We start from the raw sequence: 57,671 nt of genomic DNA on the forward strand, positions 1-57,671 counted from the left end.
AGGGTAATGATTTTGTATCGCCAGGTGTTTTTGAGGGATTCATGATAGAAGTAGGCTTTGCCGATCCATCGGGTGTGGCAAGGGGAAAGTCCTCCTGCTTTGTCTTTTAAAACCCAACCTAATTTAATAACTTTCCTTAACAATTCTGCCATGCTGAGGCTGAATTGGTCTTGCATCTCTCTTAAAAATGGAGGCAAATTTTTCCAATTCTGCTTTTGATACTTGAATTGGGGTCTTTAAGACAAACCAATTTACAATTTCACTGCAGGGTGGTGTGGTAAGTGAGCCATGATACGTATAATAAGCAGCAGTATTTTTAGGAAGGATTTGATTTGCATTTATCTTTAAGTCGGTATGTGCATACTCTTTGCCCTGTTCTTTTGGAAAATTACTCCATAAGGTTTTTATGAAATCATTTTCTTTGCCCTCTTCCATGAATACAGCAATAACAGCTAATTCTCCATGCGCACCCTTATGCACTAAATGTGCTTCCATATCGTAAGATTTTCCATGTATTTTGTGTTCACTAGGGCAGTGAAAGTGAAACTGTATGAGCTCATACCTCTTGTTACCGATAGATATCGAGCTTCCACACCCGTAATTAATTTGCATAGTATGTCCATTGTTTATAATTTTCAAAGGGGTTGCATAGTAGTGAAAGTTTATACTATCTAACTTGGCTTTTTGTGTTGTGGAAATACCGATTGGTGATTGCATATCTCCCAATTTGCATTTGCAATTTTTATGTATGAGATCGCCCCAGTGTTCTGGTCCACACTCACCCTCGTAACTCCAATGTTCTGGTTTATTATGTTCATCAGATTCGGCGAATAAAGTCGTTGCGACTATCGATGAAAAGAACAGAAATGTCGATGTTAAAACAAGGTATTTCAGTGTCTTCATTTTATCTCCTTAATAATGGATCATGTAAATGTTATGAAACCTTATCAAAAAGCTAAGACAAGCAAATATCATATGCTTATTTATAGCATTTTCATAAGTCTTTTGTCAATTACGAAAATTGTCAGATTGACAGTTAGCTACTCTATAGTTATGATATGGGTATCATAAAACAGAGATATGATAAGCGATTGATAAAATATGAATTTGATTGTAACATTAAACTTGGAGAATCGTAAAGTGTTTCAGTTCCGCGTGCTTACTCAGCAGGACTGAAAAAGTAGTGAATCGGAGGGGAGGAGATTTTGTGATGAGGCGCATGGTTTCAAACGGTATTTTTATCATACTATTAACGGGTGTTTTCTTAGCTTTTGCTGTAAATAGTTATGGAGATGAAAAGAATAATGAAGAGCAATTTTTAAAGAATATCCAGCAGTTAACTAAGCAGGGGAAAAGTGCGGGTGAAGGATATTTTTCTCAGGACGGGAAGTTTCTCATATTTCAAAGTGAACGAGAGCCAGGGAATCCTTTCTATCAAATCTACATACTGAGTTTTGAAACGGGAGAAACCCATCGGGTTTCTTCCGGAGCGGGTAAAACCACATGCTCATTCTTCAGACCTAACTCAGAAGAGGTACTTTTTGCGTCAACTCATTTGGACTCTCAAGCAGAAGCAAAACAGCAGGCGGAAATTGAATTCCGTTCTTCAGGAAAAAAACGTCGCTTTACCTGGGATTACGATGAGCATTATGATATTTTCTCCGCGCAGCGAGACGGAAGCGCTTTAAAACGTTTAACCGATGCCCCTGGATATGATGCGGAGGGAGCTTATTCACCTGATGGCAGCAAAATTGTTTTTTGTTCTCTGCGGGATGCCTATCCGGTTGAAAAGCTTTCGTCCAAAGATCAGAAGCGTTTTGAGACTAACCCCGCTTATTTTGGTGAGATCTACCTTATGAATGCCGATGGCTCAGATCAAAAGCGATTAACCGATTGGCCCGGCTATGATGGTGGCCCTTTTTTTAGTCCGGATGGTAAACGGATTATCTGGAGGCATTTTAATGAAAATGGTATGTTAGCCGATGTTTATACTATGCGTTTGGATGGATCGGATATACAAAGATTAACCAACTTCGGATCGATGTCATGGGCTCCTTATTATCATCCTTCCGGTGAGTATATAGTCTTTCATTCGAATAAGTATGGATTTGCTAATTGTGAATTATTCATCGTAGATGTTCATGGTGAAAAAGAGCCTGTACGGGTCACCTTTACTCATAATGTATTTGATGGGTTGCCTGTTTTTTCTCCCGATGGAAAGCATCTTGTATGGACTTCTGCCCGATCGCCTGCGGGTGAAAGTCAACTATTTCTGGCCGATTGGAATCATGATGCTGCATTGGCAGCCTTACAGTCAGCATGCGCACAGATTCAGTCTCAACCTTCTCAAATGTTTAACATCCCCGAAAACTCAGGCCGGGGAGATTCTCGTAACTCTTTTCACATCAAGGAATTACCTACAGAAAAGAGTGCGCAGGGTTTTTCTTCCGAAATTACCACTGCAGATTTGCGTACCTATGTTCAATATCTTGCTTCTGATGCATTGGAAGGTCGATTAACCGGCACCAGGGGAACTCAAATGGCTGCCGATTATATTGCAGATCATTTTAGGAAAATTGGATTAAAAACCCTCGGCGATAACGGAAGTTATTTTCAGGAATTTCCCTTTGTCTCAGGGGTGGAAGTCATTCCCGATAAAAATCACCTCCAGATTATGAAAAAGGGGATGGAAACGATATCATTCGAGATAGACAAAGATTTTCGTCCTCTGGCATTCACGGCAAATGGAGAGGTGGAAGGGCAGGTGGTTTTTGCAGGGTATGGATTGTCTGTTCCCGGGAAAGAAGATGCTAGCTACGATTCATATAAAGGTGTGGATGTAAGAGAGAAAATTGTTCTCGTGCTTCATTATGTCCCGGAAGAAGTGGACGTTAAAAGACGGCAGGAACTTAATCCCTATGCTGGATTACGGTATAAGGCCATGCTAGCCCGTGAACGTGGCGCTAAAGCCCTCCTGGTAGTTACCGGCCCAAAATCCGCAGGTGCGGGTGAGTTAATACCCCTTACTTTCGATAAAGTCTCAGCTGATTCAGGGATTATTGTTGCTTCAGTAAGTGGTAAAATCGCAGAAGCACTTTTCGCAGGTTCTGGTAAAAGTCTTGAAGCCATTCAATCGGAATTAGATGTGGAAAATCCTCAGACCGGGGGATGTTTTGAATTACCCGGCATTCAGGTAAAGATATCCACCGAAATAAAACAGAAGAAAGAGACAGACCGTAATGTCCTTGGTTTTTTACCACCTGGCGAAGGAGTGGAAAGTTCGGAGTATATTTTGATTGGCGCCCATTACGATCATATTGGCTACGGAGGGATTGATTCGCTGGCGCGTAAAGGTGAAGAGGGGCAGATTCACAATGGAGCTGACGACAACGCCTCTGGTGTCTCTACCGTTTTGGAATTGGCTGGTGTCCTGACTGAAGAACAAAAGAAGAATCCTCAGGCAATTCACCGTGGGCTTATTTTTGCTCTCTGGTCAGGGGAAGAGTTAGGATTAATCGGATCCTCCTATTTTGCCAGACATCCGATCATCCCTTTGAACAATATTATTACCTATATTAATTTTGATATGGTTGGGCGGCTCAACGGGAATAATTTAATCGTTCAGGGGGTAGGTTCATCAAATACCTGGCCACAACTCATAAAGAAGTGTAATGGAGATGCCGGGTTTACTCTAAATCTTCAAAATGACCCGTATTTACCATCGGATGCAACTACCTTTTACCAGGAAAATATTCCTGTAATAAACTTCTTCACTGGCAGCCATGAGGATTACAATCGGCCTACCGATGATCCGGGTACCCTTAATTACGATGGTATGGCAAGAATCGCCGAATTCGCACGGTCTTTAATACTTGATGTGGTTAAAGACCCGGTACGGCCTGATTATACAAAGACTAAAATAGGGGAGGAGAGAGCACAACGGCCCCCTCGCAGGAATTATTTGGGAACAATTCCAGACTTTGCTACTGACGGCGTTGAAGGAGTAAGGATAAATACTATCAAAGCAGGAGGACCGGCAGACAATGCCGGGCTGAAAAATGGTGATATTATTATAGAACTGGCAGGTCAAAAAGTTACCAATATTTATGACTATAATTACGTGCTGGATAGTATAAAAATTGGCAAACCCGTAGAAATAGTGGTGCTCAGGGATAACGAGCGCAAAACGATGACTATCATCCCGATAGCACGAAAATAATATCTAAAGATAATTGATTTTGTGGAGGAACAAAGATGATACTTCCATTACAAATTACAGGTCACGACTTAGAGCTCACCGATGCAATAAAAGCCAATATTCAGGAACATGCTGAGAAGTTAGATAAATATTATAACCATCTCATAAGCTGTAGGATTAGGGTGGAGGCTATTCCTAAGAGATCACTCTATAATGTGCATATTGATATGACTGTTCCTGGTAAAGAGCTGGTGGTGAGGCGTGAGCCGAACCAGGATCTTTATTTGGCAATAAGAGATGCCTTCGATGCAGCTCGCCGCGAATTATCGGATTTTGCCAGGGTGCAGCGGGGCGATGTAAAAAATCGTGAAGGTATACCTCATGCGCGTATATCAAACCTGTTCCTGGATAATGGTTACGGTTTTCTTACTACATTGGATGATGGTTTGAACAGGGAAATCTATTTCCACGAGAACAGTGTGCTGAACCATAAATTTAAACATCTGAAGATCGGTATGATCGTGCGTTTTAATGAGGAAATGGGTGAAAAAGGACCACAAGCAAGTACGGTAACGGTAGTAGGAAGTTAGCTGATAACTACTCAAGATAAGGTGCAGACTTGATCTGGGAGTGGTCCGAAAAGGTTATCTTTTAAAGGCCGCTGGCGAAATACCAGAATAAAGCGAAAAAATGAGTTACCTATAAAAGCTCTTCTATCTTTTTTAATCCCTGTTCGATATCTTTCCCCAGATGTATGCGGATCAAACGACGTCCTTTGTTATTGAGAGACCGGAAATCGCCCAATGCCTGTCCGCGCTGTAAAACCGCAAAACTCCAGGATTCTCCCGGGATTTGAATATCCTTATCGGTATCAGCAGTAAAGAGAATAAATATACCTGTGTCCGGGCCTCCTTTATGGAGCTGACCTGTTGAATGAAGATATCGTGGACCATATCCTAATGTGGTAGCTACCTTGTAATGGTTGCGAAGTTTATGGCGTAGGGTTTGCAATATTCCGTTTTGCTTTGGAGTATATAAAAAATACGGCAATAAGGTAATATAATCCCCGGACCTTGCCAAAGAAAGAAATGTATTAAGGAATTGGCTCAGAGAATCCTGTTTGATATGGGATAGCCATTTTTGAGAATTATCACAGTAAACAGCCAAACCTTCAGCTTCAACGGCAGGCTTTCCTTCACTGAAGCTCCCTTTTTGCTTCCATTCGCTCAATAAATCATTCGTATTTTTTTTGCTCTCTGCAACGTTTGGCTCATCAAAAGGATTAATCCCTATAACTGCACCGGCCACAGCAGTTACTAATTCCCATCGATAAAACTCTGCGCCAAGATTCATCGTATTCCGCAGTTCAATGCGAACAACCGGATGACCAGACTTTTCTAAAGCAAGGAGTTTCTCTTTTATATTCTTATTTTCCTGATCAATGGTATAGAGGTATATAAATATACGGTCATTGTTGTAGACTTCCGGGGAACCAAGGGGTTCACTAATTACCGGCACCAATCCCTGTCCTTCTTTTCCGGTGCTCTCTGCCAGAAGCTGTTCCACCCAACTAGCGAAAGCATCTACAGACTCTGAGAACACAAAGGTTACCTTATTTCGGGAATATCGATGACACATACCGAGAAGAGCCCCCAAGGTTGCACCCGGATTGCTTTCTGTTGGAATAGCCGGACCACAACTTAATTGCATCTGATATGCATTGTCGAGTATAGACAGAATGTCTATTCCAATCAATGCCATCGGTACAAGGCCAAAATAGGACAGGGCAGAATATCTGCCACCAATGTCTTCCGGATTTTCAAAAGTATACCGGAATCCTTTCGTGTGCGCTTCTTTTATGAGGGAAGAACCTGGATCGGTAATGGCAACAAAATGATTACCGGGGTTTTCTTTACCAGCCTGCTTAACCTGTTCATAAAAATAGGTATAGAAACACGTTGTTTCCGTTGTAGTGCCTGATTTACTGGAGACGAGGAATAATGTGCTGGTTATATTGATTTGTGATTCTACGTCCTGCACAGCAGCGGGGTCTGTGTTGTCGAGAACAATAAGTTGAGGCCAGCCTGTTGCCGATCCGAATGTTTCCCGGCAAACTTCCGGGCAAAGACTACTGCCACCCATGCCAAGCAAGACCACATGGCTGAAATTGTCGTTCTTGACCTCGTCAGCAAATTTTTTAATACCTTCAGCTTTCCTGCAAAACTCCCTAATGCTATCGAGCCAGCCAAGCCGATTGCGGATAGACTTTATCTGTTCAGGATCTGATTTCCATAACAATGGATCCTTTGCAAATAAGCGCTTCGTAAACTGCTGATCATCCATTGAACTATAAATTGCAGGAATTGTTGACCCTAATTCTCCATAGTTAATCGCCTGACGGGCGATGCTATGAGTAAGAAATTTCTGGCGCATATGTGCAAGTGTTTTCATAAGAGCATTATATGGGTCGATGAACTTTTGGATGCCTTCGTTGACCAGTTGGCGGGTAACAAAATCCAGATCTATACCGACTTTTCTGAGATCACTCAATGTCTGCTGTGTTTTATCGTTATCAGCTTCAACGGAGTTTTTAACAATAATGCCATGATCAGCAAAGGCTTTAATCGTTACCGCAGGCATGGTGTTTACGGTATTCGGTCCGATAAGAGGTTCTACGTAGCAAAGATCATGATAGAATGGATTTTTAGTGCTTGTGCTGGCCCACAGTGGGCGCTGAACCCTTGCCCCTTTTTCCACAAGCTTCTCCCATCGGTCCCCGCTAAAAATTCTCTTGAAACTCTGGTAGGCTAGTTTCGCATTGGCAATGGCTGCTTTTCCCAGTAATTTTTCCGGTTTTGGTGTTTGCTCCTGACTTCGTTCTGGTTTAATCAAATGGCCAAGGAGCTGATCGGTAAGGGTGTCTATCCGACTGAGAAAAAAACTAGCAACCGAGGTAACATATTGTATCGGTTTGCCTTCTGCCATCCGGCGTTCAAGCGCCCGGATATATGCATTTGCCACTGCCTCGTAGCTTTCAAGAGAAAATAAAAGGGTAATATTGACATTAACTTCCTTATAGAGCATGCGCTCAATTGCCGGAACGCCGGCAGGGGTGCCAGGAATTTTAATAAAAACATTTGGACGTTTTACCGCAGTGTACAATCGCATCGCTTCTTCTATCGTGCCTTCGGTATCATGAGCCAAATAAGGAGATACTTCCAGGCTAACATAGCCGTCAATTCCATCTGAGGCATCAAACACCGGTCTCAGGATATCACATGCATCTTGCACATCCTTTACAACAAGTTCCTCATAGATTTCTCCTACAGGCCGTTTCTCATCAACAAGGTGTTTAATCTGCTCATCATAATCATTGCTGTTCGATATCGCTTTGTTAAAAATATCCGGATTTGAGGTAATTCCGCGTAGTCCTTGTTCGGTAACACGTTTTTTCAACTCACCGTTTTTGATCATGCCGCGAGAAAGGTTATCCATCCAATAGCTTTGGCCATATTCTATAAGCTTGAGTAATGGATTCATAAGTATTTCCTTTTTAGTAAATGTTGATTTTATGAAATATTTTTCACAAGATCCTTTGCTTTGGAAACTACATTTTCAACCGTGAAACCATACTGTTTAAAAATATCTTTATAGGGCGCGCTAGCGCCATATTTCGTTATGCCGATACTATCTCCTGTATCGCCAACCCAATCCCGCCAGCCCAGAGGAGAGGCAGCTTCAACTGAAAGACGGGCTTTTACGTTCGGAGGTAAAACTTCATCGCGATAGTTTTGTGGCTGTTCCCGAAAAAGTTCCCAACTCGGCATGCTTACTACACGCGCATCAACACCTCCCAAAGCAAGCTTTTCCTGTGCCTGAAGGATAAGCTGTACTTCTGATCCGGTACCAATCAGGATAATATCGGGATGGCTGCCCTTCTCTTTTGATAAGACATAGGCGCCTTTTAAAGTTCCTTTTGCGCTGGCAACTTTGCGGCGATCGAATATGGGCAAGTTTTGCCGGCTGAGTACTAACATCGTAGGACCTGTCTTGCGTACCATAGCCACACGCCAGGCATATGCAACTTCATTGGCATCAGCAGGACGTATGACACACATATTCGGCATAGCCCTTAGTGAGACAAGATGTTCAACCGGCTGATGGGTGGGACCATCCTCACCCAATCCGATAGAATCATGCGTCATAAGGTAAATTACCGGTAATTCCATGAGCGCTGCAAGCCGTATAGCAGGTCTGGCGTAATCTGTGAAGATAAAAAATGTTGAGGCAAATGGCAGGACGCCCCCATGCAGAGCAATACCGGAACTCGCACTGCACATTACGTGTTCCCTTACACCCCATGCAATATTGCGGTTGGCATAATCTCCTTTTTCCAGGTAGTTTGAATTTTTAATCAATGTTTTTGTAGAAGGCGATAAGTCCCCGCTACCACCAATGAGCCAGGGAATTTTACTTGCGAATGCATTCATTACCTTTCCCGATGCATCACGCGTTGACATAGGCCCGTCAGAGGGTTTAAAATCCGGAATATTTTGGTCCCAATACTGGGGAAGCCGCCCATGGAGAGCCGCCTCAAATCTTTCAGTAAGTTCCGGATAAATTTTCTTATAGGTACTGAATTTTTCCTGCCATGCTTCTTCTAATTCTCTGCCCCTGACAATGGCTGTATGCATATGTTCGAGTACCTGTTTTGGGACGAAGAACTTTTCATTCTCAGGCCAGCCATAAAATTTTTTCGTTAATGCAACTTCTTCTTCTCCCAGGGGGGACCCATGCGATTCCGGTGTATCCTGCATATTGGGTGCGCCATAAGCAATATGTGAACGAACAATAATCAGAGAGGGCCGTTCTGTTTCTTCTTGTGCAAGAGAGAAAGCTTTGGTCAAGGCATCGAGATCATTTGCCTTTTCCCCCAGATTTTGCACATGCCAATGGTAACCCTCAAATCGTTTAGCTACATCATCGGAATAGGTTAGTTCAGTAGCCCCTTCGATGCTAATGTGATTATCATCATAAACCCAAATTAATTTGGAAAGTCCTAAATGTCCTGCGATAGATGCTGCTTCATGAGAAGCACCTTCCATCAAATCACCATCACTGCAAAACGCATAGGTAAAGTGATCTACGATTTCATACCCTTTGCGATTAAATACCGATGCAAGGTGTGCCTCGGCAATAGCCATTCCTACAGAGTTCATGATACCCTGACCGAGCGGGCCTGTGGTAGTCTCGATGCCCGGCGTAAAACGATATTCCGGATGTCCGGGAGTCTTACTATCCCATTGGCGGAAATTTTTTATATCATCAAGTGACAGATCATAGCCTGTCAGATACAATACAGCGTACTGCAGCATCGATGCGTGACCATTGGATAACACAAAACGATCGCGGTTAAACCAGTCAGGGTTCCTGGGATTATGTCGAAGAAATCTTGTCCAAAGTATATAAGCTAAAGGCGCTAGCGCCATGGGTGTCCCGGGGTGGCCGGAATTTGCTTTTTGTACAGCATCCATAGCAAGGGTACGGATGGTATTAATGCAAAGGTCATCTAAAGGCATGTTATCTAACTCTTTCATCTCTGTTCCCCTTAGTTTGGTTTATTCCAGTATGAGGGTGTTTTTCTAGATACTACCATACATAATTTACTTTTCAATTTTCGTTTCGGTGAATAGTATTAAGGTGCTGTCAGAAGTCTTTATGATGAGTTTATTTTATTTTTATCAAGAGTCAAGGAATAAGTAAGTATAGTATCTATAAAATACAAAATTCAGATTTCAGCTACTGAGCCTGCGCGTAAATCTGTTTCTTTTTTTACGGTGTTCGGTTGTTTAAAGAGCCAGAAATTGGTTACTCCGGGAATAAGCGATTTTAGTAATACCCTTAATCGTCCGGCGGCATTAAAAGCCTGCAAATCATTGATTTCAAATTTTTCAACCGTGGCCTCTGTTAAAAACCAATCTTCATAGTCACAATTATATTTAAATCCCAGAACTTCCCTGTTTCGAACCCGGGGGAACCGGGTATAACTTTCCAATAACCACCAATAATGTTTTTTCAGATACTCCTGATTTTGGAGATCGGTATCCTGTAAAGCCGCAACCATAAAATCGATCATTACTTCCCAGACAGCGCCCCAACCGTGGTAAGCATTTTTTCCTAAAAGCTTCCATGGGGAAAGGCTCTTGGGATCCACGCCGATCTTTTTTTCCCAGGGTGTTAACAGTAATTCGTATCCATTCTTATCGGATAGCATCGGATTCGCCACCGAAAATCCTAAACTTTCTCCATTCTTATCGATGATAGCCAATCCACCCAGAGAAATTGGCAATTCTGTGGCGAGAATTAGCTCTTCTTCAATCCGCTCTCCCTTCATTGATTGTACAAAGGCTTTAAAACCAAGATCACTATGGAGGATGGGAATTGGCTTTTTACTTTTGTCGAGAGCCATGGTATACGTGCGAATTACTTTGGGGAACGGATTTCCGTTCGGAAGGAAGAACCTTTCCTCCAGATACTGGAATTGAAACCGCAAACTATCTTCCCATTTCTTATCGTCCAAAAATTCTTCAGCAGTAAACCAGACCTTACCCATACCATGTTCCCTCAGATAATACCCTATCTTCATTTTTTTTAAATCCTGAATGGAATTATCCTGGTTCTCCGGTTCGTTATAAAAGTTTTTTAACCTCATTCGCCATTCATCTAACGGGTAAGTAATGAGAAAAGCTTTTTTCGTTTTCGTAACCCAACTTTCTATCTTTTCTTTTATCTTTTCATTCTCGAAGTGGAGGAAAGATTCTATGTTTTCAAAATTTTCTTCTGGAAAGGAGCGTTTTGTTTTCGCAAGAAAGTCAAAAAGGATATTTTTTTTATGAATATTGTTTTTACATAACATCAAAAGGTGGAGCAGATAAGGAACCCATACGGCATTTACATCATAAGGATAGGTTCCCCGGGAAAAGCTATTAACGGCGTCTCTCCAATTGGCAGAACTAGGATCGTTTTTCCTTTTTAAAGAAATAAGACCATTTCGGTTAATTATATTGAGAACGTTTTTTAAATTCCGAAAGATAACCACCGCATTATTCAGGAGTCTATCTGGTTTTTGAGAAACAATAGCATAGCGGTTATTGCTATCCGTATAGTTCAAAAATACCTTCATTTCCTCATCATTCATTTCGTTCAGTAATTCAAGGGCAGAAATAGCCATAAGAAAGTCTGTATCCCTCATCCGGTAATCATAATGCTCTTCCTTTCCTCTGTGAGTGCGGGAATCTATTTCATGAGCAGCTTCACCTTGCTGATTAGCACGATTTAACAGTTGTTGTACCATCTTCTGTTGCGTAAGGATCAGAAGGAAAGGTTTGAGCAATACATGGGTGAATACGGTATCTCTTCCAAAATACGTCAGATAATTGAATGCGCCGGCAACAACCGTATTATCCATTATTAAAAAAGAAAGGGATCGGTAGGCTATTTCAAGCATATTAAGCAAAGACATAATTTTTTCTTCAATCAGGTCTCCTCTGCTTTTTGCATCCTGCAAAAGGTGGATAAACTCTAATGTCCTTTTTTGAAAAATATCACTGAGTTTAACAGGCTTTGGACGGAATCGTTCCCTGGTCGTTTCAACGGTAAATTCGATATCTATCCTGAAAGAAACGCCTGATTTCAGGAGTATGATTTTATATACGGGTATCAGTATTTCTACTACTTCTATATCCTTTTTATAAAAATCACAATACTTTTTATAGTGTGGAGGGAGAGATAGAATCTTATATTTTTCAGACGCTGGAATAACCCTGATCTCTTTAGCATTTTCAGAGAAATGGCGGAGCCTCAACTGTTTTTCCTCAAACCAATCGGGCCCTTTTTTTGTTATTTGTTTCAGTAAGTCCCAACCCTTATCGCCCTTGTTCAGATAGCTTTCTACCTCATTGAGCACAAAATAACTGAAAACTTCAGGATGCTCATCTTTCCGGATTTCTAAATCTTCGGGGGCGGTATGTTCGAGACCTTTCATAGTAACTTTAAGCCGATAGGTCTCATCAAGGATTGTTTTTTTTATTGTAAGAGATAGACAACCTTTATGATGTTCTATTTTCTCATAAGGTATCAGAGGAAAAATAGTAGATGAATCGTCCGCTAAATAACCGAACATATCTTTCAATGCCCTGATATCGGCATTTACTTCTATCATTCGCCGCAAATCTCTCAGACTACGCCCATCGCCCAGATAGACCAGGAATTCGATTGGATGATCTCCCTCAACATCCAAATGAAATGAATCGGTTATTCCATAAGCTATGCTCCCAAGGTTAGAGTCTTTTATTTTGAGGGGGGTAAGTTGTAAGTCTCCTTTTACTGAATCAGGAAAAAAGGGGGAGAATTTAAATTGGGCGACAATATTTTTAAACAAGGCCAATAACAGTTCCGATTGGCTATTTCGCGCCCGTATCCTCTTTCCAAATATTCCCGTTTCAGGGTCTAACTTTAATACCGTATGATGGGAGACCCATAATCCTTCATAAGAAGCAGCAAAAATTTCCGAGAATTTTTTTCCTGATAACTGAAACCCGATGTCTTTTAAAAAGCTTAAAATAGTCTTTGGAAAGGCGCCTTCAACATCGTCTACCATCGATTGCTGAAGAAGAGAACTAAGAAAACTATAGTGAGATTGATGATCAAGCATGAAAATTTCTCTCATTTTTTGAGTCTTTCGTTTGACATGATTCTTCTCCTTTCCTTTCAGGACAATCCCATACATTAAAAACTTTTGTAAGCGCTAAAAGGGCTAATGAATGTCTAAAATTGCCAGCTTGAATTTCATGGCGTATTTCATCAAGGGTTAATGTTGTAACGATAATGTCCTCCTCTTCCTCCAGACACATTTCTTCTGTTTGATGAGCATTTTTTGCATGCCAAAAATGACAAATGTTATTCAAAAACGCCGGGTTTGGTTCAACAGAGCCGAGATAATGCCATTCGGAACTGGTATACCCTGTCTCTTCTCTCAATTCTCGTATTGCTGCTGTTCTTGAATCTTCTCCCTGGTCAACCATGCCGCCTGGTGTTTCGGTAGTAATCTTTTCTACACCAAACCTGAACTGTTTTACAACTACAATCTCATCTTTTTGTGTAGTAGCAACAATATTAACCCAATCATTTGCTTCAAAAACTAATCGCTTCAATTCTTTTTGGCTTTTTGGATGTTTTAACCAATCAAAGCGCACTTGCAGAATTTTAAAATCCGGTCCTTTTTCTATACGCTGTTTTTGCCAAACCTCTGGTTTCTTATGTTTATCCATATCTGTATCCCAGGTAATACTTCTTTATCGCCTGTTTTTATGCATAGGAAATTCAAATAAACTCCGTAGTGGCACTAAAGTCGCCGAAGACCTATTTTAAATAATTATAAGAATTTAATGCAAGGGAAACTATCAATAAAAAGTGAAATAGTACTTATGCAACATGATACTTGCACTCCGATACAGGATATGATAAAATCCCTCACTTATTTATCTCCTTTCTGTTATCTGGCAAATTTCAAGTATTCATCTCATAGTAATTAGGTTATCTTACAAATTCTTTCTCGAGGGAAAAAATGAAAAAAGCACTTGTTAAGAGCTTTATCGCATTAAGCATTACCGTTGTGTTTGCTATGCCTGCATATGCGGGATGGAACCCGCTTGATGCTGAGACAACAGAAGATCGGGATATTACGAATACACAAGTTGCAGTATCTGTTACAAATTTTAAAAATCACTATCCAGGCTTGAAGGTCTATTTTGAGAAGGCTTATGGTTACGCCATATTTCCAACCGTTACAAAAGGAGGAGCCGGCATTGGAGCCGCTCATGGCAAAGGAGAAGTCTATGAACAGGGAACTATGATTGGTACTGCGAGCCTGGTACAAGTAACTCTTGGTGTTCAGCTTGGCGGCCAGCTCTACAGTGAAATCGTCTTTTTTAAAGATAAAGAAACACTTGAAGACTTCAAGACAGGTAATCTCAAACTAGGTGCGAGAGCCTCCGCCGTAGCCGCAGCCGATGGGATTTCTCTTGATGCCGACTATAATAATGGTGTTGCAATCTTTACTCTAACGAAAAATGGTTTAATGTATGAGGCGGCAATAGGGGGGCAGAAGTTTAAGTTCACACCAAAGTAAGATGTTTATTTCCTGTTTGGAATTTCAGCGGTAAAGGAGATGGCATGGACAAACTGGTTTGCCCATGCCTAACCCATATATGAGATTTAAGAGGTTGGGGTGGTATATCGTTCGAGAAATTCCAGATATTCGTATGCTTCCCCGAACGTTTGCCCACACATTTCTTTTGAGGGTATAAGATTTGAACAGACCTTAGGTTTTTCCGGTTTGCCGAAAAGGAGACAACGATTATCCGGACCAAGCTGTACACATCGGATACCGGCAGGTTTACCATTTGGCATTCCCGGTATTGGGGATGAAATTGACAGTGCAATACAACAAGCTCCACAGCCTATTCTACATTTCACGGAATATCTCTTATTAAAGAGTAGGGCAAGGCTTTCGCCTTGCTTCCCCACTATGCATGTAAATGAAAACTTTATCTACCTTCCCCATTTACCGTTTATCTCAATTATATCCAGTCTCAACATCCCTAAATTCCTGTATATTTTATCATTCGACAGGGATTCTTGTTTTATTTTGTCAGGATTTTCTTCCAGATGATATAATAAAATGTCCATTGCGTGTTTCTTTTCTCCTAACGTTTCCACCAGATACATATTTCCCCAGATGATTACCGACCGGAATTCATGTGCGCAATCGTTCATAATATAGCCTCTATCTTCTATGATGGTTGCACATACATGGGGGTTGTCTTTAATAAATTCACATTTCAAACCTTTCTGTCTGCTATGGAAATAGAGTGCATTTTTTATTTCATCATAGCCATAGCTCAGCGTAACAATATATGGCTCATTATTTTTGCACATTGCAATCGTAGTGTATTTTCCCTTTTTTATTATTGCAAGTAATTCCTTCGGTTCCTTTATTTCTCTTTCTTTTTTCTGCAGGTGATATCGCGGTATCATAAAAAATATTGTAACAATTATATAATTTTTTCATCGGTAAAGCTACGTAAACTTTAATATACTTTAAGAAGAGATAAAATACCTATAGGCCAAATTTATCAACCAGATGGACTATGACTGATGTATCCTCTTTACCAACTTGAAACTTAACATCATCCCATCTTGGATGGCGCCTTATTTTTTGAACGTCAAGCCTTGAAAACCCAATAGGTTCCTCCGGTATTCCGAGAATGCCACTTCTTTCTAATTTACCGCTATTATTAAGGTCATGATATGCAGAAAGAGAGTACACCCCTGGCTGTAGGTTTTTAATCCTATATTTCCTGAAATTCTCAGTAGATTCGATAAGTTGTGCATCTATAGTACTATATCCCTTATCTCTCTTCTCGTGGCATTCTTCACTAGTACACAGTGAAAATTGGACAGGAGCTTCATTATGATGGGTAAATCTATCCACGGTAATAATTACATCTCCGGCAAAAATTTGCCGAGAAAACAAGATGGATATGAAACTTAACCAAATTAAGATTATTTTTCTCATCTTCATTTCCTCCGTCAAGGGTATTTTGTTAAGGTAAAAGAAAGGGGTAATTTGATAACAGAGCGAACCTTTCGGTCTGTCTTTGCAGGTTTAAAGCCCGTATGCATCAAGCTAAGAATAGTGTTCCAGTTTATTCGGGATATTTCTGTCCGATTCTATCGTTTTCAGGACTAAGGTCTTATCTTATAGCACGATCTCAAATTATTTTCAAGAAATTAAAAGTTATGAATGGAAATTAGATTTATCATTGTTTTGTCAGTGAATTATTATATCATTACAGAAGCAAAATATGATCATCCTTATACCGCTCATACTTTGGAAAAGTGCTATTTATTATCCTATAGCGAGAGGAGTTTTATGGGTAGGGTGAAAAATCTTCCCAAATTCATTTATCTGAAAACACCTTCTGAGAATTTTCTACAGTTAATTACCGATTAGAATTATACAGCAAGGAGATTACCTGATAATGAAGTATATGATACCGGTTATTATGGTATTGTGTCATTTTATTGTTTTGACCGTCCTCACGGCCCGGGAAACCAAAGATGCTGTGAGTAAACATCTTTTAGTTGATACAAAATGTTCCCGATGCCATACATTAAAACGGGTATTCATCATGCCAAGACCTGCAGAAGCATGGAAGAATATTGTGGAAGAAATGAGGGATAAGAATCCTGAATGGATTACATCCGAAGAAGCTCAGCAGATTATCAGCGAAATTGTAAGTATATTGCCAGAACGAATCAGGGCTGCAACGAGTGAAAGAAAGGATTATGAAGATGCGAGGCTTTTATTTGTAGACCGGTGCACTTCGTGTCACTCCATAAACCGGATTCTTCTGAAAGATAAGACTACCGGGGAATGGAGAGAAACTGTTGATCGCATGCAGTCCGAGGCTTCTGAATATATAACCAAAGAGGATGCCAGCCGGATTACACAGTTTTTATCAGAAAGAGCCGATGTGCTGAAAGAAGACGCCGGAGGCAATATATTTGTTGCGAAGTGCCTTATCTGTCATCCTGGAGAACAGATACTTCTTGAGACGCATGATAGGGATGGATGGGAGAAGATTGTCAAAAAGATGCAGGTGATAACCCGGGATACACTTCCTTCGGCCAGATTTGGTTACGAGGAGGCCAAATTGGTGGTAGACCTTCTGGTAAAGACTCAGGGGCCGAAAACAAACAATAATTCCACTCAACCCTAGCAAATCGGGAAAAAATCTACAAAGAGAAAGAGATAATGTATAGGAACTTCAATTCTGCAGGGCAACCCTTTCGGGTTGCTATCCCCGTGCAGATTTTCAGGCAGGGAATTGAGAGTATCTTGTACATCTTCAGATATAGGACAAATAACCGTAGGGGCATGTTGCAACATGCCCCTAGTCAAATTTCCATTTATGAGTAGGGTGGATTAAGGCGTTGGTTTTTACGCCGAATCCACCCATACTATTTCTGAAGAAATATATCTCACCTATTTTTTGCCTTCTTCTGTTCTGCTCTACAAATTGGGCATTCAAGGAAATTTTCATCACATTCATCGCAATGAACTATGAGCATTTCTTTTGGCTCTTTCTTGCATTCCGGACATTTCATCTTCCATTGTATTGGGTGATATGCCCTTCCCTTTATAGGTCTTACCCGTGTCAATTCGCATTTAGGGCACTTACTTTCCATGGTCTCTGTTTCAGATTCTCCAGGAACAGTTTCCTTGTGTTTGTGCGGTTTTTCATTGGCATAAGAAAAACTACTTCCCCATACCATCACGCTAACAGACAGAACCGCAGACGCAACTATTCCTACAAATTTTTTATTCAACATGCTCTCTTCTCCTTTCATAAAAAATTAAATATAAAATACCTTTCAGCAAAAAGGTATCCTCAAGTCTCATACGAATATACTCTATGGCATATCGTAATTTGTCTCATCCCTCCTGTAAAGGCTTTTATTACAAAGAGTATCATATAAATACGTACTCGGATATGTTCTTAAAGTGTATGGTTAGTAATGATTAACTTGGGCCTTTGCAGTCATGAGACCCCAAAGCCAGTTGATTTTGTATCTCTCAACTCTTACATTACGGTAACCAGTGCCTCGAAGTAAACGCTCACATGCACTAAGCCCATACATTTTGAAATGTGCACGATTAAACATACGAAGAAATAAATCACAAATACGACAGACAATATAATCATCGCACCAATCAGTAATTACGATTCTACCCTGAGGTTTAAGTACACGGGCGATCTCCAATAAACATGCTTCAGGCTTACGTAAATAGTGAAAGGCGTTACAGGAGACTACTATATCGAAACTTTTTGAGCGGAAGGGCAAATGCTGTGCATTGCCAGTAACAAGATTGCATGTTTTGATTTGCTTATTGCAAGCAACCTTGATCATTTCTTTGCTGAGATCTATCCCGATTAAATTAACTGAAGGATATTTTATGGAAATTGACCGGAGTAATGCACCTGTACCACAGCCGATATCCAATACTGTATCAGTTGGTTTAATATCCAATCGCTTTAGTGTTTCTTGAAGGGTTGCGTTGATATAAAAGGCCCAATGCTTATCATATTGAGAAGCAAGATTGGCGTATTCATTAATGACAGCGTGCTCATTGTTTTGTGTATGGTTAATATTACCCATAATTGATCCGGAATACCGTTATGTATTATAAAAAGGAAACTTTTAACTCATGAGGATTTTTCTTATATAAAATATGAATTCAAGACATATTGCTGAACCATCCTGTGGGTATTAAAAAATGAGGCATTAATGGCAATGGAATGCTGCATGATGCCAATCCATTTATTTCGATTATGGTAGAATATAGGTACTATTATCGTTTCTAATTTTCTATATAGTTCCTCTGCATCTTTCTTACTATCGTATCCACTATCTATAGTCTCTGGTCCGATAGACCAACCGGTAACACCCTCAATATGACCCTCAATCCACCAACCATCCAAGACGCTAAAACTCGGGACACCATTGTGCGTTGCCTTCATACCAGAAGTACCCGATGCCTCATTGGGCCTTTGAGGGGTATTTAGCCAGAGGTCTACTCCCGAAGTGAGCATTTTCCCCAGTTCCATATCATAATTTTCTAAATATATTATTTTTACTTTGTCTCTTAATCGATTTATATCTGAAAAAATTCTTTTAATCATTTCTTTCCCGGGCCAGTCTTGCGGGTGAGCTTTACCAGCAAAAACAATTTGAATTTTACCCATAGTATCTGAAATATCAATAAGCCTGTTAATATCAGAAAATACCAAATCCGCTCTCTTATAGAGCGTTGCGCGCCTGGCAAATCCAATGGTAAAAGTATCGTAATGAAAACCTGCATTTTCTTCTTTATTTATATAATCAACGAGAATTCTCTTTGCTTTATCATGTGCTTGCCATATTTCTCTTTTAGGAATATTTAAGGCATATCTCAGACTAAAAGGATCATTTTTCCACCCTGGTATATATTTGTCATAAAGCTCCTTAAAACTATCACATGTCCAGGTAACTGAATGCACGCCATTGGTTATGGAATCTATAGGATAGCCAGGAAACATCGATTTTGAGACATCACCATGTTTTTTTGCTACGCCATTGATATATTTACTTAGATTCAAGGCAAGCAAGGTCGTATTTAGCTTTTCTTCTCCGGCAAGCATCTTCAAGATATCAAGAGGTACCAATTCTCCCAAAACGCGATTTACTAAATCGTAAGAAAATTGATCATGTCCTGCCGGTACTGGTGTATGCGTAGTAAATACACAAAGGTTTCTTACTGTTTCATAATCCCACAAAAACTCATTCTTTATTTTTTGTTCTTGTAATAATTCCAATGTTAATAGGCTGGCATGGCCTTCATTCAAGTGATACTTTCTTATTTCTGTATAACCTAAATTATGGAGCATACGTACTCCACCGACTCCGAGGATAATTTCCTGGGCAAACCTGTATCTTTGGTCTCCTCCGTACAGATAATCGTTAAGTCCTCTGTCGTATTCATTATTTTCTTTCAGGTCTGTATCCAAAAATACGATAGGTACAGAGTAGCCGGTTATGCCTAAAATATTAAATTGCCAGGCCTGAATAACTACCGTTCTCTTCTCTATTTGTACGCTGACTTTATTAGGTAAGGGTTTTAAGAAGTCTTCGGGGTTCCATTGAACAGGGATCTCTTGCTGGTTTCCCAAGATATCCAATTTCTGATAGAAATACCCCTTTTCGTATAAGAGAGTAACCGCTACCATAGGCACTTTCAAATCAGCGCAGGATCGTATAGTATCTCCTGCCAAAACTCCTAATCCTCCACTGTATGTCGGAATATGAGAGTTAATACCTATTTCCATGGAGAAATAAGCAATCTTTCTCTCTTTTTTTCCTTCTACGGCAGTGGTGATATACCTTTGGCCAGTGTAGTTTTCCGGGGATTTCTGGAATTCATTTCTGCAGAAATTTGAGCAAAAATAAAATATATGGCCTTTGTATTCGTATTTGAGCTCTTCTTTTCCAACCATTCCGCAAACAGGGTCTTTGGTCATCATTTGTTACCTTTTTGAGACAAAATGATACGAAGAAGCCTGGGATAAATCTTGAAAACACATTGGGGCTATCGCACAATGCCCCAATGTGTTTTCTTTACTTTGTCCATCATCAAAGCTGCTTCCCCAATCATCACACTAATAGATATAACCGCAAACGCAACTATTCCAATAAGTTTCCCATTCAACATATTACTATTCTCCTTTGTATCATAAAAAGTTTTAAACACAGGTTAACGTTACAGGTATGATTGCAATAAAAATTATTTTTCTCTTATGACAGAGTAAGCTATCTCTTCCTTAAAAAACATTTTATTATTTCCATAACAAAAAAAGTAAGAGAAGAAAATCCAAAGACGATAATCCAATCCTGCAATCCTAAAGGCGTTACTTTAAAGATGCCTTCAGAGTAAGGGATATAGACAATGGCTACCTGCATAGCTAAGGAAAGCCCCGTTGCCAATAAAAGTTTTTTATTAGTAAAAGGGCCAATCTGAAATAGTGAATGTTTTGCATTTCTGCAGTTAAAGGAATGAAATAATTGAGAGATTACCATCACACAGAAAGCAACTGTTCTTGACCGGTCGAGATCGCTTTTTAATGTGCCGCCTAAACAGCAGGGTATTAATTCATTCTTGAACCAATAATAGAGATAGCCAGGCTCTACACTACTGGTGTAGTATAGAATATATAAATAAGCAAAAATAGTGCTGAATGCTATAAGAAAACCTTGAAATAGTATCAATTTTCCCAAACTTCTATCTATAATTTGTTCTGTTGATCTTCTGGCGGGTCTGTTCATGATGTTAGGATCTACCGTATCAACACCTAACGCCAGTGCGGGTAATCCATCTGTCGCAATGTTGATCCATAGTATTTGTATTGGAAATAAAGGAATGGGAAGATTGAATATTGAGGCAAAGAGCATGGTTAAAATCTCACCTGCGTTACACGAAAGCAGGTAGTGAATAGATTTTCGGATATTATCATAAATACCCCGTCCTTCTTCAACGGCTGCAACAATGGATGCAAAGTTGTCATCCGTTATAACCATATCAGAGGCCTCTTTGGTAACATCGGTACCGGTAATGCCCATCGATATGCCGATGTTCGCTTCTTTAATGGCCGGGGCATCATTTACCCCATCGCCTGTCATTGCCACAACTTGATTGTGTTTCTTCCATGCCTTCACAATTCGAAGTTTATGTTCAGCAGAAACCCGCGCATATACCCCTATCTTTGGCGCCTCTTTTTCCAGATCGTCATCGGAAAGCTTATCCAACTCCATTCCATCGATGGCCATAAAATTTTTCTTAAGTAATCCCAACTCTTCACCAATTGCCTTAGCCGTGTTTTTATGATCTCCCGTAATCATAACCGTTCTTATACAAGCCTTATTGCAGACAGCAACGGCATCTTTTACTTCAGGTCTGGGTGGGTCAATCATTGCCAATAATCCTGTAAATACCATATCCTTTTCTACAGCATCAGAGATTGGATTTGCAATGTTGTGGCCGGGTGATTTGAACGCCACACCGAGAACGCGCAATGCTGCTTCTGCCATCTCACAGGTTGCATTTAAGACGGTCTTGATATCATCCTTCGTTAAATCCCTTATTCCTCCATCCGTATATATTTTTGTACAATCCTTTAAAATAACATCTGGTGCACCTTTCTCATAAACGAGTAGGGTAGAATCGGGTGTTTTTCTGATTGTGGACATCTTCTTTCGTTCGGAATCAAAAGGAATTTCTGAGACAAGTAGATAATCTTTTTCAAAATTTTCTTTACAGACGTTTACTTTAGCAGCGGCAGTCAATAGAGCTCCTTCTGTAGGGTCTCCAATGACCTTCCAGGTAGTATCTTCTCTTTTCAGGTATGCATTATTACACAGTACACCGATTTCTAAAGTCTTTCTGAGTGCTTGCCGGTCAATTTCTGAAAGGGGTATGCCATTATGAGTGAAGTCTCCTTCAGGGGTATAGCCGGTTCCTGAAACATCGATCATTTTGTTATTGGCAAATATTTTTTTAACGGTCATTTCATTTTGAGTTAAAGTACCTGTCTTATCTGAGCAGATTACCGTAGTACTTCCCAGCGTTTCTACGGCTGGCAACTTTCGAATCAGTACATGTCTCTTTACCATACGCTGCACACCTAATGCCAGGGCAATCGTTACTATGGCTGGTAATCCTTCTGGAATAGCAGCAACAGCAAGGCTCACCGATATAAGGAATGCCTCTAATATCGGATCTTTTCTCCATATCTCTAAAAGGAAAACGATTACCACGATTCCAAGACACAGATAAACCAGCTTTTTTCCAAAGGCTTCAAGTCTGCGCTGAAGGGGGGTTTCCTCTTTTCCTGCCGCCTGGATAAGACCCGCAATCTTACCCAGTTCTGTTTGCATGCCTGTTGATACGATGACACAGGTACCTTTGCCGCTCGTTACCGAGGTGCCCATGAAGACCATATTCTTCCTGTCTCCAATAGGTAAAGATGGATTGTGAAGCGGTTCTACCGATTTGTTAATGGATGTTGATTCCCCCGTAAGTGATGCCTCCTGAGTTCTCAAGCCAAAGGAAATACAGAGTCTGCCATCGGCAGGGACATAATCCCCGGCTTCGAGTAAAACGATATCTCCCGGTACAATATCCCGGGAAGGAATTGATGATACTTCGCCATTCCGCAGAACCTTTGAAAAAGGGGCTGACATTTTCTGTAAGGCTTCAAGAGACCTCTCGGCACGGTATTCCTGGATAAATCCAATAATAGCATTAATGATAACAATGGCAATAATAGCTAATGCATCGATCCATTCCTTCATAACCCCTGAGGTAATGGCAGCCGCAATCAATATCCATACAATAAAGTTATTAAACTGTCCGAAAAAGATTAATAGGGGGGATACACGTTCTTTTTCCTCTAATTGATTGTGTCCGTATTTCTTGAGCCTGTTCTCTGCCTCAGCGTGAGTAATTCCCGTATTGATATCGGCATTGAGGCTCGCTATTACTTCATTAGCCTCCATGGTATGCCAGGATGTTTTGAGCATTTTTTCAATCATAGGATTACCTTCTCTCAAACAAAATTAAAATTTTGATGCAGCGGTAGGATCTAACCCCCTGTTTGCAACCCATGTTCATTTGCAATAATCTTGTGCATTGTCAATCGTCGTCGGGAGACGGCTCCTACCAAGCGATTCTCTTTGTGACTTTGTGTCTTTGTGGCCTGAAGAGTTGCCATCAATCAAAAACACTATAGTTCAGACCCTGTCTGTGGCTCATACAAGGGTGATTCTCAAGTGCCTCATAATCATGGGAACATTGCTGACTATCGAAATACGAGTTTCTTAAGCATACTTCAAGAGGTGTTTCCACCACATTATACTTACTGGAGGGCAGCAGGGCACAGGACTCTATGTAACCTTCCGGATTGATATGAATAAATCCTTTTCCTGCCTCCCGACAATTATCCATAAGCTCCTCATCTCCAGGGAAGTGAATCAAATAAGTGTTTGATCTTTCCTTCAGTTTTAAAAACCATTGCCGAAATGAGTCTCTTTGAGCAGATGATAAGCATAAGCTCAAATTCGGTGTTCTCCCTGTTGGGATGTATTCTATAAAACATCCTAGCCGGGCGCCGTAGGGGTGCTTTTCTCCAAAAATCTCTTCTTTTTGAAGTTGTTCCACATTCTCCGAAGTAACCGTAATAGAAAACCCATACAGTATCTTGTTCCTTTGGAGATTATCAAAGGCGTTGATAACTTTATTGTATACTCCGGTACCGCGCCTCTTGTCCGTATCCTCCAAACCACCTTCGAGGCTAATTACCGGGATTATATGGGGTAAACAAGCTAGCTTTTCAGCAACATCATCGGATACCATAGTCCCATTGGTTATCAGGATAAAAATACTATCACCATGTCGGCTTAAGATATTTAGTAGGTCTGGATATAACATGGATTCTCCACCGGTAAGGACAAAAAAGAAACAACCTAACGAGCTAGCTTGTCTTAGAATACTCTCCAATACTTTCGAGGGTAAAACCTTTTTCTCATCATATACCCGTGCATAACAATGGTCGCAAGCAAGATTGCAATCGGAAGTAAGGCTTAAAACAAAGGAATGAGGAATGGGATAATCAATTCGATTTTGCAAACGAATACTAGATTTATATTTCTTCCATACCTTTCCAAATAAACTCAAGGCCATCCAAAGGTGTCTTGGTGAGGACAATACCCAGGGTAAAAATGCCTTTCTGAAGATACGGAGATTATATTTGAATCTATCATGAGATACATGCATTATACTTTACCTCTATAAATCTTTAAAAAATTTCCTTTGTTAAATTACGCCATAAGTAGTATTAGAGAGATCCGTCTGATTTTTCGATTTTACCTATTAATTTCTTTATTGTATCCTTCAATTCATTCAAATTCGAGGACTTAATAATATAAGCGTTAGCTAACCACGACATAAAATTATCTTTGTAACCGCTATAAGCCGTATTGATAATAATTGGTATCTTTCTGCGTTGACTTAAGATACTACTCATTGCTTCGATACCATTCATATTAGGTATAAAGAGATCCATTATAATAAGGTCCGGAGTCTGTTCTTTTACCTTCTTTACCGCTTCAAGACCATCCATTGCCGTAACAACATGATAGCCTTCTAATGATAGTTCTTGCTCATAAAGTAAAAGCTGATTTTTATCATCGTCAACGATAAGGATAGTCTTCATGGTTTGCCTTCTTTATAAAATTCAGGATATTAAGATTATTATCGATGCGAGACTTGCTCTATTAATTCGATACCATAGCTAATAGGGACGCCAAAATTGGAACCACGGAATCCGGGAAAAGTAGCATAGTTAATCCCGATCACCTTCTCTTTATTATTAAAGATAGGACCTCCGCTACCACCTGAGGTTGTTTCAGCATCATAGACCATCCTGTTATACATAATATCGCTTAATTGACCATGTGTAGAAAGTGGCCTTATCAGTCCCCAATTTGAGAGTTCTTGTACTAATGGGATAAATGGCAGATGAGCAAATTGGTTAACAATTTCAGGATCAGTCTTTGCAAAAATAGCTCCTACACCAGCAGGATATCCCAACAATAACATAGGCTCACCAATTACCGCACCTTTCCCCGTGTAATCTAATTCGAGAGTGGGAATTTTTTCTCCGCGCATATCAATACGCAACAAAGCTATATCTACATCATCAGAAATCTTTTCTGTCTTTAGGTCAAAAGGCTCTTTAATGCCAGGGAAAAATGCCTTAAATACATCAAATCTCGGCTTAAGATTTGGTTCGATATGAATATATGGTATCATCTTCAGTGCCCACCATGGTTCGGCAATATGCCGATTGGTGAGGATTAGACCATCCTTGCTGACTAAGAACCCCGTACCAGTGTATTCATTGAACCCTTTCATCCCCTCCATGCGCATTGTCATGACAGGTTCATTCGTTTCCTCGTCATAAAAATAAAATGACCCTTGAATGAAACAAACTCCGCCACTGTAATTCTTAAGGATATTTTCAGCAACCGACCTCTCCAATTCGAGAACACTTACCCTTTCTGTCGTTTTAGACAATTTGACATATTGTCCATGGAGGTATAGTGCCAGACTTCCCACTATGATAAAAAGTATCGTAAAAAGATAGATTTTAAAAGTATGCGAGGATTGAGTAAAAGATTCCCATAAAAGTTGTTTCAGAAAAATCGTTGCGGAAATATGCCCTCTTTTTTGGGAAGTTTGCGCTATCCCCAAAGAATCTTCCAATATCTCTGCCCAGGGCTTATGTACGTCAGCCTTGCCCGCTTTAATCCGGAACCGTACCTTGGGTCCACCAGCACCGAACTCGATTAAATCGCCGTCTTTCAGTGTAATCTCGGTGACGACTCTATTATTTACTAACGTCCCCTTGGCACTTCCTTTATCCTTTAATACATAATCACAGTTACTGAGGAGAATCTCGGCGTGATGTTTAGATGTGTTTTCATCTAGTATTGGATCAAAACAAAGGTCATTCGAGGTATCAGTACCAATAGATATTTTATGAGAAGCGAATAGTTCCGTATTTCCCCGGCGGCTACCTGACAAATGGACAAAAATGGCCTTCATCGGTTATTTCTTTATCGTAACAGATAAACGCAAAATTTATAACTACACAAAATGACATGGTAATAATTTAGCATTGTTATCTCTTAAGTAGACCTTCTAAAAAGGATGACGGGCTTTTCTTAAAGGCCGTTTTACAGTTTTCCGAGCAGAAGTAGTACGTTGTGCCTTTATAGTTCTCAGTGGGTGCCTTTTTGATATCGCTGATGACCATACCACACACGGGATCTATTACAACCTCAGTTTTTTCGACCTTTTCCTTATCTTTTGCCTGAGCAGCATGTCCACTTGATTCATGATTACTCTGTTTACTTTCTTCACTGTATGCCCATATAATATTATTTGTATAAGTACTACTTAAGCCTACGGTAATACTGGCTAAAAAAACTATACGTAAAATAGTACTGTACATGGTATGACCTCCTTCTCTTTGATTTTATCGGAAAATAAGCATATTAATGCCCACATCCTCCACCATGGCCGTGTTGTGGTGAATCATTCGTAGTGTCTTTTTTAGATGGTCCCGAACAACTCATATAGATACCACTTAAAACAACAACAATGAAGAGTATCAAAACTTTACGTAAAACACAATTCATGAAATCTCCTTTCTATTTTTATGCCATTTATTATAACACAATGGTTCGGACATTTTTCACTTACTAAGAGAGGGTAAGTAGAAGTACCATATATCCAAAGAGAATAAGAATTACCCAAACATGAGAAAAAGAGGATATATGGTACATGAAATTAGCAGAGAATATTTTAAACCAGATGAATCATTTACGAAAATCACACATACAATTTATGCTTATTTTGTTCAAGGCAGCACTTTCCTTAACGGGTCGAATCAATTTTTTAAATTTAAGCCGATATAGTCAACTCAATGAAAAGACCTATTCGAGAAATTTTAGGCGTTATTTTAACTTTATCCAGTTCAATAGCTCCTTAATCGAAACTGTTTATCATCACCAGAATGAATATCTTTTAGCACTTGATGCATCATTCATTCCCAAAAGTGGCAAAGCAACGTATGGCTTAGGTACCTTTTGGAACGGTGTTCAACATCGTCCTGGCCGAGGGCTTGAGATTTCTTCCCTTGCACTCGTTGATGTAACGTACAAAACCGCCTATACCTTGACTGCTGGGCAAGTGCCTCCTGTTCAAAGGTCTTCAGAGGAAAATACCCTTGATTTTTTTCTTGGACAACTGAGAACACTTCAGCAAGTAAAGACTCCTATTGCTTTGCCCAAGCTCCTGGCCGTTGATGGCTTTTATACCAAAAAACGATTTATCGATAGTTCTTTGGATGCCGGCTATTAGATTGTCGGGAAACTTCGCAAAGATGCCAATCTGAGATACCTCTACAAGGCACCACACTATCACAAAAGGAAACGAGGACGTCCAAAACTCTATACGGTAAAACTTATCATTAATTCTCCTGAGGTATCGAAATTTCAGCATCAGAAGATTGATAAGAATATTTCTCTCTCTAGCAGTATTGTCTATAGCATTGCCCTCAAAAGAAAAATTCAGGTAGTCTTTGTCTATTTCCTTGATGAAAAGGGAAAAAAATCCTTTCTGCTTCTGTTCTCAACTGACCTGAGTATGGATGCACAAAGAGTCTATCGATATTATACGGCACGGTTTCAAATTGAATTTACCTACCGGGATGCTAAACAGTACCTGGGACTAACCCATTCTCAAGCACGGTGTCAGCAGAGTCTCAATTTTCATTTTAATCTGAGTCTCTCTTTATTAAATCTTGTACGAATAGAACATCGCTTGAAAAACCCTTCGAGTAAAAATGAGGGGTTTTCGATGGCATCCTATAAGCGTTCATATGCCAATGAAATGATGCTGAATGTATTTTTATCAAAGTTAGAACTCGACCCTAACAGTAAAAAAATTCAAACTATCTATCAAGAACTCAGGAATCTTGGCGTTATTGCCGCTTAAATATGTCCGAACCATTGTTATAACAAACGAGTTAAATATCTCACTTGTGAAGATTCGATTAATATCTTTCAGAAGATACATCTATTAATGCTTGTGTCCTTTTTCCCCAATGTGTTGTTGAGACTCCGGAGTTGTATAGGATGCAGGATCTTTTTTAAAGGTCTTTTTACATTGTTCGGAGCAGAAGTAGTATACGTTCCCTTTATACTCTTCTGAAAGTGCCTTTTTTGTATCACCAACTTCCATACCGCATACCGGATCTTTAACAGCCTCTGCTTTTGCCTGAATTACGTGTCCATCTGGTTTATGGCTACCGTGCCCTTCTTCGCTGCCATGTGATCCACCACATGCCCACAGAACCTTACTCGCATAAGTCCCACTTAAACCAATAACAAAGGTGGATACTAATACAGTACGTAAAATAGTATTCATCGTACATCTCCTTTCTGAGACCATTTCAAAAATGTTCATGAAATTACAATAGCTCTGCGTTAATCCTTCTCATCCAATGTATAAGATGTGAGATCTTTTCTAAAAATACTTTTGCAGTTCCTTGAGCCATTTGAACAACCGATATATGCAGTACTTAAACCAATGATAAAGGCAAGTAATAACGCTATACGTAAATAATTCTTGGTAATATCATCGTATATCCTTGACATACTCTCCTCTTGGTTAACTCCCCCGTATAAGAACAAATATTTTTCGTTAATGCGATAGTTTTACATATAGTAAAAGATTATTTAATTATTACATCTTTTCATGACTTATCAAGTAAAATCTATTAGCTTTAAATCTGTGGTTCCAATCTCTTTAGTGGCTTATTGTATTAAGAATTCTGATTTTTCCCAAACCTTGTTGAAATTCCGTTAGGAAAAGTACCTACCTTTATCTTGTGGATAACCTTAAATTTCCCAGGTTCTGTTTCTACAATAACTGCAACCTTTCCTGGAATCTCATTTGAGAGGGTAACGAAGGCAAATTCACCACCAGGTGTGTAGCTCACACCATGTGGACCAACACCTGCCTCTACGATACTTAATACCTCCCATGAGGTTCCATCACGATCGTAGTTATCATCAATCTCTACAACAAAACAAGCGTCTGGCTTATCATCATTAGGTTCCATCGGCATTGCCTCATGAAGGGCACTGAGTAATGCCTCGACTAAATCAAGGGCCGTGTCTTTATTCGCATTAATCCAATCAATCCATCCTGCATTATTAAAAACAGGATCAGGTACGGGTGATGCTTGATTATCTAATAAACTCGATGTCTGGCATGGTGCAATAAAATATCTGTTTGTTGGATTTGCAGGTACTTGAATAGGAGACAGTCCAACGGCAACGGTAGTTTCAATTTTGGGGTTTGCAGGATTGGAGGTGTTCAGAATGCATTCATAACCTGGAACTGCACAACTGACAAAGCACCAGCGACCATCGGTAGAAAAACCCAAGGCCACAGGCGTTGTCCCATGACCAGGCTGATTGGCATTAGATGCATTTAAATACAAGGTCTTAACGACTTCATTAACCCACGTGTCAATTACAGCAACGGCGCCACTCCAAACTAAAGGAACATAAACATATCTTCCTCCGGGGTGTATCGCAAGTCCATGCGGATTGCTGTCCGTATCATCCCAGGGCTTACCCAACTCATCTTTTACAATCTTAACCACATTATCCAGACCTGTAGGCATATTGATAGTTTTTACTGCTTCCAGGGTATTCGCATCTATTACGAGAACATTGTCTTTACCATCTGAGATATAGAGGTTCTTACCGTTAAGGCTTAAGGCTACGTGGGCAAGTTCATCAACGAGGTGTTCCTTACGCCTTATCTTACCATCGCCTTTTTCTCCATTGATGGATACCTTTACTATTTCCTTTCCGGCAGTTATATAAAGAGCGGTACCATTATATGAGGTAAAGCAATTATGAATATCGGCAATCCCGGGTATCGTACCAACTCTTTTCATTTTTACCGGATCAATGATATCTACCGATTCTCCCAGTCCTGTATAAACAAAGATACTATTATCCCAACTCTTGAACAGATATTTAGCATGCTCAGCAAAAACCCACTTTCCGCTCATGTGTATCGCAATTGCTGCACAAATCAAAAATCCAAAAAATCTTTTTTTCACAAAACTCTCTCCTGAAATAAGATCATCGAAATAGACCAAAATTAATCACTTGAAAAAAGTAAGATATTCTAATTTCTCATAAAACCCTCCTGACGTAAGATTATCGAAACAGACAAAAAAGATTATTTTCGAGTTTTTGAAATTTACAAAGATATATATGTTTTACATTATGTAAAATATAGAATCAAATTATCATATATTTTACACAGTGTCAAACATAATTTACCTTATCAATCAAATTTGTTATCTCTAGCTCCGTTTAATCTGAGCCATACCTTTGGTATTCTATTTGCGATTTTGGTTAATAACGGAGTGGATTATGAGATTGACAAATACTATAGGGAAACCTTACCGGAGGTGAAGTATGCGGCTACCATTATTTGTATCTATCATTTCAGCAATAGTTACTATTGCACAGACCAGTTGGGCGAATAATCATTTTCATTTTGAACAACGCAACGAGGTGTATGAGCTAAGACCGTTTACAAAACGCTATAACACTGCATTCTATTATCGCCATAACGATGCTTATCGCTTTTCCTCCGCAGTTCACTTTGCTCATGCCAAACAGCATGATGTATTGCAACTTACACCACTTGAAAAGGCATTCTATTATGATGCAGGGTTTGATGCTGAAGTATTGGCACGCTCATATCATCCTCCACGGATTGAGCCTACTATGATGTACTATGGTCCCTATGTAGGCCAGGAGATGTGGATGCTCTATCGGGCTATTGATTGGACCCATATCCATCATGAGCAGACCTACGATATCCTGTCATATAGAAGGATTCCCTGGTCTAAAAAAAAGGAGTGGACAGATAGATCGGTACAGTACTATTTGAGAATGAATGAAGTCGCACGCAGTCCGGCACCATTAGATGTAACCATGCGCCGGGCCGGGGTATTAATGAAGCCGTATTTCGGTTATTTCCGAAATAACTACCCCAAATCAAATAACTATTTCTATGTGGCACACTGGTGGCATCCGGTGATTTATGAGGCAATGATGATTGCAGGGAATGACGATGAACAGGAGCTATCGGTGCAGCAGACGCATCAGCTGACCTTTACCCAGGTTTTTCATAACCGGCCGCAGCGGATGCTGCTAAGCCGGGAAATTATGCCAAGGTACTCACGAATGAGCCCTGAATCAGGAAATATCTTCGACAATTTGCATATGTTACACGGTATAGCATATGATATCCTTGCTTATGAGGGATGGACAATAGACCAGAAACGTAAGGAGATGTACCGTGTTGTTATGGCAATGAGTTATCAGCCCGGCGATGAAGAACTGGCACGGAAATTTGACCTTCCATACCCTAATATGGATCCTCGCCGTTATGAGGATTGGATGAAGGGTTATGAGGGTTCGATGAATCGAATGATGGAGGAGATGCTTCAGGAAATGTGGCCTCTGATGAGTCCTGATGGTGGAGCACAAGTCCCTGATACCGTTATGAAACAACTCCGTATGAAATTAACACCCGGCATGCAGGAAGGGGAAATCTCCGGATCGTTGCATGATGCTGTCAAGCAACTTGTACCCGACATGAAGATGGATCACAAAATGATGGATGCGGGGGTTACGCCTCATAAGATGATTGAGGCAATGCTGAAAGGTTGGCATGATAAATATGGCAATATACCAGATGTTGAGCCAATGCCAATGGATAAAGACCCAGATCTGCCACCAGTATCAGAAACCGGTAGTTCTCAAACTTCATAATTTACTATTTTTGAAAGGAGGTACTATGCGTATGTTAACAAAGATATACCGATTGGTTATTTTATGTGGAATTTTGATGGTGATCTTTATCCTTAGTTCCGTAACCAGAGCAGCCGATCACACAAACCTTGAAGAGGGTTTACCTGTTGAGACGATTGATGCATACCCAATCCCTTATTTAGGTCGTGAAATACAGACCGTCTTTAATTATGACCGTGGTCACGAGGGTGTAGATAGCTTTATTGTCACACCAAGGCTTGAGTTCGGTTTTCCGCGCAATGGACAGATTTCTATTGAAGTACCCGTACTCTTTGGTGAGATTGAGCCAGATGATATCGGAGAAACAAGATTAGAGTGGCTTTACAATTTTAACCAGGAGACACTTCTCTTACCGGCATTTGCAGTAACGGGCGCCATAGACCTTCCAACCGGTGAAGACAGTCAGGGCGTAGACCCCCTCGTCAAGTTTATCATTACAAAAACGTTGAGCAGAAGTTCCCTATTCCATCGGCTGCACGTTAATCTGGCCTATCAATTTAACGACGATGAACAGCCCAGGGAGAGGAGTGATTGGTATAAGGCCTCAATTGGTTATAGTGCAAGGCTCAGTAATGAAACCCTCTTTGTTGCTGATTATGTACGTGAAGAAAGGAAGGAAGAAGATATTGAGTTTAATTTGATTGAGACTGGTGTTCGCTATCAATTAACACCTCTAACAGTTATCTCTGGTGGTTTGGGTTTTGGAATAGGTGATGAGTCGCCTGATGTGAGGGCTATTTTAGGATTCCAGTATACATTCTGAAACGGGAAAATTAAAAAATCTTTTTATACCTTCTTATAAGAAATAAGCCGTGCATTGAGAGCAACAATAATCGTGCTTACAGACATAATGATGGCACCTACTGCCGGTGGAAGGATTATTCCATAATTGGAGAGCACCCCCGCAGCGAGTGGAATTGCAAAAATATTATAACCCGTAGCCCATGCTAAATTTTGTGCTGTTTTTCGGTAGGTAATACGGGAAAGGGATATTACGTCTACTACCGTCCGTGGATCATTATTTACTAATACAACATCCGCTATATGAAATTTTTTTAGCCGTTCAATTGCCTCTCTCGATTCATCCCGGATTATATCTGCAAGGCCAATGATCCCTTGAATTTTATCCTTGGTTGTAACAAGCACGATAGTCTTACCCTGAGAGGCTATCTCATCAATTCTTTTCTCAACTTCATCTTGTGTAATACCGACAATTTCCAGTATTCGTCTATTTCCTATATAAAGTTCATTGCCTTCGATTTTTGCCTTTGCCCCTTTTCCGGGAATCGCCTCAAAATTTTCAGTCATATATAATTCCATATTTTTTTCCCTGGCCTTCTTGATAATGCCCTGAGCAATCGTATGCTCTGAATGTGCCTCAAGGGAAGCTGTCCTGCGTAAAAGCTCTTCTTCGTTCCAATCCCCCAGAGGGACAATATCCGTTACCCCGAATTCTCCTTTTGTCAGTGTCCCTGTTTTATCGAATACAACGGTATGTAACCTCCGTCCACTTTCAAACGATGTCCTGTTCCGTATCAAAATACCATTTTTTGCTGACAGCGTAGTAATCATGGCAATAACTAACGGTACTGCCAGACCTAATGCATGAGGACAGGTGATTACCATAACCGTTACTACGCGTTCAAGGATAAAGTCAAATTTTGCGTTGTAGAGAAGCCAGCTTACCAGTGTAATAACTCCTGCAACAAGAGCGGTTATGGTGAGCCAGAATGCTGCCTTATTTGCTAAGTCCTGTGCCCTTGATTTGCTTTCGCTTGCTTTTTTAACCAGTTCAACTACCTGGGAAAGATACGATTCCTCACCGACCCTGGTAACTTCAACGGTTAATGAACCAGCACTGTTTATAGAGCCTCCTATTACCTTGTCATCTTTTTTTTTGTCCACCGGTTTCGATTCGCCGGTAATCATAGATTCGTTAACCTCGGATTCACCCTCAATAACCTTACCATCTGCTGGAATTTTTTCTCCGGGCCTTACAAGAACCCTATCCCCTTTCTTTAGTTCTTCAATTTTTACATCCTTTATTGATCCATCACGTACAATGATATGCGCCTCGGCAGGCATGAGTTTCGATAATTCCTCTAGTGCGTGTGAGGCACCCATTACCGATCGCATTTCAATCCAATGTCCCAGGAGCATGATATCGATTAAGGTAGCAAGCTCCCAGAAAAATACCTCTCCTTCTAATCCGAAAACCACCAGACTGCTATAGGTATATGCAACCGTAATTGCAAGAGCGATGAGTGTCATCATACCCGGTTGTTTTTTCGTGAATTCATGAGAAACACCCCGAAAGAATGGCCACCCGCCATAAAAAAAGACAAAACTCGATAATCCAAAAAGTATATATTTTTCACCGGGAAATTCTAAAGAGAATCCGAAGAACGATTGAATAAGAGGGGAAAGGACTAAAATTGGTATCGTTACACCAAGGGATACCCAGAAACGTATTTTAAAATCCCTCAACATATCAGTGTGATTCATTATGGGTACCTCCTAGAGGATTCTGAAGATAGGTAACGTTTACAGGGGATTGAAGATCCTTAACTATTTGGAAGATAACTTGGATAATCTATACGCAACCCCGGTGCCATAAGAATGGTAGTAGGGGAGAGACATATGCAAACAACCTGTCATCTTAATTTTTTATGTAAATAACAAGTTCTATGCAATGTATACAATTACAGACGAAATGTATGCTTTAGCATACAGAGGAGAAATAGAAAAACTGCTTCTGATTACGTGGATTAAGATACTAATAGGCAATTATGTTTGATTATACATACATAAATGATGATTATTCAAAATTACATTACAGATATCCTGTATCCCCCTATGTATCTAGACAAGAATTTTTATAAATACCTATTTACGGGTATGCTGTTTGAAGGTTTAAATAAAAATTCCATTAAAATTACCCATTACTATTAAGGAGTAGGGAGTTACTTTTTCAAAGGGGATTCGTTAAGTTGTTTAAGGATTAATGTGCAAAATGTACCTTTTTAGAAGAAAGGAGCTTATTATGGCTATTACAGGAACAAAACAGATGTCAAAAGAATTGGAGAAGTGTATTAATGATTGCTTGGATTGTTACAAGGTTTGTGTGCAAACAGCATCCTATTGTTTAGAGAAGGGAGGAAAACATGTGGAGGCAGGACATATTAAACTGCTGAAGGATTGTATAGATGCCTGCTTGGGCAGCACCGGCTTTATGCTTCGGAACTCTGACTGGTCGGGACAAGCATGCTCTTTTTGTGCGGATATCTGTATGAAATGTGCAACTGATTGTGATAGTTTTGATGATGAACAGATGAAGAAGTGTGCCGATGTTTGCAGACGTTGTGCAGACTCCTGCCGAAAAATGGCTGATATGGCAGCCCAGCGCGTTTAAATTAGACCTTAGAATCAAATAAATGAGATTTTCGAAATAGTGAATAACCTGTTGCAAGAAAATATCCTGAATATTTCAAAAACAGATGCCTTACTGAATTTATATTGATAAACGACTTAAAGTAATCCCCTTTGAACCACAGATTACAGAGATTCTATAACATAAAGTCTCATATATTATGAGTATAAGTTTTATCTGTGTAATCTGTGGTTCCTGTTTTTCAAGGAGTTGCTGCAGATGGGATGGCTTACCTCCAGTATCATCGCTTGTATTACCATGACGGTACTCATGTATATCCCTCCATCAGATTTACCACATACCTATATGCCACATATTATGATGGTTATTGCTACGATGACAGTACTGGGTCCGAGAATACCATTTTTTGCTTGTGCATACGAGTCCATTAAGAACCGCTTCGCTAATATGTGCGTACTCATTTCCTTAGGTACCTTTGCTGCATATATATACGGCAATCTGGCAGTTCAAGGTATCTTTGCTCTACCGGAACATGCCTTTTTCATGACGGCAGTAATGCTCGTTACCTTCAGTCATATCGGAGAATATATGGGGGAACGGGTAAAGAAGAGGGCAGATTGGGTACTCCGGAATTCCATGGAGTTAAAAACTAACAGACCTTCAGTATTGATAAGGGGGAAGGAATACATGGATCATGGACATTCCCTGAGGTTTATAGACAGGGTGTCCCATACATTTATTCTCATAGCAGTTGGTTTATCTGTAGTAACCTTTGTTTGCTGGTACTTTTTCTTTTATCACCTTGCCGGAGAGTATCCCTCTTTGTGGGCATTGAAGATGTCAATCGCAGTGCTCGTAATTGCATGTCCGTGCTCTCTCTGCTGGGTTACCCCTGCAGCCACTATGGTTGCTAGTAGAATAGGGTTGAATCATTCTATCATTATCAAACATTCCACCACATTTGAAAAGATTGCAGAGTTAAATGTGCTGGTATTTGATATGAATGGGTTAAAACAAGATGTTCTATTACACTTGAAAAGAATGGGTATAAGGGTTGTCATGATGACGGAGGACCGTGAGCAGACAACAAGGTTTGCAGTGTCAGGGATAGGTGTTGATGAGCACTATAACAGGATATCGCCTGATGAAAAAAGAGCGGTCATAGAGCGATTTCAGCGGCAGGGCATGAAGGTTGGTGTGGTTAGTAATAGTGGCTCTGATATTTCCTCACTAACACAACCCGATGTGAGGATTATGCTTGGCGCAGAAATGGATGTCACAAAAGGGCACGGAGATATTATCTTAATAAAGAATGACTTGATGGATGTGGTAAAGACGGTCCAACTGGGACGCAGAACTGTTATCGAAAATAAAACAGAATGTCTTTTGGGCCTTTTTGTTTAATGTATTAGGAATTCCCATTGCAGCAGGGGCCTTCTATCCGATTTTTGGTATAAGTCTGAAATCAGAATATGCAGAGTTAGCAATGATACTTTCCTCTACCCTGGTTGTCATCAATTCCCTTGGATTACGTTTTCCCCGCTCGTTCCAACGCTCTGCGTTGGAACGTACCACGAGACGCTCTGCGTCATACCTACCATATAATCGGATCTAATTCCAAAATTGAATTATCATTGTTTATAAAATTCCTTGCACTTGAATAAATCCAACTGACAGGGTCATCCACATAGCCACTTCTTACCGGATTGTAATGGATATACTCTATCTTCTGCCTCATCATTGCTTCAGATTGTATTCGTTGTGGATGAAATCCTTCTTGCCATAATTGGTGTGTTCTATAGCGTTTAAAACTTTTCTTCTCTTCCTGAAGCTGATTCAGAAGCCATGTAATTTTTCCTAATAGGGCAGAGTCAATGATCCTTCTTGCTGTATAGGACTTAAATCGTCCAATATTTTTACTGAGTTCTTCTGATGCAGCTATCATGTGGAGATGGTTTTCAAGGATAACGTATGCATAGAGCTTGAATAATCCATCACTTCTGAGAAAACGAAGGCTTTCTGCTGCTATCTCAAACATGTATGGTGTGGTAAAGATGGGGATCCAGTTAACGGTGGTACAGGTGATAAAGTAGGGACTGGAATCATGAAAATGTTTATATCGGCTTCTCATGTTTTACTATCCAGTATACAGGACGCAGAGCGTTGGAACGAGATGAGCAAGATGATGCACCTCAGTAGAGTTAAGTTTCAACAGGTTGTCCGAGAATTCATTGGCAACCTTAAACATATACTATTTATTGTCTAATATTAATTCAATCGGTCAATATATAGTATAGCATCTAGTGCTCAAAGTAATTCTCGGACAGCCTGTCAAGATATGATCCTGCAAGACTTGCAACAAATAAAATTGAACAAAGGGGGCGTCACACTGTCCGCTACAACGCTTTGTTAGCTGATTTCTATTCTCTTTTTTATTATTTTAGAGCTTCTTCTGCTGTGTATTACAGCAAGAACAATTATCTTTTCTTGTTCTACAAGATAAATTATTTTGTATGGAAACCTTTTAATAAGGTGTTTTCTTGTTCTTTTATATTCCTCAGGATGAATTTTTGGATTTCTTTCGATAAATCTTATTCCTGCATCGATCTGCAACAGGAAGTCATATCCTAACCCCTTCCTTTTATCCTCATACCATGAAAATGCTTCCTTTAAATCATTTTCTGCTTCGTGCCTAACTATGGCTTTATACTTCATGTGAGCTTACAATTCTTTTTAAAACTCCTTCCCATGGAGAACCCATCGCAGGATTTTTGTGATACGCCTCTAATCTTTCATCAATTATTTTTTTCTCATCTTCCGATAATTCAACTGAATTTGCTTCAGCAGCTATTGTATCCCATATATCTTCAACAAGTTGAATCCTTTCAGGGATTGATAGGTTAAGAGTATCGGTAGCTTTTATTTTTTCCATTTTTCTCACCTCCTTTGTTAAGTGTAAAATCCACCCGATAACCTTCTATAAGAATGTCCTGGTAATACTTTTTCATATTATACACAAGCCGACCTAAAGAATAAAGTAATCTTTGTACTATACCCTTTAAGACAGGAAGCGATAGAGATAGAGCGTTATTATTCTTTACATTGCTCCAACATTCCTCAATCTCTGATTCAACAATGGCAATAGGGTTTTCGGAGGATAATAGTTACGTTTACTACAGCCAGAAATGGATAGATGCAAGTACGCTTTCCACATTGTCTAATGAACCTTATGCATTAAGGCTGGTCTTTAATAAAGACAAAATATCCTTGGGAAAGATATAACATCATCTGTAGCACTTTTATTTTATCCCAACATATTTAAGAGGTGATTGCTCAAATTTCAATTTACATGCAACAGAACAAAAGTAATATGTTTTTCCCTGATGATTGGTAGTTGCTTGAATATCCTTCTCCTCTAAACGCATACCACATACCGGGTCTTTGTATCTCATTGAGGATTGTTTCATCATCGCTTGTTTCCTCCTAGAAGATAATATTTATCGAGGTAGTCCAGGACGGTAATGATAAATTCAGCATGACTCCAGCTTAATGGGCACACCGAAATAAGGCGTTCGCCAAAAGGATGTAACTGCTCTGGTAGTGCACCTGAGGGACGTGTATGTCGGGTTACCCATAGTAAAATATCAATCACACTCTGTAGTTGTTCCAGCGAGTGTGCTGCCGCTATTTTATATTGTGCCAACCAGAGTGTGCATATGATCCAGGGGTTTCCCGGTATCCGTTTGAAATCTTCTGTTACAGAAACAAACCGGTCACGCTCGTAACGGGCAATGCCACCAACCTCGGTCTTTACTGTCAGGCGGTCTTCGATTTGTCTCATTGTGGAAACAACCATCGGATTATCAGCGGGAAAAAGACCAAAAGCGGTTACACCAAACAAACTCGCATCAATGGTGAGATCTAGCTCTTTCGTGTCAGGATTAAATCGTTGTGCGAATCGCCCATCTTGAGGACTATAGAGGATACGTTTTGCTGCTTCTTGTATTTCGAATGCTGCCCTTCGATACTTTTCAGCTAAAGGCTGATCTCTAAAACTTTCTGCAAAATGCGCTGCGGCGATAAGTCCGCCGTAAACTGTTGCAACGGTAAAGGTATGTACACCATATCGTTCTTCCCATAAATCATAGGAAGGGCGTGGTAATCCGGTGTCCTCAAAACGGTAATCCTCTAAAAAATCTGCTGCACGGATGATAAAATGCTTATAAAGCTGATTTGCAAAATCGATATCTTTATGGCGAATAAAATGCTGCCATAGAGCCCAGAGTACCAGTGCTGTTCCATCCTCCTGAATAGGTATCTCCATCTGCTCACGGGCGTACCATGGATGCCAGGAGCTTCCCAGGCTTCTATCCGGATTATATTTATGAAGAAGGTAGCCTTCATCGGTTATAACGTCTGCACAGAAACGGAAAAAATTGCGAGGTATATCAATATATCCTGTACGGGTGAGGGCATATGCCGCCCGCGCCGCATCCCGGGGCCAAACATAACTGTAGGTATCACGCCCAAATTGCAAAAGGTCTGAATCGTTGGCAGCAATGATCCCTCCATGATTATCAGTCATTGTGCGGATCGTTAAAAGACTACGCTTGTAGAGATCAACTATACCAGATGGCAGATCAGCAAAATTGGGTAGACCTTTGGTCATCCATATACGCCAATAATCCTCTGTGTGATCAATCAATTCAACCGGAGATTTATCGATAACGATGGCATTAAGAGATCTTATTTCACTGAATTTCGTTCCAGCAGTTATCCAATAATAACAAGCAGCTTGGCCATGCACAGGCAGTGTCATCCTCAGAGCAATAGTCGAGTCTACTGAGCCCTGTTCGATCGGATTCTTGCCGAGCTGTCCATCCTCAGCATCACGCCATGTCCCTTCTGCTCTTCCATATTCCTTGATCCCGATTGCCCACTCCTCGATACCGATCATTGTATCTACCTTAGCATTGACTAAAAAATAACGGTTAGCCTTGTAATGGATAATAGCTTGAAGTCGAGGTTCGTAAAGAGCCGTATCGGCAATGTTATTCTCGTAAAGGTGAAAGTCCTGGTGGAAAAACAGACGAATTTCTCGCAAACGGTTAGCCAGGTTATGAACAATCACTTCCCGCAGATAGATGTTATCGTGAAAGTCCACGGCATCCCGACAATCCAACATAAGCTCAAACCTCTGATTGATAAGCTTTACAGCAGTTACTAGTGTGTCAGGCTTATAAACGAGTACCCGTTCCCAATCTGGTTCGTGTATCCAGCTCAATTGTCCATCGATAAAGATACCGAAGCGAAAGGCATGCCCAACAGTATGGTTTTCCTGACCGACATGCGGGAAGTAAATATCGCGTAGTCGATAAGCATCGTCAAACATTACTTGCAGTGATCCGTTACCAATAGTCAATTCTCGCGGCATTAATACACCTCCTTTTAAACACAATTATCTTTTATGGATTATCTTTTATGGCAAACGGTACATTCAATACCAATATCATCAAGAGAAGGATGGGGTGGGTTGGGGGGTCCGCCAGGATGACACTCCAGGCATGGTAATCCTGTAAAAGGTGGATGAGGAGAATCAATAGCTGATGGATGCGTCGGATCAGGATGGCATACCGTACATGAAACATTTGATACAGGAATATGGCAATTTCGACAGTGACGATTTCTTGGGCTACCCCAAGAGGCTACATGGTTTAAAGGAGTTGTACTCTCATGACATCGGACACAAAAGTCCTCTTGATGACAAACCATACATTTCTTCCGATCCCATGATGCAGCAAATCCGTGAGTTCTTCTCCGCCATGCATTATTATGACTTCTGGGTTTTTGGTCTTGATGGCAGTTAACACATGAATCTAGGCTCTCATGGCACCGTTTACAGTAATCTTGATTATAATAAAATTCATTTCCATGCTTTTGTATCCATAGTGGGTCATCGTGATTAACCCAGCGGTCTTCATGGTAGAGGGGCATACGATCCTTTCGAATGTACTTATGGCAAACATTGCATGCGATCCTTTCCTTCCCTCTTTTCCTGTGACATGGCATGCAGGTATTGTACATGGTAGGAAGTATATCAGGAGTAATGGTATCTCTCTTCTCAATGCCTACATGGCATTGATTACATGCTACGTTATTTTCCAGATGTACCTTATGGGTAAATTTTAATTCCTGATATTTTTTGGGTATAACATGCTTAACCGTTATTTTCATTCCGGGTTTCGTATGGCAAAACAAGCAAGATTGTAGATTTTTGGTATCATAATATTTCATATGACAAATAAGGCATTTTGCCATTTTAGGCCAATCCGGTTGAAGATCATCTTTATAGGAATGACAGAAGTTACAGTCCTTTAAGCCTCTTTCCATATGCTTGGCATGGCTGTAATGGATCTCAGACTCTTTACAACCTCCTAATATCGTTATCATAACGAATACCATTAAAAAAACTAAGTAATAAGATTTTTTTATCATACAATATTGGTAATGTAAATTTTATATGGGAATTTAACAGTAAAAGTACGTACAAGACAATTTCAGAGATAGAACCTCAAATTATCTCATTAAAAGCTTTTGTTATAAGAGACTACCAATTGGTGAAAGGTCTCTGGGTCTGTATCGCTCACTTCAGATATCCATCGCAGACTCACATTTGATTGTTCTGTTAACAGGTATTTAATCCTCAGGTAATACGTTCTCACATTAATTTTCTGTACAACATCTTCTTCCAACTCACTATTTTCAAGAAAAGCAAGATCGTTGCTTCCGGTAAAATTAAATTTATAGAAAGAATAGCCTGTGCCAAGACCAATATCAAATTTTCCAATTTTTTTATCAAAATCAACATTTGCATCTGTGCTGTGATCAACGCCTTTAATATTCCAGTATTCTACTGTAAATGTGACCTTGGATTCCTTTAATAAAATATTATATGTCATAAATGAAAAGAAGGTTCTATAATAATCGCGATTGAAGGTATTTTCATCTTCTTTCTCAAGAACATTTCTGCGGTCTATGCCACTGGATACTTCAAATTTTTCTCCCCAACCTTTATGTCCTGTCAGACTGATAAGGTCAAAAGGCTCGAAGGTATTCAAGATTTCAGAAATTGGTGAAATATTATTACTCTGCTCGGCTAATGAATTGAGGAATCTATAGTACGATAGTTGCACACTAGCGTCCCAGTCTATTTTATCCCAGGATAATTTAACGAGAAAATCCTTCGATACAGTATTGAGGAGGGTATATCTTCCATAAAAATTTAAGTCTTCGTAGATTCTTTGCCATACATTAAACCCCACTTCATCATCGATAAACTCGTCATCAATAATACGAACATAATCTAAATTCATACGAGTATCCATAAATGGTCGTATGCTTATTCCACTTCCTGCTACGGTATCGAAGTACGTGTTCGTGTATTGAGAAGCCCTTAAGCCACCGAAGACGTAAGTATCAAGAATACCTATCTTCTGTTCATACTTTGCGCCATCAAAGAGAATGGTCTCAATTGAGTATTGATACTGACGTCCTACACGGAGGCTGGATTTATCAATAACTGGATCCTTTATGTCTGCATATAAAAAGTAAACACGGCCGTTGTAACTTCGATCATATGAGTCTAAAATATCCCGAAAAGCTCCATTTTTATCCTCATGTCCATCAAAATCTTCTGATAGTCTTCCAGAGCCAGCTATGGTTACTTTATCATGAAAGAAATCTTTAGTCTTAAAGGAGAGATACTCATACATATCATGGTCATTTTCATCTCCTCCCCAGCGGCCTTCGTATTGAGTTCGAAAGTTTCCCGATATAAAGTCGTTATAGGCAAGGGTATTGGGTTTGGTTATATCGGTATATATCTGAGCGAAGAGTTTAGAAGAAAGCAATAGGGTAAAGAGGAAGGGAATAGAGAGGCTTTTTCTTAAGTTCTTCATGAGAAATATAAGTATCGTCTCTTTATGTAAATTGCAAAAGTTGTATAGTAAATTGGGTTGAGGTATGAAACCCAATAATTTAGATAGTTTGTTGGGTTTCACTTTACTCAACCCACCCTACAAAACTGCACATCCCATCTCGTTCCAACGCTCTGCGTCATACCTACCATATAATCGGATCTAATTCTAAAATTGAACTATCATTGTTAATAAAATTCCTTGCACTTGAATAAATCCAACTAACAGGATCATCCACATAGCCTCTTCTTACCGGATTGTAGTGAATATACTCTATCTTCTGCCGCATCATCGCTTCAGACTGTATTCGTTGTGGATGAAATCCTTCTTGCCATAATTGGTGTGCTCTGTCGCGTTTAAAACTCTTTTTCTCTTCCTGAAGCTGATTCAGAAGCCATGTGTTTTTTTCTAACAGGGTAGAATCAATGATCCTTCTCGCTGTATAGGATTTGAATCGTCCAGTGTTTTTACTGAGTTCTTCTGAGGCAGCTATCATGTGGAGATGATTTTCAAGGATGACATATGCATAGAGTCTGAATAGTCCATCGTGTCTAAGAAAATGAAGGCTTTCTACTGCTATTTCAAACATGTGCGATGAAGTAAAGAAGGGATCCAATTAACGGTGGTACAGGTTATGAAGTAGGAACAGAAGTCATGGAAATGTTTATACCGGCTTCTCATGTTTCAATATCCAATGTGAGATGCAGAGCGTCTCAGGTACACTCCAACGCAGAGCATTGGAACGAGATGATGATGCAGGATGGCAATGCATCCCATACAGAATTAAGTTACACTAAAATCCCTGTTTCAGCAATACCCGGATCTTTCTTGAGCGCCTTCTTAAATTTGTATTCCTTATGCCATGCATTGAGGCAGGGGACGATAAAGACACTGATGAGTGCCATGGCCATACCGCCGATAGAGGGGATTGCCATAGGTTTCGCAACCTCGGATCCGGCGCCGGTTGACCACAGGATAGGGAGGAGTCCTATAAATGTGGTGGCGGCTGTCATCATACACGGTCGTATTCTCCGTGTACCCGCTAAGAGTATCGTGTTCCGGATTTCCTGGACACTTTTCATCTTCCTCTCACCAAATAAATCATTGATATACGTGGTAATGAGAACAGAGTCATCGTCAACGATACCAAAGATAGAGATAAAGCCTACCCAAACGGCAACACTGAAGTTATACCCAAAAAGATAGAGGAGTATCACACCACCAGCAATGGCCGTTGGTATACCTGCAAATAGGATAAACATCGTTTGTGGTATCGATTTAAAGGCCATGAAAATCAAAATAAACCCGATAAATTGAGATAATGGCACGAGTATTTGCAATCTCTTTCTCGCCCTGATCTGGTTCTCAAACTGGCCACTCCACTGGATAAAGTACCCATGGGGTAACATAACCTTTTGCGATACAACCTTGGATGCCTCTTCCACAAAGCTCATGGGATCTCTCCCACGGACGTTCATAAGTACATACGCACGCAGAAGGGCATTCTCACTGCTAATCATTGCAGGTCCCATGACATAGTGAATATCTGCCACTTGGGTAATAGGAATTTGTTGCCCTGTGGAACCGGGAACGTAAATCCTTTTCAGTGCATCAAAGTTATCCCGTAACTCTCTCATGTACCTGACACGTACGGGGTATCGATGACGCCCTTCTACCGTAGTCGTTATATTTTCCCCTCCGATGGCTGTTTCAATGATATCCTGCACATCGCGGATATTAACTCCGTAGCGGGCAATTTCCTCACGTTTAATCTTGTATTCCAAATAGGGTTTTCCCGTAACCCTCTCTGCATACAGGTCTGCGACACCAGGAACAGCTTTGAGTGCCTTTTCAACATCTAAGGCCAGTTGTTGTATAACATTCAAGTCTGGTCCAAAGACTTTAACTCCAACGGAGGTACGGATACCTGTGGCCAGCATATCGATTCGGTTTACAATGGGTTGCGTCCATATATTTGCCACGCCAGGTATCCTCATTGCCTCGTCCATTTCCTGGATAAGCTCTTGTTTTGTGATCGTCCGTTCATCGGGTAAAAAGAAATGAAACATGGGGTGGAGAAAGGAGGGTACATGATTCAAAAACGTATACTCAATCTTCTTTTTACGCCATTCATTTTCGGGTTTTAAGGCAACGAGGGTCTCAAACATCTCAACGGGTGCAGGGTCTGTGGCGGTATCTGCCCTCCCCAGTTTTCCAACCACGGTATCTATCTCGGGGAAGGACTTGATAATCATATCTTGCTTTTGCATTATTTTAAGGGCTTCTGTTAATGATACACTCGGGAGCATCACCGGCATAAATAGGATAGAACCTTCATCGAGAGGGGGCATAAATTCCCTTCCCAATCTTTTAGCAAGAAAGGCGGATAAAATGACAATGACAAGTGGAATAGCCAGAAATGTTCTCTTATGATTTAATACCCAGCGAAGGACAGGTTCATAACCTCTTAAGAGCGCTCGGGAAGTAAAATTTTCCTCCATCGGTTTTAATTTACCTTTTATAAAATAGGTACAAAGGATGGGTACTAAGGTAATCGCCATAACGACCGATGCACCGATAGCAAAGGTCTTTGTCCATGCCAATGGTTTAAAAAGCTTTCCTTCCTGCCCGGTAAGTCCAAATACGGGAAAGAACATACAAATAGTAGTTAAAGCTGCAAAGAATATAGAACTCCCAACCTCTTTTGATGCATCAAGGATGATTTGCGCCCTTGGTTTCTTATCCTTTTGTTCTGCAAGATTTCTAAAGATATTTTCCGTCATGATGATGGACATATCGCTCACTTCACCGATAGCGATTGCAATGCCCGTGAGGGACATGATATTTGAGTCGATACCCATGAAATACATACCCAGGAAGGAAATAAGTATCGATATGGGGAATCCAAGGATACAGATAATAATACTTCTGACATGCAACAGGAATAACGCGACAACCACTGAAGTGATAATGATCTCTTCTATCAATGCCTCTCTCAGGGTATCGATAACACGATAGATAAGTCCTTCCCTATCGTAAAAGGGGACGATCTTTACACCCTCCGGCAGTCCTGGCCCGATCTCTTTGATCTTCTTTTTTATCCGTTTAATCACTTCTAAGGGGTTTTCACCCTGGCGCATAATAACGATTCCACCGACAACCTCCGCGCCTTCCTTATCAAGCGCCCCTCGTCTAAAATCCCCTCCCACCTGAACGGTACCGATATTTTTAATAAATACCGGCACACCGTTATAGCTACCTACCATAATGTTCTCAATGTCGTCAACGTTTTTTATAAATCCGAGACCGCGGATGATAAACTCCATGCTGCTCGTCTCAACCACCTTTGCACCCACGTCGATATTGCTTTTGCGAACAGCCTCATATACACCTGCGGTTGTTACACCGTACGCAAAGAGTTTGTTTGGGTCTATATCGATCTGGTATTGTTTTACGAAACCACCGACACCGGCTACCTCAGAAACACCTTCAACGGCGTTAAGCTGATACCGGACATACCAATCCTGTATGGACCGCAGTTGCCCAAGATCATATCCCGGACCTTCCACGGTATACCAAAAAATTTGGCCAAGCCCCGTTGCGTCAGGACCGAGCCTCGGTATGACATCTCTCGGAAGCAATGATTGTACAAAATTTAATCTCTCTAATACCCTGGAACGTGCCCAATAAAAATCGATTCCATCCTGGAAGATAATAAATATCATGGAGAAGCCAAAACCTGATTGGGACCGAATGACTTTTACACCGGGTACACCAAGTAGGTTGACCGTTAGGGGGTAGGTGACTTGATCTTCAACATCCTGAGGACTGCGTCCCGGCCAATCGGTAAAGACGATACACTGGTTCTCACCAATATCCGGGATAACGTCCATATTGACATTTCTTAACCCGAAGACGCCACCGAATATAACCAGGAGGTAGAAGCTGATTACCAGGAATCTATTTCTGAGGCAGATTTCAATAAGTTTATTGATCATACTAATAATAAACAGAAACCACAGATTGCACAGATAACACAGATTTTCATTTTCAATTTACAAATCTTCTATAATGAAGAGTTTCTTCACCAAAGTTTAAAAGTAGTCCTGTATTATGACGACTAATAATAAGACTATTTATTAATTGTGCTTCATCAACCTTTGTTAGAATTTTTTCTGCTTTTATTTCAACTGCTATCTCATTGTAAGCGATAAAGTCAGGAATATAGAATTTCTTCAATTTTTGATTTTTATAGAATATTTCTAACCGGGGTTGAGGAATAAATGGAATGTTTCTTAATTCAAATTCGATCTCTAAGCACTCCTGGTACACTGCTTCAAGATGTCCTGGACCTATAAAATTATGAACCTCCATTGCAGCCCCAATAATTGCATGAGTCATCGGATCTTTTATCATGTATTAAAATAGACTTTGTTCTGTTAGATTTTATAAAACATTTATGTTTCTTTATCTGTGTCATCTGTGAAATCTGTGGTTCCACAGATCCTAATCAATGCTCATGCTCCTTAAATTCCATCGCACCGCCATACAATGCACTAGCTCCTCCTGTTAACTGGCTCTGGGAGTCGATAAGGAAGTTTGCTGTTGTAACTACTTTATTATCTTCTTCTAGCCCGTCCAGGACTGGGTAATAATCACCTGCCTTCGGGCCAAGAATGACCTCTTTTCCTGCATATTGCCCATTGCCTTTATCAAGATAGACGATCTTTCGTATGCCAGTATCTAATACGGCTGTGGTAGGAATAGCGAGTACTTGTGTGGTCTTTTCCAAACGCATTCCACATTTTGGACAGTCTCCAGGTTTATCAGAGGTTACTTCCGGATGCATGGGGCAGGCATAAACAACACGTTTCTTAAATTCAGCCTTTTTGACCTTTATCCCCAACCCATCTTTCATCTCCCATTGACCCATAGGCCTTTTACATTGATCGCATTCGCCAGGTTTATCAGAGGTCATACAGGCCATAGGACACATATATACAAATTTTTGTTTTTCTTCACCTTCTGGTGTATTTACCGTTACACTTGTTTGTACCAACATACCACACATGGGACATAACTGAGGTGCCGTAGTTGGATCCAACGCCTGTGGACAAATGCATGTCTGCTTTTCTCCTGAAACCTCAATTGGTATCTCTCTTTCTTCAAGCCTCATACCACATACAGGACAATCGCCATCAGTCTTTGCGGTATGACACTCCATGGGACATACGTATGCCGTTTCTGTTTTGACCTCAGGTTCTTTTTTTGCCATTTCAGTTTTTCTTGTAATATCAGGGGTAGGCTTGGAGACAGGGACTTTTTCTAATTTCATGCCACAAACAGGACATTCTCCAGGCTCCTTGGATCTATGGCATTTCATGGGACATACGTATTCATATTCGATCTCTCCTTGTTGTTCTGCAAAAGCAACAACTGCGGCGGGTTCAGCTTGAATAGGGGGTCTCTTTACAAATGGCGCATTATCTTCGGGACATATACCCGGTCTGCTCGATTTTATTTCAGGGTGATTAGGACAAAAATAATCTAGCCCGCTCACATAGGTATCACCCTCTTTGGTAAGTTCTTCAATCGGCACACGTATGCGGGCATTGACGTACATAGCGGGTTTCAGTTTAAATTGTGGATTAGGGATGTCGCAACGCATTCTTACAGAGCGTGTCTTATCATCCAGGAATGGTTCAATAAACGTTATCTTTCCTATAAAGGCCTCTCCCGGATAGGTCGGTGTTGTAACCTCTACCTCTTGTCCGACCTTAACCCATGACATCTCGTACTCATAAACATTAGCCATCATCCATACATTTGAGAGATTCGCAATCGTATATATCACATCGCCCTGCATAACATATTGACCTTCCAGTGCTTTCCTTTCTGTTACAATACCACTGACAGGGGCGTAGATAATAGTATGCTGCCTTACCTTTTTCTCTTTTGCAAGCTCCTCAATCTGTTTTTCCGTTAATCCCCACCATAATAATCTTCTTTTTGATGCTTCGAGAAGTGATTTTCCTCCTTGTACTACTTCATCAAAAGTACTATCCCCGGTTTTTTCGGCAGTTTCTAACGCCAAGAGATATTCTTCCTGTGTAGAGACGAGATCTGGACTATATATCCAAACCATAGCCTCGCCCTTAATGACCTGCGTACCGGTAAAGTCAACAAAAAGCCTGTCAATCCTGCTTGGAACCCATGCAGCGACAGTTGCTTTAAGTCTTTCGTCATATTCAATTAACCCTACCGTATATATATCCTTGGTAAGCGATCGAAAACTAACAACATCTGTTTTGACCTGTGCCAATGCACGGGCTCGTTCACCCAACTCTATCGTAGCTACAGCACCCTCTTCCTCTACGCCTGTACCTTTTTCATATACCGGAATGAGATCCATAGCGCAAATCGGGCATTTACCAGGCTTGTCCATTTTAACTGATGGGTGCATACCACAGGTCCAATACAGGATTTTCTTCTCTTTTGCTTCTCCTTTTACCTCTTTCTTCGCTTCTTCTGCGTATGCAGAGGGAACAAGATCTGATACATCCTGGAGAGACTTATGGCAATCCGTCTCTGCTGTGTGAGGTATATAAGTACCAAAAAGTAAAATGAAAACAATAGGCAAAAGTCTTAGAAAATGCGTGCTATACAGAAACTTTTGTTTAAAGGACATACATCACTCCTTCACAGTGTATCGTGTATTATCCCTCTAACTTCAGAGATGAATATTGTAAGAATAGGGGATAATCGTTTGTTATAAAATGGCTTATATTTTTCTATCAGTTCTGCAAATTCCCGGAGAATAGTATAGTTATTGTGTCAATTGTATACCCGTAGCTCTTTCCAGATTTGCCAAATTTTGTTCAAAATCAATAAGCGCCCTGTGGTAAAGTAATTTTGCATTCAGAAGAGTTCTCTGACTATCAATGAGGGTTAGGAAATCTACCCTGCCTGCCTCATATCCAATACGCGCAGCCTTTAACGATTGCTCTGCCTGCGGAATTACACCGGTTTTATACAGGTTTATGGTACTCTCGGATGCTTGTAACCTCACGAGAAGATCTTTAACCTCAAATAATGTCTTATTATTAATAAAGCGATAATCTGACTTAGCGGCTTTGAGGGTTTCTTTGGTTTCCTTAACCTTTGACCGGTTCTTCGGCCATAGCCACGGGACATTAATTGTAATAGCCGATGCCCATGTATCAGAACTTTTATCCTCTTGCATGTACTCCACCATCGGTTCAAAATCCGAGAAGTAATAATCCTTTTTCGAAAGTTTTACCTCTGCTTCGCTCCTCTTAATAAGGTGATCAAACCTTTTCAGCTCCGGCCGGTTTTTTATGGCAATATCCTCCAGCTCTTTGATCGTTAAACGTAAACTATGCTTTTCAAAAGGGCGCGGTTTTCCCAGGGGCGCTTCTGTAGGTCTGTCTAATAGTATATTTAATCGGGCAACCATAGATTCACTCTCTTTATTTAAAACAATGATATTGTTAGCTAAGGTAGATAGTTCAACCTGTGCTGCAAGCACATCTCTTTGGGTAGCCGTACCTACAGCATATTTTTCCTGGGTAATTGTAGCAAACCTGCGCAGTAAACCCCTGATTTCTTCGGTAATATCAATCGCGGTGTTGATATAAGAGAGTTCATAAAAAGCCGATTTTACCAGGGCTAAAATCTCTTGTATTTTCGATTGAAGTTCTTTTTCCACCATATGTGCATCTTCTGTGGCTATTTCACCTCTGAGGCGCAATTTCCCGGGAAAGGGTATCTTCTGTGATACGCCGTAACGCTGTTGAAGCATATCGGTTTGGCCATTAATATTGAGGGGGTGATTGGACATATCAAAAGAACCGATGCGAATATTGGGATCATCTAAAGATTTGGCTTGTGGAATCTTTGCTTTTGCAGCATGTAAGCGTTTTTGGGCAGCTATAATTTCTGGATTATGTTCCTTCGCTTCTTGAATCAACCACTTTAAATCTAACGGAGCATCGGCCTCATTCATCTCAACAACGTTCTTACTATTCATCGCATGTTGAGCCGGGTTATTCTTTTCCTGGGCAATAGCATCGGCACATAAGATGAATAAGATACATGAAAAAAGAGGTATTTTTAATGGTATTTCACGTATGTTTCGAAATATAATTATCCACATTTTATCATATGACATGTTTTGGTTTTACAATCTCCTGGATGTGCAGGAGTAAAGAACTTACAGATTAAAGATAAACACAGTATTACGGCAATAAAAAGCGATAAAAGGCAAGAAGAATAGAGAGAAGTCCTGGCAAAGCAGGAGGGAGCCATTTGAGGTTCCAACAAGCGCCTTATTCGATCCTCTACAATATTTTGCCCTTTGAAAGAGATGGCCAACGGATACAGTTTTGTCGCTCTGTTAGATTTGCATAACTTAACGAGTGCGCTTGCAAGCTCTAATGGTTCTTTAGAGAAATATATAGCATTATCATCAGCTGCTTTTTCAGATGCTGAGGAGAACAGGTGTAACAGATAACGATTAACCGGAAGAAAGAAATTGAGTGCGTAGAGTATCTGTATAACAAATAACTTCAGTGGATCTTTATTCTTTTTGTGATGGATTTCGTGGAGGATTACAGCGAGGATCTCCTTTTCTGTTAGATATGAGCATATACCCAGAGATAGGTAGACCTTCGGCTTCAGCAAACCTAGCGTAAAAGCACTGCGTAATTCATTATTGTCTAAAAGCATAAGCTGATGAGAAACCTGTGCAGAGTTTGCAATACTTTTTAATTTCGGATGGTTTTCAATGGAAATAGATGGTAAGGAGCGGATAAAGCTGTAGTTCCGGAATAACAGGAAAAACGTTTTATAGATAGCTAAACATATCCCAACAAAAAATATTACTACGCAGGCCCAGGGAAGTACTGTGGTGAAGGTATGTAAAGTAAAAATACAGTTTGAGCAAATACTCCTGCAGCATGTGATAGATTCATAGGCGGCCTTCGTATCACTGACATACCCTTTGACGCCAAATACAATACCCGTAATTATTATAGACGATACGATAAAGTTAATACATACTATCAGCGCAAAAGAGATTTGTGCTTTTCCTTGTTGAGTTCCAACTGAGTGTTTCATAAAACTATTTCTGAGATTTATTTTGTCTCTTTGATTCAATTAATTTGGAAAAATACTCTAATGTATCCAGGTTCATTTGTGCCATATAATCCATAAAATGTGCCATTACTGAATGAGGAGAAAGTTCGGAAGCCCCTTCCATAACCTTTTTAGATACAAATTCAAAAAACTGTTCTTTGTCATAAATTGGTGTATAAAAATAGCTCTTTCTCACCTTTTTCCTTTTCAGAAATCCCTTATTAACGAGCCGGTTCGTAACAGTAATTACGGCAGAGTAAGAAATATTCTTGTTAACGGGAAAAGCTTTTAGTATATCCCTTACGCTGGACTCTCCACAGTTCCACAAAGCTTCCATTATATCCTTCTCCAATAGACCCAATACCTGGTTTATGCCTTCCTTGAAAGGATTGAAATGAAATTTTAGTTGTTTGCTCATGCTTGGTTCTTTTCAATAATAGATAAAACGGTTTTTATAAGTAAATACGTATCAAGATTATTATATTCTACACAGCGTAGAATATTCAAGAAGAATGTATAAAATTTTTGTATTCTGTGTAAATTAAAAAATTTTATAAATTTTCCTGTACTTCTCTTATAAAATTTACTAATTTTATAGTTAACATTGCTTCTTTTGGATTTATATAACTTGTTTTTCAATGATAGATATTCATACACACATACTGCCGATGATAGATGATGGTCCTGCAACAATACAAGAATCGATAGAAATGTGTAGGATTGCGGTAAATGAAGGAATAAAAAAGATGATAGCTACACCTCATGTGCAAAGTAAGGTAGATAACGAGGGTACAATATTTGAGAAAATAGATATATTAAATAAAGCATTGAAACAAGAGGGTTTGGACCTGGTAATATTTCCAGGGGCTGAGTTGCATTTGAACGACCAACTATTACATGCCGATGTTTTAAAAGAAAGTCGTATGCTCACCTTAAATGGTAATAAGAAATACATTCTTTTAGAATTTTCGTTTCAGTGGGTGCCTCCGGAAGCAGAACAGATTATTTTTGCATTGAAGACGATGGGATTTACCCCAATTTTACCTCATCTTGAGAGAAATTTCAGAGTTCAAAACAACCTGGTATTCTGATGCGTTTTGTGGAGTTAGGCGCTATTTTACAAGTAACAGCACAGAGTATTGTAGGGAATTTTGGTAGGGCTTCGAAGAAATGCGTATTGTGGATGTTAAGGAATAGTCTCGTGCATGTAATTGCTTCTGATGCCCATTCTCCCATTGGAAGACCTCCGGTACTTTCCCATGCCTTAAAGGTTGTATCTGCCATGCTCGGTGAAGATTCAGCCAGAAAGATGGTGCTGGACCATCCAAAAATGATATTAGAAGGCATACCATTTGTTAGTTAATCCTTCATAGAGTCAAAGGCAGTTATTCAAGACATCATCGTCTCTATCCTTACTGTATTCGGTATCTCCAGAAGATGGCCGATCTTTATTTTCTATGAGAAAATTTTTAAGAAAAGAGGAGGATAAGTGAAAATACTTGTGACTGGAGGAGCTGGTTTTATTGCATCTCATTTAGTAGATAAATTGATTGCGGAAGGGCACCAGGTAGTTGTTATTGATAACCTTTCTGCCGGACGGAGGGAAAATATTCATACGAATGCGATATTTTATAAAATAGATATTTGTGATGCTGTTGCGCTGGAAGAAGTGTTTAAGCAGGAGAGGCCAGAGATTGTCGATCATCATGCTGCTCATGTTAATGTACGCAAATCAGTAGAGATGCCAGTTTATGATGCGAACATTAACATTCTTGGTTCGTTGAATCTTTGTGAATTATCTAAGAAATATAAGATTCAGAAATTTATCTATGTCTCAACAGGAGGAGCTGTTTACGGAGAACCCAAGGATTTACCCGTCAAAGAAACTTGCCCTGTTGAGCCACTTTCTCAGTATGGTGTAAGTAAGCATACGGTAGAGCATTATTTGTCTATTTTTTATAAACTATACAATTTGAATTTCACCATTTTAAGATATCCGAATGTATATGGTCCAAGGCAGTCTCCGCATGGTGAGGCAGGGGTGGTTGCAATCTTTAGCGAGCTGATACTTCAGAATGCACGCCCTACCATTTTTGGCGATGGTTCTAAGACAAGAGATTACGTTTACGTAGATGATATTATCAGGGCAAATCTCATTGTCTTGAATAATGTAGGAAATGGCGAGATTTATAATCTGGGATGGGGGAAGGAAATCTCCGACTTGGAAGTATTTCAGGCAGTTAGAAGGGCGTTAAAATCAGATATTGAGCCTATTTTTAGTGAAAAAAGACCAGGAGAAATTGATCATATCAGTCTGGATAGTTCAAAAGCATTAAAAGAGTTAAACTGGAGACCAGAGGCTACCTTTGATGAAGGTGTTGCCTTAGCAACACAATATTATCAACGCTTACAAAAGACCCGTTAGGGCAAAGGAGTGAGGTACGAGGTATAAGGCTAATCTGCAATAAGAAGGTCCCCCTTAATTTCTAAGGAGGAACCAATCTTAAGGCAAGGGATTAAGATAAAAGAGTAATTATCGTTTTGTCCACTGGAAGCTCTTTCGTGCTCCCTTCTGGCCATATTTTTTCCGTTCTTTCATCCTGCTATCTCTGGTTAAAAAACCTTCATTACGTAAATTATCTACAAGAGAAGAGTCTGATTTCGATAAAGCGCGTGCAATACCAAGGGATATAGCGCCAGCCTGACCTGTTATACCTCCTCCCTGGACATTTATCAATACATCGAATTCTCCTAACCTATTCGTGGTTTTTAAAGGAGACATGACGATACCTCTATCCCGTTCTATAGGAAAGTACGCATCTAAATCCAGATTATTCACCATAATCTTTCCATCTCCTTTTTTCAATCGTACCCTTGCAATAGAGGTTTTACGTCTTCCTGTGCCCCAAATATATTGTTTTTCAGCCATTTTATCTCCTTCTAATTACGAATAATCAACTCTTTTGGTTGTTGCGCCTGGTGTGGGTGCTCGGTACCTGCATAAATTTTTAGTTTTCTTAACATTGCTTTCCCCAATCTTGATCTGGGTAACATTCTTTTTACTGAACGGTTAAATACTTTTTCAGGCGCTGTTTCCAGGGTTTTTCCAACCATCCGCTTTCTTAAACCACTTTGGAAACCAGTTACATAATAGTGAATTTTCTCATCCATCTTTTTCCCGGTAAGTTTTACCTTGCTGGCATTGGTAATAATAACAAAATCTCCCACATCAACATGGGGAGTATATTCAGGCTTATGTTTACCCTGAAGAACTCTTGATACTGTGGTTAACATCCTGCCTAAGACCTTATCCTCAGCATCGACTATATACCAATTCCTTTTTACATTCTCTTTTTTAGCCATAAAAGTATTCATTGTATACATTCCTTCAACTGTTAAAATTAAAAAGCGCCTTACATAAGGATAAGGCGCTTTTAAGTTATAAAGCTAATACTAGGTATCAATAAAAAAATTTATTATCTTTTGCAATTACAACTTCCACCAGATTTTCCAACACAATGGCTACAGGGGCAACCCTCCGGACATTGGCAAGAACCGGCAATTACAGATTTAACAAGCATCGGTACGTTCGTTAACCCAATTCCACATATAAGCGTACCAAACAGTATTAATGAAATCCGTAACGTCTTCATTAATCATATCTCCTTTTTAGAAATGATCGTATGTCAAGCAACCAAGCTACGATGTACTAACAGAAGGTCTCTGATAAAACTCACAAATTTATATCAGAATGTATCCCGTTTGTCAATTATATTTTTATCTTTTTGTTTGATTAAATTTTGGTTGACATGCTGATGGGTTATTATTACCATTAGCTAGTCAAGATTTTATAGTAATAATTTAGCTTATATTTTTCTCTTTTTCTATGATAAATCTATACATGGCACAAGACATCTTAGCTGATTTAAGTACTTTGAATGTGAATACACCGATAGTGGATATTGAGGGTATTCGGACTATTATACCACATCGTTATGAAATGGAACAACTTAACGGTATTCTGAAATTCGATATGGAGCAGGGTATCATTGTAGGATATAAAGATATTTCAAATAATGAATTTTGGGTACGCGGGCATATTCCCGGCCGGCCCCTCATGCCAGGGGTAATTATGTTGGAAGCTGCTGCGCAGTTATGCACCTATTATTACAAACAAGCGACAAAGGACGATAGATTCCTCGGTTTTGGTGGTATAGATAAAGTTAAGTTTCGGGGGAAGGTTATTCCTGGCGATAGACTTATTCTGATTGCAAAAAATAAGGAACTACGCTCGCGAAGGGCCATCTTTGATACACAGGGGGTGGTAGACGGAAAGCTCGTTTTTGAGGGCGTTATTATTGGTATGGTCGTTTAAGATGACGGAAAGGCTTAAGATAGCTGAAAGGTAAATTTAAGATCTTTGATTCTAAAAGATCTTTGATATGCTTGATACAATAATCAGGTTTTATGTGTTTTTCCTGCTCTTTCAAATACGCCTTATAATGTCTCCCATGTTCAAACATTATCGTAAGCATACCGAAGAATTTAGCGGCACATAATTCATCATCAATTTTATCTCCAACACAGACAATTTCTTTAGGTTTTAAATTATACTGTTGTATTATATCATGAAAACAATCCTTTTTTGTCCGGTTATAGTTCCTATCCGCAATAAATATATCATCAAAATAGGTATTGAGGCTCAGGATATCAATCTTTTCTCTTTGTATTTGTATCTCTCCCGAGGTAACAA

53 protein-coding genes (1 of these 53 running past the window's edge) are annotated in these 57,671 nt (G+C 40.0%); 14 read left to right on the forward strand and 39 right to left on the reverse strand.

Features of this window, described 5'->3' with window-relative positions; genetic code table 11:
• Positions 1 to 123: 123 nt before the first annotated feature.
• Positions 124 to 903: a carbonic anhydrase gene (locus FBQ94_RS02050; protein ID WP_007222316.1), complete on the reverse strand. Its 780-nt coding sequence runs from the start codon at positions 901 to 903 to the stop codon at positions 124 to 126.
• Positions 904 to 1,210: 307 nt separating this feature from the next.
• On the opposite strand from FBQ94_RS02050, the gene FBQ94_RS02055 reads away from it, so the two are divergent.
• Both FBQ94_RS02055 and hpf read left to right on the forward strand, forming a co-directional pair.
• Positions 1,211 to 4,219, forward strand: a complete 3,009-nt coding sequence (locus FBQ94_RS02055; RefSeq protein ID WP_007222317.1) for a M28 family peptidase — start codon at positions 1,211 to 1,213, stop codon at positions 4,217 to 4,219.
• Between the two features lie 35 nt (positions 4,220 to 4,254).
• Positions 4,255 to 4,788 carry a ribosome hibernation-promoting factor, HPF/YfiA family gene (gene hpf / locus FBQ94_RS02060; protein WP_007222318.1) on the forward strand — a complete coding sequence of 178 codons (534 nt, stop codon included), beginning with the start codon at positions 4,255 to 4,257 and terminating at the stop codon, positions 4,786 to 4,788.
• Between the two features lie 109 nt (positions 4,789 to 4,897).
• Here hpf and FBQ94_RS02065 read toward each other — a convergent pair whose 3' ends face one another.
• The 4 genes from FBQ94_RS02065 to FBQ94_RS02080 form a co-directional block, all read right to left on the reverse strand.
• On the reverse strand, positions 4,898 to 7,738 hold the full coding sequence (locus FBQ94_RS02065) for a bifunctional transaldolase/phosoglucose isomerase (RefSeq protein WP_007222319.1): 2,841 nt from the start codon (positions 7,736 to 7,738) through the stop codon (positions 4,898 to 4,900).
• 29 nt (positions 7,739 to 7,767) lie between these two features.
• Positions 7,768 to 9,795, reverse strand: coding sequence for a transketolase (tkt, locus tag FBQ94_RS02070; protein ID WP_007222320.1), 2,028 nt, complete (start codon positions 9,793 to 9,795; stop codon positions 7,768 to 7,770).
• A 191-nt stretch (positions 9,796 to 9,986) separates the two neighbouring features.
• Positions 9,987 to 12,911 carry a hypothetical protein gene (locus FBQ94_RS02075; RefSeq protein WP_007222321.1) on the reverse strand — a complete coding sequence of 975 codons (2,925 nt, stop codon included), beginning with the start codon at positions 12,909 to 12,911 and terminating at the stop codon, positions 9,987 to 9,989.
• A complete protein-coding gene (locus tag FBQ94_RS02080; protein WP_007222322.1) occupies positions 12,904 to 13,527 on the reverse strand; it encodes an NUDIX hydrolase in 624 nt (207 codons plus the stop codon). The genes FBQ94_RS02075 and FBQ94_RS02080 overlap by 8 nt, the downstream gene beginning before the upstream one ends.
• A 296-nt stretch (positions 13,528 to 13,823) precedes the next feature.
• On the opposite strand from FBQ94_RS02080, the gene FBQ94_RS02085 reads away from it, so the two are divergent.
• Positions 13,824 to 14,387: a YSC84-related protein gene (locus FBQ94_RS02085; RefSeq protein WP_007222323.1), complete on the forward strand. Its 564-nt coding sequence runs from the start codon at positions 13,824 to 13,826 to the stop codon at positions 14,385 to 14,387.
• 86 nt (positions 14,388 to 14,473) lie between these two features.
• On the opposite strand, the gene FBQ94_RS02090 is transcribed toward FBQ94_RS02085, so the two are convergent.
• The 3 genes from FBQ94_RS02090 to FBQ94_RS02100 all read right to left on the reverse strand — a co-directional run bounded on the left by FBQ94_RS02090 (position 14,474) and on the right by FBQ94_RS02100 (position 15,836).
• Positions 14,474 to 14,734: a YkgJ family cysteine cluster protein gene (locus FBQ94_RS02090; RefSeq protein ID WP_040543781.1), complete on the reverse strand. Its 261-nt coding sequence runs from the start codon at positions 14,732 to 14,734 to the stop codon at positions 14,474 to 14,476.
• Between the two features lie 75 nt (positions 14,735 to 14,809).
• Positions 14,810 to 15,295, reverse strand: a complete 486-nt coding sequence (locus FBQ94_RS02095; RefSeq protein WP_007222325.1) for a pyridoxamine 5'-phosphate oxidase family protein — start codon at positions 15,293 to 15,295, stop codon at positions 14,810 to 14,812.
• 82 nt (positions 15,296 to 15,377) lie between these two features.
• Positions 15,378 to 15,836 (reverse strand): DUF2141 domain-containing protein, encoded by a 459-nt coding sequence (locus FBQ94_RS02100; RefSeq protein ID WP_007222326.1) that lies wholly within the window; start codon positions 15,834 to 15,836, stop codon positions 15,378 to 15,380.
• 466 nt (positions 15,837 to 16,302) lie between these two features.
• Between FBQ94_RS02100 and FBQ94_RS02105 the strand changes: the two genes are divergently transcribed.
• A complete protein-coding gene (locus FBQ94_RS02105; protein WP_007222327.1) occupies positions 16,303 to 17,043 on the forward strand; it encodes a hypothetical protein in 741 nt (246 codons plus the stop codon).
• A 262-nt stretch (positions 17,044 to 17,305) separates the two neighbouring features.
• On the opposite strand, the gene FBQ94_RS02110 is transcribed toward FBQ94_RS02105, so the two are convergent.
• The 9 genes from FBQ94_RS02110 to FBQ94_RS02150 all read right to left on the reverse strand — a co-directional run bounded on the left by FBQ94_RS02110 (position 17,306) and on the right by FBQ94_RS02150 (position 27,118).
• Positions 17,306 to 17,656, reverse strand: coding sequence for a hypothetical protein (locus FBQ94_RS02110; protein ID WP_007222329.1), 351 nt, complete (start codon positions 17,654 to 17,656; stop codon positions 17,306 to 17,308).
• 180 nt (positions 17,657 to 17,836) lie between these two features.
• Positions 17,837 to 18,484 carry a class I SAM-dependent methyltransferase gene (locus FBQ94_RS02115; protein ID WP_007222330.1) on the reverse strand — a complete coding sequence of 216 codons (648 nt, stop codon included), beginning with the start codon at positions 18,482 to 18,484 and terminating at the stop codon, positions 17,837 to 17,839.
• 62 nt (positions 18,485 to 18,546) lie between these two features.
• Positions 18,547 to 20,382 (reverse strand): alpha-glucan family phosphorylase, encoded by a 1,836-nt coding sequence (gene glgP / locus FBQ94_RS02120; protein WP_007222331.1) that lies wholly within the window; start codon positions 20,380 to 20,382, stop codon positions 18,547 to 18,549.
• A 289-nt stretch (positions 20,383 to 20,671) separates the two neighbouring features.
• A complete protein-coding gene (locus FBQ94_RS02125) occupies positions 20,672 to 23,449 on the reverse strand; it encodes a cation-translocating P-type ATPase (RefSeq protein ID WP_007222332.1) in 2,778 nt (925 codons plus the stop codon).
• A gap of 178 nt (positions 23,450 to 23,627) precedes the next feature.
• Positions 23,628 to 24,596 (reverse strand): radical SAM protein, encoded by a 969-nt coding sequence (locus FBQ94_RS02130; RefSeq protein WP_285441959.1) that lies wholly within the window; start codon positions 24,594 to 24,596, stop codon positions 23,628 to 23,630.
• Between the two features lie 154 nt (positions 24,597 to 24,750).
• Complete coding sequence (locus FBQ94_RS02135) at positions 24,751 to 25,128, reverse strand: response regulator (protein WP_007222334.1); 378 nt, start codon at positions 25,126 to 25,128, stop codon at positions 24,751 to 24,753.
• Positions 25,129 to 25,166: 38 nt separating this feature from the next.
• On the reverse strand, positions 25,167 to 26,522 hold the full coding sequence (locus tag FBQ94_RS02140; protein ID WP_007222335.1) for a trypsin-like peptidase domain-containing protein: 1,356 nt from the start codon (positions 26,520 to 26,522) through the stop codon (positions 25,167 to 25,169).
• Between the two features lie 76 nt (positions 26,523 to 26,598).
• Entirely contained in the window at positions 26,599 to 26,931 is a 333-nt protein-coding gene (locus tag FBQ94_RS02145) for a YHS domain-containing protein (RefSeq protein ID WP_007222336.1), read from the reverse strand.
• 43 nt (positions 26,932 to 26,974) lie between these two features.
• On the reverse strand, positions 26,975 to 27,118 hold the full coding sequence (locus tag FBQ94_RS02150; protein WP_285441960.1) for a hypothetical protein: 144 nt from the start codon (positions 27,116 to 27,118) through the stop codon (positions 26,975 to 26,977).
• 145 nt (positions 27,119 to 27,263) lie between these two features.
• Here FBQ94_RS02150 and FBQ94_RS02155 point away from each other — a divergent pair, with 145 nt between their 5' ends.
• The gene (locus tag FBQ94_RS02155; RefSeq protein WP_007222337.1) at positions 27,264 to 27,842 is read left to right on the forward strand and encodes a transposase; all 579 of its coding nucleotides are present in this window, start codon (positions 27,264 to 27,266) and stop codon (positions 27,840 to 27,842) included.
• 108 nt (positions 27,843 to 27,950) lie between these two features.
• Positions 27,951 to 28,478 (forward strand): transposase, encoded by a 528-nt coding sequence (locus FBQ94_RS02160; RefSeq protein WP_352246168.1) that lies wholly within the window; start codon positions 27,951 to 27,953, stop codon positions 28,476 to 28,478.
• Positions 28,479 to 28,562: 84 nt separating this feature from the next.
• Here the strand turns inward: FBQ94_RS02160 and FBQ94_RS02165 are convergent, their stop codons facing one another.
• The 3 genes from FBQ94_RS02165 to FBQ94_RS02175 all read right to left on the reverse strand — a co-directional run bounded on the left by FBQ94_RS02165 (position 28,563) and on the right by FBQ94_RS02175 (position 30,624).
• Positions 28,563 to 28,910, reverse strand: coding sequence for a YHS domain-containing protein (locus FBQ94_RS02165; RefSeq protein ID WP_007222338.1), 348 nt, complete (start codon positions 28,908 to 28,910; stop codon positions 28,563 to 28,565).
• A 59-nt stretch (positions 28,911 to 28,969) separates the two neighbouring features.
• Positions 28,970 to 29,140 (reverse strand): hypothetical protein, encoded by a 171-nt coding sequence (locus FBQ94_RS02170; protein ID WP_007222339.1) that lies wholly within the window; start codon positions 29,138 to 29,140, stop codon positions 28,970 to 28,972.
• A gap of 167 nt (positions 29,141 to 29,307) precedes the next feature.
• The gene (locus FBQ94_RS02175) at positions 29,308 to 30,624 is read right to left on the reverse strand and encodes a YncE family protein (protein ID WP_007222340.1); all 1,317 of its coding nucleotides are present in this window, start codon (positions 30,622 to 30,624) and stop codon (positions 29,308 to 29,310) included.
• Between the two features lie 364 nt (positions 30,625 to 30,988).
• Here FBQ94_RS02175 and FBQ94_RS02180 point away from each other — a divergent pair, with 364 nt between their 5' ends.
• A complete protein-coding gene (locus FBQ94_RS02180) occupies positions 30,989 to 32,356 on the forward strand; it encodes a hypothetical protein (RefSeq protein ID WP_040543786.1) in 1,368 nt (455 codons plus the stop codon).
• 25 nt (positions 32,357 to 32,381) lie between these two features.
• Positions 32,382 to 33,158, forward strand: a complete 777-nt coding sequence (locus tag FBQ94_RS02185) for a hypothetical protein (RefSeq protein WP_007222342.1) — start codon at positions 32,382 to 32,384, stop codon at positions 33,156 to 33,158.
• A gap of 23 nt (positions 33,159 to 33,181) precedes the next feature.
• Here the strand turns inward: FBQ94_RS02185 and FBQ94_RS02190 are convergent, their stop codons facing one another.
• Positions 33,182 to 34,900, reverse strand: a complete 1,719-nt coding sequence (locus FBQ94_RS02190; protein ID WP_007222343.1) for a heavy metal translocating P-type ATPase — start codon at positions 34,898 to 34,900, stop codon at positions 33,182 to 33,184.
• A 538-nt stretch (positions 34,901 to 35,438) separates the two neighbouring features.
• On the opposite strand from FBQ94_RS02190, the gene FBQ94_RS02195 reads away from it, so the two are divergent.
• Entirely contained in the window at positions 35,439 to 35,807 is a 369-nt protein-coding gene (locus FBQ94_RS02195; protein WP_040544284.1) for a four-helix bundle copper-binding protein, read from the forward strand.
• Positions 35,808 to 36,044: 237 nt separating this feature from the next.
• A complete protein-coding gene (locus tag FBQ94_RS02200) occupies positions 36,045 to 37,190 on the forward strand; it encodes a P-type ATPase actuator domain-containing protein (protein ID WP_007222345.1) in 1,146 nt (381 codons plus the stop codon).
• Between the two features lie 190 nt (positions 37,191 to 37,380).
• Here FBQ94_RS02200 and FBQ94_RS02205 read toward each other — a convergent pair whose 3' ends face one another.
• From FBQ94_RS02205 to FBQ94_RS02270, 14 genes are all read right to left on the reverse strand, one after another.
• On the reverse strand, positions 37,381 to 37,917 hold the full coding sequence (locus FBQ94_RS02205; RefSeq protein WP_007222346.1) for an REP-associated tyrosine transposase: 537 nt from the start codon (positions 37,915 to 37,917) through the stop codon (positions 37,381 to 37,383).
• Positions 37,918 to 38,195: 278 nt separating this feature from the next.
• On the reverse strand, positions 38,196 to 38,501 hold the full coding sequence (locus FBQ94_RS02210) for a type II toxin-antitoxin system RelE/ParE family toxin (protein ID WP_007222347.1): 306 nt from the start codon (positions 38,499 to 38,501) through the stop codon (positions 38,196 to 38,198).
• Positions 38,491 to 38,718 carry an addiction module protein gene (locus FBQ94_RS02215; protein ID WP_007222348.1) on the reverse strand — a complete coding sequence of 76 codons (228 nt, stop codon included), beginning with the start codon at positions 38,716 to 38,718 and terminating at the stop codon, positions 38,491 to 38,493. Before FBQ94_RS02215 ends, FBQ94_RS02210 begins: the two co-directional genes overlap by 11 nt.
• Positions 38,719 to 39,085: 367 nt before the next feature.
• Positions 39,086 to 39,256 (reverse strand): YHS domain-containing protein, encoded by a 171-nt coding sequence (locus FBQ94_RS02220; RefSeq protein ID WP_007222349.1) that lies wholly within the window; start codon positions 39,254 to 39,256, stop codon positions 39,086 to 39,088.
• Positions 39,253 to 41,220, reverse strand: a complete 1,968-nt coding sequence (locus tag FBQ94_RS02225) for a glycoside hydrolase family 15 protein (RefSeq protein WP_007222350.1) — start codon at positions 41,218 to 41,220, stop codon at positions 39,253 to 39,255. Before FBQ94_RS02225 ends, FBQ94_RS02220 begins: the two co-directional genes overlap by 4 nt.
• Positions 41,221 to 41,258: 38 nt before the next feature.
• The gene (locus tag FBQ94_RS02230; protein WP_007222351.1) at positions 41,259 to 42,236 is read right to left on the reverse strand and encodes a cytochrome c3 family protein; all 978 of its coding nucleotides are present in this window, start codon (positions 42,234 to 42,236) and stop codon (positions 41,259 to 41,261) included.
• Positions 42,237 to 42,370: 134 nt separating this feature from the next.
• A complete protein-coding gene (locus FBQ94_RS02235) occupies positions 42,371 to 43,744 on the reverse strand; it encodes a hypothetical protein (RefSeq protein ID WP_040543789.1) in 1,374 nt (457 codons plus the stop codon).
• A 163-nt stretch (positions 43,745 to 43,907) separates the two neighbouring features.
• On the reverse strand, positions 43,908 to 44,351 hold the full coding sequence (locus FBQ94_RS02240; RefSeq protein ID WP_007222353.1) for an REP-associated tyrosine transposase: 444 nt from the start codon (positions 44,349 to 44,351) through the stop codon (positions 43,908 to 43,910).
• A 199-nt stretch (positions 44,352 to 44,550) separates the two neighbouring features.
• A complete protein-coding gene (locus tag FBQ94_RS02245) occupies positions 44,551 to 47,760 on the reverse strand; it encodes an efflux RND transporter permease subunit (protein WP_040543791.1) in 3,210 nt (1,069 codons plus the stop codon).
• Between the two features lie 52 nt (positions 47,761 to 47,812).
• Entirely contained in the window at positions 47,813 to 48,163 is a 351-nt protein-coding gene (locus tag FBQ94_RS02250; RefSeq protein ID WP_007222355.1) for a GxxExxY protein, read from the reverse strand.
• A 109-nt stretch (positions 48,164 to 48,272) separates the two neighbouring features.
• On the reverse strand, positions 48,273 to 50,450 hold the full coding sequence (locus FBQ94_RS02255; protein WP_007222356.1) for a heavy metal-binding domain-containing protein: 2,178 nt from the start codon (positions 50,448 to 50,450) through the stop codon (positions 48,273 to 48,275).
• 138 nt (positions 50,451 to 50,588) lie between these two features.
• Positions 50,589 to 51,953: a TolC family protein gene (locus tag FBQ94_RS02260; protein ID WP_040543795.1), complete on the reverse strand. Its 1,365-nt coding sequence runs from the start codon at positions 51,951 to 51,953 to the stop codon at positions 50,589 to 50,591.
• The gene (locus tag FBQ94_RS02265; RefSeq protein WP_007222358.1) at positions 51,929 to 52,900 is read right to left on the reverse strand and encodes a M56 family metallopeptidase; all 972 of its coding nucleotides are present in this window, start codon (positions 52,898 to 52,900) and stop codon (positions 51,929 to 51,931) included. Before FBQ94_RS02265 ends, FBQ94_RS02260 begins: the two co-directional genes overlap by 25 nt.
• Before the next feature lie 4 nt (positions 52,901 to 52,904).
• Positions 52,905 to 53,336: a BlaI/MecI/CopY family transcriptional regulator gene (locus FBQ94_RS02270; RefSeq protein ID WP_040543796.1), complete on the reverse strand. Its 432-nt coding sequence runs from the start codon at positions 53,334 to 53,336 to the stop codon at positions 52,905 to 52,907.
• A 220-nt stretch (positions 53,337 to 53,556) separates the two neighbouring features.
• Here FBQ94_RS02270 and FBQ94_RS02275 point away from each other — a divergent pair, with 220 nt between their 5' ends.
• The 3 genes from FBQ94_RS02275 to FBQ94_RS02285 all read left to right on the forward strand — a co-directional run bounded on the left by FBQ94_RS02275 (position 53,557) and on the right by FBQ94_RS02285 (position 55,343).
• The gene (locus FBQ94_RS02275; protein WP_007222361.1) at positions 53,557 to 54,009 is read left to right on the forward strand and encodes a CpsB/CapC family capsule biosynthesis tyrosine phosphatase; all 453 of its coding nucleotides are present in this window, start codon (positions 53,557 to 53,559) and stop codon (positions 54,007 to 54,009) included.
• The gene (locus FBQ94_RS02280; protein WP_007222362.1) at positions 54,009 to 54,281 is read left to right on the forward strand and encodes a CpsB/CapC family capsule biosynthesis tyrosine phosphatase; all 273 of its coding nucleotides are present in this window, start codon (positions 54,009 to 54,011) and stop codon (positions 54,279 to 54,281) included. The genes FBQ94_RS02275 and FBQ94_RS02280 overlap by 1 nt, the downstream gene beginning before the upstream one ends.
• 126 nt (positions 54,282 to 54,407) lie before the next feature.
• On the forward strand, positions 54,408 to 55,343 hold the full coding sequence (locus FBQ94_RS02285; protein WP_007222363.1) for an NAD-dependent epimerase/dehydratase family protein: 936 nt from the start codon (positions 54,408 to 54,410) through the stop codon (positions 55,341 to 55,343).
• A 108-nt stretch (positions 55,344 to 55,451) separates the two neighbouring features.
• Here FBQ94_RS02285 and rpsI read toward each other — a convergent pair whose 3' ends face one another.
• From rpsI to FBQ94_RS02300, 3 genes are all read right to left on the reverse strand, one after another.
• Entirely contained in the window at positions 55,452 to 55,847 is a 396-nt protein-coding gene (gene rpsI, locus FBQ94_RS02290) for a 30S ribosomal protein S9 (RefSeq protein WP_007222364.1), read from the reverse strand.
• Between the two features lie 11 nt (positions 55,848 to 55,858).
• Complete coding sequence (rplM, locus tag FBQ94_RS02295) at positions 55,859 to 56,293, reverse strand: 50S ribosomal protein L13 (RefSeq protein WP_007222365.1); 435 nt, start codon at positions 56,291 to 56,293, stop codon at positions 55,859 to 55,861.
• A 101-nt stretch (positions 56,294 to 56,394) separates the two neighbouring features.
• Positions 56,395 to 56,571: a hypothetical protein gene (locus tag FBQ94_RS02300; RefSeq protein WP_285441962.1), complete on the reverse strand. Its 177-nt coding sequence runs from the start codon at positions 56,569 to 56,571 to the stop codon at positions 56,395 to 56,397.
• A gap of 248 nt (positions 56,572 to 56,819) precedes the next feature.
• Here FBQ94_RS02300 and FBQ94_RS02305 point away from each other — a divergent pair, with 248 nt between their 5' ends.
• On the forward strand, positions 56,820 to 57,293 hold the full coding sequence (locus FBQ94_RS02305) for a 3-hydroxyacyl-ACP dehydratase FabZ family protein (protein ID WP_007222366.1): 474 nt from the start codon (positions 56,820 to 56,822) through the stop codon (positions 57,291 to 57,293).
• On the opposite strand, the gene FBQ94_RS02310 is transcribed toward FBQ94_RS02305, so the two are convergent.
• Positions 57,274 to 57,671, reverse strand: the 3' portion of a protein-coding gene (locus FBQ94_RS02310; protein ID WP_007222367.1) for an HAD family hydrolase. The gene runs 352 nt beyond the window's last position; only the last 398 of its 750 coding nucleotides appear in the window; its start codon lies beyond the right edge, outside the window — the gene reads right to left on this strand; the stop codon is at positions 57,274 to 57,276. The two genes, FBQ94_RS02305 and FBQ94_RS02310, sit on opposite strands and share 20 nt — an antisense overlap.

This window comes from Candidatus Jettenia sp. AMX1, from assembly GCF_030263775.1.
GTDB classification, from domain to species: Bacteria; Planctomycetota; Brocadiia; order Brocadiales; family Brocadiaceae; genus Jettenia; species Jettenia caeni.

Excerpts from the sequence above, each read along its gene's own strand:
- FBQ94_RS02080 (WP_007222322.1), bottom strand. The coding sequence starts at position 13,527 with ATGGATAAACATAAGAAACCAGAGGTTTGGCAAAAACAGCGTATAGAA.
- FBQ94_RS02235 (WP_040543789.1), bottom strand. The coding sequence starts at position 43,744 with ATGAAGAACTTAAGAAAAAGCCTCTCTATTCCCTTCCTCTTTACCCTA.
- FBQ94_RS02055 (WP_007222317.1), top strand. The coding sequence starts at position 1,211 with ATGAGGCGCATGGTTTCAAACGGTATTTTTATCATACTATTAACGGGT.
- FBQ94_RS02170 (WP_007222339.1), bottom strand. The coding sequence starts at position 29,140 with ATGTCAAGGATATACGATGATATTACCAAGAATTATTTACGTATAGCG.
- FBQ94_RS02210 (WP_007222347.1), bottom strand. The coding sequence starts at position 38,501 with ATGAAGTATAAAGCCATAGTTAGGCACGAAGCAGAAAATGATTTAAAG.
- FBQ94_RS02085 (WP_007222323.1), top strand. The coding sequence starts at position 13,824 with ATGAAAAAAGCACTTGTTAAGAGCTTTATCGCATTAAGCATTACCGTT.
- FBQ94_RS02100 (WP_007222326.1), bottom strand. The coding sequence starts at position 15,836 with ATGAGAAAAATAATCTTAATTTGGTTAAGTTTCATATCCATCTTGTTT.
- FBQ94_RS02205 (WP_007222346.1), bottom strand. The coding sequence starts at position 37,917 with ATGAGAAGCCGATATAAACATTTTCATGATTCCAGTCCCTACTTTATC.
- rplM (WP_007222365.1), bottom strand. The coding sequence starts at position 56,293 with ATGAATACTTTTATGGCTAAAAAAGAGAATGTAAAAAGGAATTGGTAT.
- FBQ94_RS02300 (WP_285441962.1), bottom strand. The coding sequence starts at position 56,571 with ATGAAGACGTTACGGATTTCATTAATACTGTTTGGTACGCTTATATGT.
- FBQ94_RS02230 (WP_007222351.1), bottom strand. The coding sequence starts at position 42,236 with ATGATAACGATATTAGGAGGTTGTAAAGAGTCTGAGATCCATTACAGC.
- FBQ94_RS02280 (WP_007222362.1), top strand. The coding sequence starts at position 54,009 with ATGCGTTTTGTGGAGTTAGGCGCTATTTTACAAGTAACAGCACAGAGT.
- FBQ94_RS02270 (WP_040543796.1), bottom strand. The coding sequence starts at position 53,336 with ATGAGCAAACAACTAAAATTTCATTTCAATCCTTTCAAGGAAGGCATA.
- hpf (WP_007222318.1), top strand. The coding sequence starts at position 4,255 with ATGATACTTCCATTACAAATTACAGGTCACGACTTAGAGCTCACCGAT.
- FBQ94_RS02190 (WP_007222343.1), bottom strand. The coding sequence starts at position 34,900 with ATGAATCACACTGATATGTTGAGGGATTTTAAAATACGTTTCTGGGTA.
- FBQ94_RS02165 (WP_007222338.1), bottom strand. The coding sequence starts at position 28,910 with ATGAATACTATTTTACGTACTGTATTAGTATCCACCTTTGTTATTGGT.
- FBQ94_RS02110 (WP_007222329.1), bottom strand. The coding sequence starts at position 17,656 with ATGTTGAATAAAAAATTTGTAGGAATAGTTGCGTCTGCGGTTCTGTCT.
- FBQ94_RS02105 (WP_007222327.1), top strand. The coding sequence starts at position 16,303 with ATGAAGTATATGATACCGGTTATTATGGTATTGTGTCATTTTATTGTT.
- FBQ94_RS02145 (WP_007222336.1), bottom strand. The coding sequence starts at position 26,931 with ATGTACAGTACTATTTTACGTATAGTTTTTTTAGCCAGTATTACCGTA.
- FBQ94_RS02185 (WP_007222342.1), top strand. The coding sequence starts at position 32,382 with ATGCGTATGTTAACAAAGATATACCGATTGGTTATTTTATGTGGAATT.
- FBQ94_RS02260 (WP_040543795.1), bottom strand. The coding sequence starts at position 51,953 with ATGTCATATGATAAAATGTGGATAATTATATTTCGAAACATACGTGAA.
- FBQ94_RS02065 (WP_007222319.1), bottom strand. The coding sequence starts at position 7,738 with ATGAATCCATTACTCAAGCTTATAGAATATGGCCAAAGCTATTGGATG.
- FBQ94_RS02125 (WP_007222332.1), bottom strand. The coding sequence starts at position 23,449 with ATGATTGAAAAAATGCTCAAAACATCCTGGCATACCATGGAGGCTAAT.
- tkt (WP_007222320.1), bottom strand. The coding sequence starts at position 9,795 with ATGAAAGAGTTAGATAACATGCCTTTAGATGACCTTTGCATTAATACC.
- FBQ94_RS02115 (WP_007222330.1), bottom strand. The coding sequence starts at position 18,484 with ATGGGTAATATTAACCATACACAAAACAATGAGCACGCTGTCATTAAT.
- FBQ94_RS02245 (WP_040543791.1), bottom strand. The coding sequence starts at position 47,760 with ATGATCAATAAACTTATTGAAATCTGCCTCAGAAATAGATTCCTGGTA.
- FBQ94_RS02075 (WP_007222321.1), bottom strand. The coding sequence starts at position 12,911 with ATGCTTGATCATCAATCTCACTATAGTTTTCTTAGTTCTCTTCTTCAG.
- FBQ94_RS02180 (WP_040543786.1), top strand. The coding sequence starts at position 30,989 with ATGCGGCTACCATTATTTGTATCTATCATTTCAGCAATAGTTACTATT.
- FBQ94_RS02095 (WP_007222325.1), bottom strand. The coding sequence starts at position 15,295 with ATGATACCGCGATATCACCTGCAGAAAAAAGAAAGAGAAATAAAGGAA.
- FBQ94_RS02135 (WP_007222334.1), bottom strand. The coding sequence starts at position 25,128 with ATGAAGACTATCCTTATCGTTGACGATGATAAAAATCAGCTTTTACTT.
- FBQ94_RS02265 (WP_007222358.1), bottom strand. The coding sequence starts at position 52,900 with ATGAAACACTCAGTTGGAACTCAACAAGGAAAAGCACAAATCTCTTTT.
- FBQ94_RS02195 (WP_040544284.1), top strand. The coding sequence starts at position 35,439 with ATGGCTATTACAGGAACAAAACAGATGTCAAAAGAATTGGAGAAGTGT.
- rpsI (WP_007222364.1), bottom strand. The coding sequence starts at position 55,847 with ATGGCTGAAAAACAATATATTTGGGGCACAGGAAGACGTAAAACCTCT.
- FBQ94_RS02225 (WP_007222350.1), bottom strand. The coding sequence starts at position 41,220 with ATGCCGCGAGAATTGACTATTGGTAACGGATCACTGCAAGTAATGTTT.
- FBQ94_RS02215 (WP_007222348.1), bottom strand. The coding sequence starts at position 38,718 with ATGGAAAAAATAAAAGCTACCGATACTCTTAACCTATCAATCCCTGAA.
- FBQ94_RS02140 (WP_007222335.1), bottom strand. The coding sequence starts at position 26,522 with ATGAAGGCCATTTTTGTCCATTTGTCAGGTAGCCGCCGGGGAAATACG.
- FBQ94_RS02150 (WP_285441960.1), bottom strand. The coding sequence starts at position 27,118 with ATGAATTGTGTTTTACGTAAAGTTTTGATACTCTTCATTGTTGTTGTT.
- FBQ94_RS02220 (WP_007222349.1), bottom strand. The coding sequence starts at position 39,256 with ATGATGAAACAATCCTCAATGAGATACAAAGACCCGGTATGTGGTATG.
- FBQ94_RS02050 (WP_007222316.1), bottom strand. The coding sequence starts at position 903 with ATGAAGACACTGAAATACCTTGTTTTAACATCGACATTTCTGTTCTTT.
- glgP (WP_007222331.1), bottom strand. The coding sequence starts at position 20,382 with ATGACCAAAGACCCTGTTTGCGGAATGGTTGGAAAAGAAGAGCTCAAA.
- FBQ94_RS02250 (WP_007222355.1), bottom strand. The coding sequence starts at position 48,163 with ATGACTCATGCAATTATTGGGGCTGCAATGGAGGTTCATAATTTTATA.
- FBQ94_RS02155 (WP_007222337.1), top strand. The coding sequence starts at position 27,264 with ATGAAATTAGCAGAGAATATTTTAAACCAGATGAATCATTTACGAAAA.
- FBQ94_RS02305 (WP_007222366.1), top strand. The coding sequence starts at position 56,820 with ATGGCACAAGACATCTTAGCTGATTTAAGTACTTTGAATGTGAATACA.
- FBQ94_RS02275 (WP_007222361.1), top strand. The coding sequence starts at position 53,557 with ATGATAGATATTCATACACACATACTGCCGATGATAGATGATGGTCCT.
- FBQ94_RS02255 (WP_007222356.1), bottom strand. The coding sequence starts at position 50,450 with ATGTCCTTTAAACAAAAGTTTCTGTATAGCACGCATTTTCTAAGACTT.
- FBQ94_RS02130 (WP_285441959.1), bottom strand. The coding sequence starts at position 24,596 with ATGGCCTTGAGTTTATTTGGAAAGGTATGGAAGAAATATAAATCTAGT.
- FBQ94_RS02240 (WP_007222353.1), bottom strand. The coding sequence starts at position 44,351 with ATGTTTGAAATAGCAGTAGAAAGCCTTCATTTTCTTAGACACGATGGA.
- FBQ94_RS02200 (WP_007222345.1), top strand. The coding sequence starts at position 36,045 with ATGGGATGGCTTACCTCCAGTATCATCGCTTGTATTACCATGACGGTA.